The organism is Pseudomonas sp. AKS31 (genome assembly GCF_023634765.1).
Lineage (GTDB): Bacteria > Pseudomonadota > Gammaproteobacteria > Pseudomonadales > Pseudomonadaceae > Aquipseudomonas.
The window spans coordinates 93,770-139,274 of record NZ_JAMLFX010000004.1; the positions used below are offsets into that span (position 1 = coordinate 93,770).

Annotated in this window: 46 protein-coding genes; 42 read left to right on the plus strand and 4 right to left on the minus strand. The window is 60.3% G+C overall.

Annotated features, from left to right (window positions below; all coding sequences use genetic code 11):
- Window positions 1-52: 52 nt before the first annotated feature.
- On the minus strand, window positions 53-571 hold the full coding sequence (locus M9827_RS14720) for a DUF2062 domain-containing protein (RefSeq protein WP_250605964.1): 519 nt from the start codon (window positions 569-571) through the stop codon (window positions 53-55).
- Between the two features lie 136 nt (window positions 572-707).
- Here M9827_RS14720 and M9827_RS14725 point away from each other — a divergent pair, with 136 nt between their 5' ends.
- The 12 genes from M9827_RS14725 (at window position 708) to M9827_RS14780 (ending at window position 12,236) form a co-directional block, all read left to right on the plus strand.
- Entirely contained in the window at window positions 708-2,942 is a 2,235-nt protein-coding gene (locus tag M9827_RS14725) for a DNA internalization-related competence protein ComEC/Rec2 (protein WP_250605965.1), read from the plus strand.
- Window positions 2,943-3,043: 101 nt separating this feature from the next.
- Window positions 3,044-3,679, plus strand: coding sequence for a flagellar polar localization protein PocA (pocA, locus tag M9827_RS14730; protein WP_178113639.1), 636 nt, complete (start codon window positions 3,044-3,046; stop codon window positions 3,677-3,679).
- Complete coding sequence (gene pocB, locus M9827_RS14735; RefSeq protein WP_095188604.1) at window positions 3,676-4,104, plus strand: flagellar polar localization protein PocB; 429 nt, start codon at window positions 3,676-3,678, stop codon at window positions 4,102-4,104. Before pocA ends, pocB begins: the two co-directional genes overlap by 4 nt.
- Complete coding sequence (gene lpxK, locus M9827_RS14740) at window positions 4,104-5,114, plus strand: tetraacyldisaccharide 4'-kinase (RefSeq protein WP_250605966.1); 1,011 nt, start codon at window positions 4,104-4,106, stop codon at window positions 5,112-5,114. The genes pocB and lpxK overlap by 1 nt, the downstream gene beginning before the upstream one ends.
- 21 nt (window positions 5,115-5,135) lie before the next feature.
- On the plus strand, window positions 5,136-5,321 hold the full coding sequence (locus tag M9827_RS14745; protein WP_003174668.1) for a Trm112 family protein: 186 nt from the start codon (window positions 5,136-5,138) through the stop codon (window positions 5,319-5,321).
- Window positions 5,318-6,082, plus strand: a complete 765-nt coding sequence (gene kdsB / locus M9827_RS14750; protein ID WP_095048623.1) for a 3-deoxy-manno-octulosonate cytidylyltransferase — start codon at window positions 5,318-5,320, stop codon at window positions 6,080-6,082. Before M9827_RS14745 ends, kdsB begins: the two co-directional genes overlap by 4 nt.
- Complete coding sequence (locus M9827_RS14755) at window positions 6,082-6,546, plus strand: low molecular weight protein-tyrosine-phosphatase (RefSeq protein WP_016986041.1); 465 nt, start codon at window positions 6,082-6,084, stop codon at window positions 6,544-6,546. Before kdsB ends, M9827_RS14755 begins: the two co-directional genes overlap by 1 nt.
- On the plus strand, window positions 6,543-7,562 hold the full coding sequence (murB, locus tag M9827_RS14760; protein WP_250605967.1) for a UDP-N-acetylmuramate dehydrogenase: 1,020 nt from the start codon (window positions 6,543-6,545) through the stop codon (window positions 7,560-7,562). The genes M9827_RS14755 and murB overlap by 4 nt, the downstream gene beginning before the upstream one ends.
- Window positions 7,563-7,874: 312 nt before the next feature.
- Window positions 7,875-8,345 carry a (2Fe-2S)-binding protein gene (locus M9827_RS14765; protein ID WP_095048621.1) on the plus strand — a complete coding sequence of 157 codons (471 nt, stop codon included), beginning with the start codon at window positions 7,875-7,877 and terminating at the stop codon, window positions 8,343-8,345.
- Window positions 8,342-10,663, plus strand: coding sequence for a xanthine dehydrogenase family protein molybdopterin-binding subunit (locus tag M9827_RS14770; protein ID WP_250605968.1), 2,322 nt, complete (start codon window positions 8,342-8,344; stop codon window positions 10,661-10,663). The genes M9827_RS14765 and M9827_RS14770 overlap by 4 nt, the downstream gene beginning before the upstream one ends.
- A complete protein-coding gene (locus M9827_RS14775; protein ID WP_250605969.1) occupies window positions 10,663-11,643 on the plus strand; it encodes an XdhC family protein in 981 nt (326 codons plus the stop codon). The genes M9827_RS14770 and M9827_RS14775 overlap by 1 nt, the downstream gene beginning before the upstream one ends.
- The gene (locus tag M9827_RS14780) at window positions 11,640-12,236 is read left to right on the plus strand and encodes a nucleotidyltransferase family protein (RefSeq protein ID WP_250605970.1); all 597 of its coding nucleotides are present in this window, start codon (window positions 11,640-11,642) and stop codon (window positions 12,234-12,236) included. Before M9827_RS14775 ends, M9827_RS14780 begins: the two co-directional genes overlap by 4 nt.
- Before the next feature lie 265 nt (window positions 12,237-12,501).
- Here the strand turns inward: M9827_RS14780 and rne are convergent, their stop codons facing one another.
- Window positions 12,502-15,744: a ribonuclease E gene (gene rne, locus M9827_RS14785; RefSeq protein ID WP_250605971.1), complete on the minus strand. Its 3,243-nt coding sequence runs from the start codon at window positions 15,742-15,744 to the stop codon at window positions 12,502-12,504.
- A 699-nt stretch (window positions 15,745-16,443) separates the two neighbouring features.
- Between rne and rluC the strand changes: the two genes are divergently transcribed.
- Genes rluC through sppA form a run of 3 tightly spaced genes read left to right on the plus strand, consistent with a single transcriptional unit; the run spans window position 16,444 to window position 19,066 of the window.
- A complete protein-coding gene (rluC, locus tag M9827_RS14790) occupies window positions 16,444-17,403 on the plus strand; it encodes a 23S rRNA pseudouridine(955/2504/2580) synthase RluC (protein WP_250605972.1) in 960 nt (319 codons plus the stop codon).
- Complete coding sequence (locus tag M9827_RS14795; protein ID WP_250605973.1) at window positions 17,390-18,052, plus strand: HAD-IA family hydrolase; 663 nt, start codon at window positions 17,390-17,392, stop codon at window positions 18,050-18,052. The genes rluC and M9827_RS14795 overlap by 14 nt, the downstream gene beginning before the upstream one ends.
- 24 nt (window positions 18,053-18,076) lie before the next feature.
- A complete protein-coding gene (gene sppA / locus M9827_RS14800) occupies window positions 18,077-19,066 on the plus strand; it encodes a signal peptide peptidase SppA (protein ID WP_250605974.1) in 990 nt (329 codons plus the stop codon).
- Window positions 19,067-19,153: 87 nt separating this feature from the next.
- On the opposite strand, the gene M9827_RS14805 is transcribed toward sppA, so the two are convergent.
- Window positions 19,154-19,732 (minus strand): Maf family protein, encoded by a 579-nt coding sequence (locus tag M9827_RS14805; protein ID WP_250605975.1) that lies wholly within the window; start codon window positions 19,730-19,732, stop codon window positions 19,154-19,156.
- Between the two features lie 105 nt (window positions 19,733-19,837).
- Between M9827_RS14805 and M9827_RS14810 the strand changes: the two genes are divergently transcribed.
- The 27 genes from M9827_RS14810 to M9827_RS14940 all read left to right on the plus strand — a co-directional run bounded on the left by M9827_RS14810 (window position 19,838) and on the right by M9827_RS14940 (window position 44,916).
- On the plus strand, window positions 19,838-20,365 hold the full coding sequence (locus M9827_RS14810) for a YceD family protein (protein ID WP_038364482.1): 528 nt from the start codon (window positions 19,838-19,840) through the stop codon (window positions 20,363-20,365).
- Between the two features lie 13 nt (window positions 20,366-20,378).
- The gene (gene rpmF / locus M9827_RS14815) at window positions 20,379-20,561 is read left to right on the plus strand and encodes a 50S ribosomal protein L32 (protein ID WP_003179396.1); all 183 of its coding nucleotides are present in this window, start codon (window positions 20,379-20,381) and stop codon (window positions 20,559-20,561) included.
- Between the two features lie 4 nt (window positions 20,562-20,565).
- Window positions 20,566-21,576: a phosphate acyltransferase PlsX gene (plsX, locus tag M9827_RS14820; protein ID WP_284676880.1), complete on the plus strand. Its 1,011-nt coding sequence runs from the start codon at window positions 20,566-20,568 to the stop codon at window positions 21,574-21,576.
- A gap of 123 nt (window positions 21,577-21,699) precedes the next feature.
- Window positions 21,700-22,638 carry an ACP S-malonyltransferase gene (gene fabD / locus M9827_RS14825; protein WP_250605976.1) on the plus strand — a complete coding sequence of 313 codons (939 nt, stop codon included), beginning with the start codon at window positions 21,700-21,702 and terminating at the stop codon, window positions 22,636-22,638.
- Window positions 22,639-22,654: 16 nt separating this feature from the next.
- Window positions 22,655-23,398: a 3-oxoacyl-ACP reductase FabG gene (gene fabG, locus M9827_RS14830; RefSeq protein WP_008086267.1), complete on the plus strand. Its 744-nt coding sequence runs from the start codon at window positions 22,655-22,657 to the stop codon at window positions 23,396-23,398.
- Between the two features lie 196 nt (window positions 23,399-23,594).
- A complete protein-coding gene (acpP, locus tag M9827_RS14835) occupies window positions 23,595-23,831 on the plus strand; it encodes an acyl carrier protein (protein WP_122842553.1) in 237 nt (78 codons plus the stop codon).
- A 108-nt stretch (window positions 23,832-23,939) separates the two neighbouring features.
- A complete protein-coding gene (gene fabF, locus M9827_RS14840) occupies window positions 23,940-25,184 on the plus strand; it encodes a beta-ketoacyl-ACP synthase II (RefSeq protein WP_101156232.1) in 1,245 nt (414 codons plus the stop codon).
- A complete protein-coding gene (gene pabC, locus M9827_RS14845) occupies window positions 25,184-25,999 on the plus strand; it encodes an aminodeoxychorismate lyase (protein WP_250605977.1) in 816 nt (271 codons plus the stop codon). Before fabF ends, pabC begins: the two co-directional genes overlap by 1 nt.
- A 3-nt stretch (window positions 26,000-26,002) precedes the next feature.
- Window positions 26,003-27,178 carry an endolytic transglycosylase MltG gene (gene mltG, locus M9827_RS14850; RefSeq protein WP_250605978.1) on the plus strand — a complete coding sequence of 392 codons (1,176 nt, stop codon included), beginning with the start codon at window positions 26,003-26,005 and terminating at the stop codon, window positions 27,176-27,178.
- A 19-nt stretch (window positions 27,179-27,197) separates the two neighbouring features.
- Window positions 27,198-27,830 carry a dTMP kinase gene (gene tmk / locus M9827_RS14855; RefSeq protein WP_150694122.1) on the plus strand — a complete coding sequence of 211 codons (633 nt, stop codon included), beginning with the start codon at window positions 27,198-27,200 and terminating at the stop codon, window positions 27,828-27,830.
- Window positions 27,823-28,806 carry a DNA polymerase III subunit delta' gene (locus M9827_RS14860; protein WP_250605979.1) on the plus strand — a complete coding sequence of 328 codons (984 nt, stop codon included), beginning with the start codon at window positions 27,823-27,825 and terminating at the stop codon, window positions 28,804-28,806. Before tmk ends, M9827_RS14860 begins: the two co-directional genes overlap by 8 nt.
- Before the next feature lie 42 nt (window positions 28,807-28,848).
- A complete protein-coding gene (locus M9827_RS14865) occupies window positions 28,849-29,205 on the plus strand; it encodes a PilZ domain-containing protein (RefSeq protein ID WP_007908272.1) in 357 nt (118 codons plus the stop codon).
- A gap of 14 nt (window positions 29,206-29,219) precedes the next feature.
- Complete coding sequence (locus M9827_RS14870) at window positions 29,220-30,011, plus strand: TatD family hydrolase (RefSeq protein ID WP_250605980.1); 792 nt, start codon at window positions 29,220-29,222, stop codon at window positions 30,009-30,011.
- 454 nt (window positions 30,012-30,465) lie between these two features.
- A complete protein-coding gene (locus M9827_RS14875; RefSeq protein WP_007950805.1) occupies window positions 30,466-31,104 on the plus strand; it encodes a TetR/AcrR family transcriptional regulator in 639 nt (212 codons plus the stop codon).
- A gap of 137 nt (window positions 31,105-31,241) precedes the next feature.
- A complete protein-coding gene (locus tag M9827_RS14880; RefSeq protein WP_250605981.1) occupies window positions 31,242-32,210 on the plus strand; it encodes a GTP 3',8-cyclase MoaA in 969 nt (322 codons plus the stop codon).
- 171 nt (window positions 32,211-32,381) lie between these two features.
- Complete coding sequence (locus M9827_RS14885; protein WP_064120365.1) at window positions 32,382-32,987, plus strand: DUF4823 domain-containing protein; 606 nt, start codon at window positions 32,382-32,384, stop codon at window positions 32,985-32,987.
- A 15-nt stretch (window positions 32,988-33,002) separates the two neighbouring features.
- A complete protein-coding gene (locus M9827_RS14890) occupies window positions 33,003-33,563 on the plus strand; it encodes a DUF1285 domain-containing protein (protein WP_250605982.1) in 561 nt (186 codons plus the stop codon).
- A gap of 192 nt (window positions 33,564-33,755) precedes the next feature.
- The gene (locus tag M9827_RS14895) at window positions 33,756-34,472 is read left to right on the plus strand and encodes a FadR/GntR family transcriptional regulator (protein WP_250605983.1); all 717 of its coding nucleotides are present in this window, start codon (window positions 33,756-33,758) and stop codon (window positions 34,470-34,472) included.
- A 136-nt stretch (window positions 34,473-34,608) separates the two neighbouring features.
- Window positions 34,609-35,484, plus strand: a complete 876-nt coding sequence (locus M9827_RS14900; RefSeq protein ID WP_250605984.1) for an SMP-30/gluconolactonase/LRE family protein — start codon at window positions 34,609-34,611, stop codon at window positions 35,482-35,484.
- A gap of 271 nt (window positions 35,485-35,755) precedes the next feature.
- Entirely contained in the window at window positions 35,756-36,574 is an 819-nt protein-coding gene (locus M9827_RS14905) for an SDR family oxidoreductase (protein WP_250605985.1), read from the plus strand.
- 136 nt (window positions 36,575-36,710) lie between these two features.
- The gene (locus tag M9827_RS14910) at window positions 36,711-37,715 is read left to right on the plus strand and encodes a substrate-binding domain-containing protein (RefSeq protein WP_095120568.1); all 1,005 of its coding nucleotides are present in this window, start codon (window positions 36,711-36,713) and stop codon (window positions 37,713-37,715) included.
- Window positions 37,716-37,768: 53 nt separating this feature from the next.
- Window positions 37,769-39,313: an L-arabinose ABC transporter ATP-binding protein AraG gene (araG, locus tag M9827_RS14915; RefSeq protein ID WP_250605986.1), complete on the plus strand. Its 1,545-nt coding sequence runs from the start codon at window positions 37,769-37,771 to the stop codon at window positions 39,311-39,313.
- A gap of 12 nt (window positions 39,314-39,325) precedes the next feature.
- Window positions 39,326-40,294, plus strand: coding sequence for an L-arabinose ABC transporter permease AraH (gene araH / locus M9827_RS14920; RefSeq protein WP_042704903.1), 969 nt, complete (start codon window positions 39,326-39,328; stop codon window positions 40,292-40,294).
- 296 nt (window positions 40,295-40,590) lie between these two features.
- Window positions 40,591-41,304, plus strand: coding sequence for a GntR family transcriptional regulator (locus M9827_RS14925; protein WP_250605987.1), 714 nt, complete (start codon window positions 40,591-40,593; stop codon window positions 41,302-41,304).
- Entirely contained in the window at window positions 41,301-42,299 is a 999-nt protein-coding gene (locus M9827_RS14930; protein ID WP_250605988.1) for an ADP-ribosylglycohydrolase family protein, read from the plus strand. The genes M9827_RS14925 and M9827_RS14930 overlap by 4 nt, the downstream gene beginning before the upstream one ends.
- A 228-nt stretch (window positions 42,300-42,527) precedes the next feature.
- Window positions 42,528-43,994, plus strand: coding sequence for a purine-cytosine permease family protein (locus M9827_RS14935; protein WP_250605989.1), 1,467 nt, complete (start codon window positions 42,528-42,530; stop codon window positions 43,992-43,994).
- Window positions 43,987-44,916, plus strand: coding sequence for a PfkB family carbohydrate kinase (locus M9827_RS14940; protein WP_250605990.1), 930 nt, complete (start codon window positions 43,987-43,989; stop codon window positions 44,914-44,916). Before M9827_RS14935 ends, M9827_RS14940 begins: the two co-directional genes overlap by 8 nt.
- A 166-nt stretch (window positions 44,917-45,082) precedes the next feature.
- Here M9827_RS14940 and M9827_RS14945 read toward each other — a convergent pair whose 3' ends face one another.
- Window positions 45,083-45,340 carry a hypothetical protein gene (locus M9827_RS14945; RefSeq protein WP_016986009.1) on the minus strand — a complete coding sequence of 86 codons (258 nt, stop codon included), beginning with the start codon at window positions 45,338-45,340 and terminating at the stop codon, window positions 45,083-45,085.
- Window positions 45,341-45,505: the final 165 nt, after the last annotated feature.

The window sequence follows — 45,505 nt, forward strand, 5'->3', positions numbered from 1 at the left end:
ATGCAGACGCCACAAATCAAAACGGCCTCCCACTGCGGAGGCCGTTTTGCGTTCAGCGCATACGACTCTTCTTGCGCCGCGCCCATTGCCGCGCCACCCACCAGCGCCAATACATCATCACAATGCAGTAGGCGAGGGCGCCGAGTATCAGTCCCACCACCACCGAACCGAGCAGAAACGGCTGCCATAACGTCGACAACTCGCCGCTGATCCACTCCCAGGTCAACTCGTCCGGTAGATGCCGGGCGGGCACATCCATCAAAAACGCCCCGGCCTGATAGGTGCAGAAGAACACCGCCGGCATGGTGATCGGGTTGGTCAGCCACACCAGGCTGACCGCAATCGGCATGTTCCCGCGCACCATGACGGCAAGGGCGGCCGCCACCAGCATCTGCGCCGGAATCGGCAGGAACGCGGCGAACAGACCGACCGCCATCGCCCGCGCGACCGAGTGACGATTGAGGTGCCAGAGGTTCGGGTCATGCAGCAACTTGCCGAGAAAGCGTAAGGATTTATGTTCCCTGATGCTCGTCGGGTCGGGCATGTAACGTTTGAATAAGCGCCGGGGCATAAGGCTTCTCGGTCGGTTAAGGCGGCAAGTATGTCTGGATTCTACGAAGCGCCCATTCAGACTTTGTGACAATTGTTGACGACGCTCGTGCCTGACACCCGCTATGCCTAAGTACGGGACTCTCAAGGACGGGCTTATGCGCACAGGGATGATGGCGCTCGCAGTCGGTCTGCTGGTCGCGGTTTTTATGCCGGCATTACCGCCGGTCTGGTTGATGCTGTTGTTGCCGGTCGTGGCGTTGATGCTGCTGCCGTTTCGCAGCTATCCGCTGGCGTTTTTGCTGTTTGGCTTCACGTGGGCCAGTGTCGGTGCGCAATGGGCGTTGAATGACCGTTTGCCGGCCGGGCTGGATGGCGAAACCCGCTGGGTTGAAGGGCGGGTCGTCGGTTTGCCGCAGAACAGTGACGGTGTGGTGCGCTTCGAATTGGCCGATGCGCACTCACGTCACGAAAAACTGCCATCGCTGATGCGGCTCGCCTGGTACACCGGGCCACCGGTCAACAGTGGCGAGCGCTGGCGTTTGGCGGTGAAGTTGAAGCGGCCCGCTGGCTTGCGCAATCCAGATGCGTTCGACTACGAGGCGTGGCTGCTGGCGCAACGCATTGGCGCCACCGGCACGATCAAGGACGGCCAGCGCTTGAGCGAAGCGCGCTGGGCCTGGCGCGACAGCATTCGCCAGCGCTTGCTGAGCGTGGATGCGCAGGGGCGAAACGGCGCATTGGCCGCGTTGGTGCTGGGCGACGGTTCGGGGCTCAGTCGCGAGGACTGGCAGACTCTGCAGGACACCGGCACCGTGCACTTGCTGGTGATTTCCGGTCAGCACATTGGTTTGCTGGCGGCGGTGATGTATGGGCTGGTCGCCGGGTTGGCGCGATTTGGCTGGTGGCCGCTGCGCTGGCCGTGGCTGCCGTGGGCCTGTGGTCTGGCATTTGCGGCGGCGCTCGGTTATGGCCTGCTCGCCGGATTCGACGTACCGGTGCAGCGCGCGTGTGTGATGGTCGGGCTGGTGCTGCTATGGCGTTTGCGCTTTCGTCATCTTGGTGCGTGGTGGCCTTTGCTGCTGGCGTTCAACGCTGTGCTGTTGCTGGACCCGCTCGCCAGTTTGCGCCCGGGTCTGTGGCTCTCGTTTGCGGCGGTGGCGGTGTTGATCTTTACCTTTGGCGGCCGCTTGGGTGCATGGCGCTGGTGGCAGACCTGGACGCGAGCGCAGTGGTTGATCGCGATCGGCTTATGCCCGGTGTTGCTGGTGCTGAGCCTGCCGATCAGTCTCAGTGGACCGCTGGCCAATTTGCTCGCGGTGCCTTGGGTCAGTCTGGTAGTGCTGCCTCCGGCGCTGCTCGGGACGGTGTTGCTGCCTGTTCCCTATGTCGGCGCCGGCCTGCTGTGGCTGGCCGGCGGTTTGATCGATGGGCTGTTTCGTGCGCTGGCAATGATTGCCGGGCACTGGCCGGCGTGGATCGCACCCTCGATACCGGTTTGGGCCTGGGTCATTGGCAGTCTCGGCACCGTGTTGTTGCTATTGCCGCGCGGCGTGCCGCTGCGTCCACTGGGCTGGCCGTTGCTGTTGCTGCTGGTCGTGCCGCCACGGGAGCGGCTGGATGAAGGCCTGGCCGATATCTGGCAACTCGACGTCGGCCAAGGCCTGGCCATCCTGATTCGCACTCGGCATCACGCGGTGCTTTACGACGCGGGGCCGCGCTTTGGCGATTTTGACCTCGGTGAGCGGGTGGTGCTGCCTGCGTTGCGCAAACTCGATGTGGCAAAACTCGATCTGATGCTGCTCAGTCATGCCGACGCCGATCACGCTGGCGGCGCTCTGGCGATCAGCCGTGGTTTGACCGTCGATCAGGTGCTCAGCGGCGATCCGGCGGGACTGCCCGCGCCATTGAACGCCGAAGCCTGCGCCAGTGGTCGGCAATGGCAGTGGGACGGCGTGCGTTTTCAACTCTGGCAGTGGGCGGACGCTCACGACAGCAATCAGCGTTCCTGCGTGTTGCAGATCGAGGCCAATGGCGAGCGCCTGCTGCTGACTGGCGATATCGACACCCACGCCGAACGCGTCCTCCTCGACAGTCCACTGGCCGTGCCGACGCAATGGCTGCAATCGCCCCATCATGGCAGCCGCAGTTCGTCGTCCATGGCGCTGCTCAAAGTCTTGAAGCCTGAGTCCGTGCTGATCTCTCGAGGTCAGGGCAACTCTTTTGGCCATCCGCATCCGACCGTGCTGGCGCGTTATCGCAAACTGGGCCTGCACATTTACGACAGCGCCGAGCAGGGCGCCATTCATCTGCAACTGGGCACCTTCAGGGCACCACGCACGATGCGTCATCAGCGGCGTTTCTGGCGTGATCCGCCCGCGCTGGCCCGCTGATCGGGACGTGGGGCAATGGGGCGTCACGGTCGTCGGGGCGGCGGGTCTTAATCGTGGATCGGTATGGTAAAGTGGCGCACTTTTTCGAGGGGACTGTCACTGTGTGGGAATTGGTCAAATCCGGCGGCTGGATGATGTTGCCGATCATTCTGAGCTCCATCGCGGCCATGGCGATTGTCGCCGAACGCCTGTGGACCCTGCGCGCCAGTCGCGTCACCCCCGAGCATCTGCTGGGCCAGGTCTGGGTGTGGATCAAGGACAAGCAGCTCAATAAAGAAAAACTCAAGGAATTGCGCGCCAATTCGCCGCTGGGGGAAATCCTCGCCGCCGGTCTGGCCAACTCCAAGCATGGTCGCGAGATCATGAAAGAATGCATCGAAGAGGCCGCCGCCCGGGTCATTCACGAGCTCGAGCGCTACATCAATGCGCTCGGCACCATCGCCGCCATGGCGCCACTGCTGGGTCTGCTTGGCACCGTGCTGGGCATGATCGATATTTTCAGCGCGTTCACCGGCTCCGGCATGACCACCAATGCCTCAGTGTTGGCCGGCGGTATTTCCAAAGCGCTGATCACCACCGCAGCAGGCCTGATGGTCGGTATTCCGGCGGTGTTCTTCCACCGGTTCCTGCAGCGCCGTATTGATGAGCTGGTGGTGGGCATGGAGCAGGAAGCGATCAAACTGGTTGAAGTGGTGCAGGGCGATCGTGATGTCGACCTGACCGAGGGCCGCGCGTGAAATTCCGTCGCAAACCACGGGAAACCGTGGACATCAACCTCGCGTCGCTGATCGACGTGGTGTTCATTCTGCTGCTGTTTTTCGTCGTGACCACCACGTTCACTCGCGAAACCCAGTTGCGGGTTGATCTGCCGGAAGCGGTCAGCGGCTCGCCAGCCGAAGATCAGCAGCTCAAGCAGATCGACGTCGCCATCAGCGCTGAAGGCGTGTTTTCGGTGAACAACAAGATTCTGCCGAAGAACGATCTGGCGACCCTGATGGAAGCCATGCAGAAAGAGTCCAACGGCGACACCAACATGCCGTTGTCGATCAGTGCTGATGGCAAGACTCAGCATCAATCCGTGATCACCGCCATGGACGCGGCCGGCAAGCTCGGTTTCAGCCATCTGCGCATGACCACGGTCGAGGCGGCGCCCAAATCCTGATGAGCCTGTCCGATCGCTTGCTCGCCGCGTGGTATCAGGGGCACCCGGCCCTGACGCTGTTGCGGCCGCTGGAAATGCTGTATCGCCACGTGGTGGTGGGTAAGCGCCAGCGCTTTCTCGCCGGTCAGGGTGAAATCTATCAGCCGTCCGTGCCGCTGATTGTGGTCGGTAACATCACCGTCGGTGGCACCGGCAAAACGCCGATGATTCTCTGGCTGATCGAACATTGCCGACGCAGCGGTTTGCGCGTCGGCGTGGTCAGCCGTGGTTACGGGGCCAAACCGCCGCAACTGCCGTGGCGCGTTGCGGCCGAGCAAACCGCCGACATTGCCGGTGACGAACCGTTGCTGATCGTCCAGCGTACCGGCGTGCCGTTGATGATCGACCCCGATCGCAGCGCCGCCGTCAAAGCCTTGCTGGCCAGCGAACCGCTGGACCTGATTCTGTCGGATGACGGTATGCAGCATTACCGTTTGGCGCGGGATCTGGAGCTGGTGCTGATCGACGCCGCTCGCGGTCTCGGTAACAAACGCTGCTTGCCGGCAGGGCCATTGCGTGAACCGATCGAGCGCCTGCAAAGTGTCGACGGTGTGCTGTTCAATGGTGCCAGCGAGGACCGCGACGGCGGTTTCGCTTTCCGTCTGCAACCGACTGCGCTGGTCAATCTGCGCAGCGGCGAGCGCAAGTCGCTCGATCATTTTTCGGCCGGCCAGGCCGTGCACGCGGTGGCCGGGATCGGCAATCCGCAACGTTTCTTCAATACCCTCGAAGCGCTAGACTGGCGAGCAGTCCCCCATGCGTTTGCCGACCACGCCGAATACAGCGTGCAGGCCTTGAATTTCACACCGTCATTGCCGTTGGTGATGACCGAAAAGGACGCGGTGAAGTGCCGTGCCTTCGCGGCTGACGACTGGTGGTATCTGGCGGTCGATGCGCTGCCGTCACCGGCCTTCGTGGCCTGGTTCGACACCCAGTTGATGCGCCTGCTGCCCGATCGTCTTTTGCCTTAACTCTTTACTCAGGGAATGTTCATGGACACCAAATTGCTCGACATCCTCGCGTGCCCGATCTGCAAAGGCCCGCTCAAGCTCAGCGCCGACAAGACCGAGCTGATCAGCAAGGGCGCCGGTCTGGCGTACCCGATCCGCGACGGCATCCCGGTGATGCTCGAAAGCGAAGCCCGCACCCTGACCACCGACGAGCGTCTGGATAAATGACCACTGCCTTCACCGTTGTCATCCCGTCGCGTTTTGCCTCGACCCGTCTGCCGGGCAAACCGCTGCTGGATATCGCCGGCAAGCCGATGATCCAGCATGTCTGGGAACAGGCGAGCAAAAGCAGCGCCAGCCGTGTGGTCGTCGCGACCGACGATGCGCGTATCGTCGAGGCCTGCAAGGCTTTTGGTGCCGAAGTGGTGCTGACCCGTGAAGATCACAATTCCGGCACCGATCGTCTGGCCGAAGTCGCGGCGAAACTGGGTCTCGAGCCCGACGCGATCGTGGTCAACGTGCAAGGTGATGAACCCTTGATCCCGCCGAGCGTGATCGATCAGGTCGCTGCCAATCTGGCGGCCCACACCGAAGCGCGCATGGCCACGCTGGCCGAGCCGATTGAAGACGTGGACACTCTGTTCAATCCGAATGTGGTCAAGGTTGTCAGCGACCTCAACGGTCTGGCGCTGACTTTCAGCCGTGCCACTTTGCCGTGGGCACGCGATGCGTTTGCCAAGAGCCGCGAGCAATTGCCGGAAGGTGTGCCATACCGTCGCCACATCGGCATTTATGCCTATCGCGCCGGTTTCCTTCAGGACTTCGTGAGCTGGGGCCCGTGCTGGCTGGAAAACACTGAATCCCTCGAGCAACTGCGTGCCCTGTGGCACGGTGTGCGAATTCATGTTGCCGACGCGTTGATCGCACCGCCGACCGGCGTCGACACTGCCGAAGACCTCGAGCGCGTTCGTCGCCTGCTGGAGGCCTGATGCGCGTTCTGTTTGTGTGCCTGGGCAACATTTGCCGTTCGCCCACGGCCGAAGGCGTACTGCGCCACAAACTGCGTGAAGCAGGGCTGGCGGATCAGGTCGAAGTGGCTTCCGCCGGCACCGGCGACTGGCACGTCGGCAACCCGCCGGACAAGCGCAGCCAGGCCGCCGCCAAAGTGCGCGGCTATGACCTGTCAGCGCAACGCGCGCAGCAGGTCAGCCGTGCCGACTTCGCCAGTTACGACCTGATCCTGGCGATGGACAACAGTAATCTGCGCAACCTCAAGGCGCTGCAGCCGTCCACTGGAAAGGCCGAACTGGACCTGTTCCTGCGCCGTTATGCCGGTGTGGTCGATGAAGTGCCGGATCCGTATTACGACGGCGACCAGGGTTTCGAGCAGGTGCTGGATCTGATCGAAGCCGCGTGTGACCAATTGTTGATCGAAGTGAAGGGCCGGTTATGAGTTTGCAGGTGCAACCGCAGGTTTCCCTGAAACCGTTCAACAGTTTTGGCGTGGATGTGTGCGCGCAACTGTTCGCCGAAGCCCACAGCGATGCCGATGTCCGTGAAGCGCTGGCGTATGCCACCGAGCACCATGTGCCGTTGCTGGTGATCGGTGGTGGCAGCAACTTGCTGCTGACCGCCGACATTACCGCACTGGTGCTGCGCATGGCGACGCGCGGGATCCGCGTGATCAGCGAGGACGGCAGTCGCGTTGTGATCGAGGCTGAGGCCGGCGAGCCGTGGCACCCTTTTGTGCAATACACGCTGGCGCAGGGCTTGTCCGGACTGGAAAATCTCAGCTTGATTCCTGGCACGGTCGGCGCCGCGCCGATGCAGAACATCGGTGCCTACGGTGTCGAGATCAAGGATGTGTTCGCCGGACTGACTGCGCTGGATCGCCAGACCGGCGAACTGCGCGATTTCAGCCTCGAAGAATGCAACTTCGCCTACCGCGACAGCCTGTTCAAGCAGCAGCCAGGGCGTTGGCTGATTCTGCGTGTGCGCTTTGCGCTCGACCGCGTCGCCCATCTGCAGCTGGAATACGGACCGGTGCGTCAGCGCCTGAGTGAGCAGGGTATCGAGCAGCCGACGCCGACCGACGTCAGTCGCGCGATTTGCAGCATCCGCAGTGAAAAACTGCCGGATCCGGCGGTGCTGGGCAACGCCGGCAGCTTCTTCAAGAATCCGCTGGTGTCGGCGGCCATCGTCGCGCAGATCAAAGCGCAACATCCGGATCTGGTGGCGTACGCGCAACCGGACGGACAGATGAAACTGGCCGCCGGCTGGTTGATCGAGCGGGCCGGGTGGAAAGGTTTCCGCGAGGCCGATGCCGGGGTGCATAAGTTGCAGGCGTTGGTACTGGTCAACTACGGGGCGGCAACCGGGCTGCAACTGCTCGATCTGGCGCAACGCATCCAGAGAGACATTGCCGAACGTTTCAATGTCGAACTGGAAATGGAGCCCAATCGGTATTGAAGCAGCGGCGAGCTTCAAGCTTCTAGCGGCAAGCTACAATCTTGAGCGTGAGCCAGCTACTGCTTTTACTTGCAGCTTGTAGCTGAAAGCTCGTAACTGAAAAGCCCTGTCTCAGCAGGGCTTTTTCGTTAATGTTGGGTTAACTTAGCGAGCTAACGATAAACGTCATTTGCTCCACCAAAGGCCCGGTGCAGACATTCCTGTCGGCACAAGAGAGCCTGATTAGCCTGAGTCGATCTGCGTGAACCACAGCCGATGCAGCGGCGGCAGATTGCTCGACCCGATAACCACCAAAAATATGCGGGCGTGCCCATGATTACCCTGAAACTCAACGGTCAAGACCATCCCCTCGATGTCACTGAAGACATGCCGCTGTTGTGGGCGATTCGTGATGTCGCCGGTTATAACGGCACCAAATTCGGCTGCGGCATGGGCCTGTGCGGCGCGTGCACCATTCATATCGATGGCTTGCCGGCGCGCAGTTGCATCACGCCGATCGGTTCGGTGGTCGGCCAGAACGTCACTACCATCGACAACCTGCACGCCGACCCGGTGGGTCAGGTGGTCCAGCAAGCCTGGCTCGACACCGCTGTAGCGCAATGCGGGTTCTGTCAGGGCGGGCAGATCATGTCGGCCACCGCGTTGCTCAAGACCAACCCGAACCCGAGCGACGAGCAGATCGAAGAAGCCATGGTCGGCAACATTTGCCGCTGCGGCACCTACAACCGGATCAAGACGGCGATCCGTCAGGCGTCCACGCATTTGAAGGAGGCCAAAGCATGAGCCGCCTGCCGAATGATTTCGCCCTGAGCAATCTCAGCCGTCGCGGTTTCCTCAAAGGCGTCGGCGCTACCGGCGCACTGGTGCTGGCTGCCAGTTGGGGCTGGCAGGATGCGTTGGCCGAGGAAAAACCGAAGCAATTCGGCGCCGATGGCATGCCCAACGGCTGGATCGATGATCCGAAGGTCTATGTGAGCATTGCCGCTGACGGCACCGTCACCGTGGTCTGCAACCGCTCCGAGATGGGTCAGGGTGTGCGCACCAGTCTGACCATGGTTGTCGCCGATGAGCTGGAAGCCGACTGGGCCCAGGTCAAAGTGCAACAGGCGCCGGGCGATGAAGTGCGTTTCGGTAATCAGGACACCGACGGTTCGCGCAGCATGCGCCATTGGTATGAGCCGATGCGGCGTTGCGGCGCGGCCGCGCGAACCATGCTTGAGCAGGCTGCTGCTGCGCAGTGGAAAGTGCCGGTGAGCGAATGCCACGCGCAGTTGCATAAAATCGTTCACAAACCGTCCGGCCGTGAACTGGGCTATGGCGAACTTGCCGCCGCCGCCAGTGCGTTGCCGGTGCCGGCGCGTGACAGCCTGCGCCTCAAGCAGCCGTCGGAGTTTCGCTACATCGGCAAAGAAGGCACGAAAGCCATCGACGGTGCAGACATCGTCAACGGTCGTGCGGTGTACGGCGCCGATGTGCGTTTCGATGGCATGGTGTACGCGACTATCGCTCGTCCGGCGGTGTACGGCGGCAAGGTCAAATCGCTGGATGACAGCGCTGCGCTGAAAGTCCCTGGCGTGCTCAAAGTGATGCAGATCGAAAGCCGTCCGCTGCCTTCGGAGTTTCAGCCGTTGGGTGGCGTGGCCGTGGTGGCCAGCAACACCTGGGCCGCGATCAAGGGTCGCGAAGCGTTGAAAATCGAATGGGACGATGGCCAGAACGCCAGTTATGACTCGATCGCCTATCGCAAGGAACTCGAAGCCGCGTCGCTGAAGCCTGGCAAAGTGGTGCGCAATACCGGTGATATCGACAAGGCCCTGAGCGGTGCTGCCAGTACCCTCGAAGCTTCTTACTATTTACCGCATCTGGCCCAGGCGCCAATGGAACCTATGGTCGCCATCGCCCGGTACAAGGACGGCGTTTGCGAAGCCTGGGCACCGAGTCAGGCGCCGCAGGTCACCCGCGAGCGCATTGCCGAGCGTCTTGGCTTGCCGTTCGATAACGTTACCTTCAATGTCACCTTGCTTGGCGGTGGTTTCGGTCGCAAGTCGAAACCGGATTTCGTCGTCGAAGCAGCGATTCTCGCCAAAGAATTTCCCGGCAAAGCCGTGCGGGTGCAGTGGACGCGTGAAGATGACATCCACAACTCGTATTTCCATACCGTGTCCGCCGAATATCTGAAGGCAGGTGTGGGCAAGGACGGCATGCCGTCCGGTTGGTTGCATCGCACCGTGGCACCGAGCATCACCGCGCTGTTCGCGCCGGGCATGAACCATGAAGCAGCCTTCGAGCTGGGCATGGGCTTCACCAACATGGCCTACGCGATTCCCAACGTGCGCCTGGAGAACCCCGAAGCGACCGTGCACACGCGGGTCGGCTGGTATCGCTCGGTGTCGAACATTCCCCATGGTTTTGCCATCCAGAGTTTCGTCGATGAACTGGCGCACAAGGCCGGCGAGGATCCACTCAAGTACCAGATCAAACTGCTCGGTCCAGATCGGCAGATCGATCCGCGCACGCTGAGCGAAGAGTGGAATTACGGCGAATCTCCGGAGCGTTATCCGATCGACACCGGACGCATGCGCACCGTGCTGGAAACTGCTGCGAAGGCAGCCGGTTGGGGCCGTAAATTGCCCAAGGGCCGTGGTCTGGGGCTGGCAGTGCATTACAGCTTCGTCACTTATGTGGCAGCGGTGATCGAAGTCGAGGTTAAAGACGACGGCACACTGATCGTGCACAAGGCAGATATCGCCGTGGATTGCGGGCCGCAGATCAACCCTGAGCGCATTCGCTCGCAGTTCGAAGGCGCTTGTGTGATGGGCCTCGGTAATGCGGTGCTGGGCGAAATCAGCTTCAAGGATGGCAAGGTGCAGCAGGACAACTTCCATATGTATGAAGTGGCGCGCATGTCGCTGGCGCCGAAGGAAGTTGCCGTGCATCTGGTGACGCCGCCGGGCGATGTGCCCTTGGGCGGTGTCGGCGAACCGGGCGTGCCACCGATTGCCCCGGCCTTGTGTAACGCGATCTTCGCCGCCACCGGCAAGCGCATCCGCAATCTGCCGGTGCGTTACCAGTTGCAGGGCTGGCAGAAGGCCGAGGCGTAATGGACAGCGTCGACCTTAATGTCTTGCGCAGCGTCCTCGAATGGCGCCGCGCCGGACAGCGGGTGGTGCTGTTCAGCGTGGTGCAGACCTGGGGCACCGCGCCCCGCGCGCCCGGTGCCATGCTCGCCTTGCGTGAAGATGGCGTGGTGATCGGTTCGGTGTCGGGCGGGTGCGTCGAGGATGATTTGATCGCCCGCCTGCACGACGGGCGCATCGCCACCGATGGGCCGCCGGTGCAGTTGATCACCTATGGCGTCACACGCGAGGAGGCGGCGCGCTTCGGCTTGCCTTGCGGTGGCACGCTGCGCCTGACCGAAGAGCGGGTCGGCGATCCCGCGTGGGTTGCCGAGTTGCTCACGCGTTGCGAAGCACACGAAATCGTTGCCCGTGAGCTGAACATCGAAACCGGTGAAGTGGTTTTGATGGCGGCGAGCAAAGCCGATTCGTTGGCGTTCGACGGTAAAACCCTGCGCGCAATCTACGGCCCACGCTGGCGCTTGCTGTTGATCGGCGCCGGGCAGTTATCGCGCTACGTCGCCGACATGGCGCGGCTGCTGGATTTCGAAGTGCTGATCTGCGATCCGCGCACCGAGTTTGTCTACGGCTGGGAGGAGCACCACGGTCGCTTCGTCCCGGGCATGCCGGATGACGCGGTGTTGAGCATTCAGACCGATGAGCGCACGGCGATTGTCGCGCTGACTCATGATCCGCGTCTGGATGACATGGCGTTGCTCACGGCGCTGGATTCACCTGCTTTCTATGTGGGGGCGCTCGGCTCGCGGGTCAACAGTCAGAAACGCCGGGAGAACCTGGCTCAGCTAGGCTTGTCGGTAGAGGCGATTGCTCGACTGCACGGGCCGATCGGTTTGCACATCGGCAGTCATTCACCGGCAGAAATTGCCTTGTCGTTGTTGGCGGAGATCGTCGCGATCAAGAACGGCGTGGAATTGAAGCAGAAGAAAACTCTGGAGGACGCATGAGCCGTTCCATTGCAGTGATTGTGCTGGCGGCGGGCGAGGGCAGCCGCTTTCGCCAAGTGGCGGGTGCCGATAAGGACAAGTTGCTGGCGGACTGCGTCGGGCGTGATGGTGCGGTGCGTTCGGTGATTGAGCAGGTGCTGGTGAATCTTCCGGCCAGTCTCGACAAGCGCGTGCTGGTGACGACCGAAGCGCGGCCGCAGGCGATGCGCATGGCGCAGGCGTATGGCTGTGACGTGGTCTCGATTGAATCGACCGGTATGGGTGACAGCATTGCTGCGGGCGTCGCGGCATGCCCGGAGGCGGATGGCTGGTTGATTGTGCTGGGGGATATGCCGTTTATCTTGCCGTCGAGTATTGAGCGGGTGGTTGCGGCCATTGACGATGATGCGGTGAGCGTGCCGGTGCAGGAGGGCGAGTTTGGTCATCCTGTGGGGTTTGGGCGTTCGTTTGGTCCGGGGTTGCAGGCATTGAGTGGCGATCGCGGGGCCAGGCCGTTGTTCACGCAGGGCAGGGTGGTGGAGATTGCCATCGATGATCCAGGCGTTCTGTGGGACATCGATGTGCCTGAGGCTTTGGTTTTTACTTCGTCTTGAGGTCTGTGTGAATTCCTTGGAGCCCTCACCCTAACCCTCTCCCAGAGGGAGAGGGTTAGGGTGAGGCGTTTGGGCTTTATGCATCGACCTGTAAGTTTTCAGTCGAACTCAGGTCTGGAAAATCCCCCGATGTGCTCCCTTCCCCCTCGCCCCCTTGGGGGAGAGGGCTGGGGTGAGGGGGGATCTAGAGTCCACCACAAAAATCGAGACATAAAAAAGCCCCGCCAGGTTTTCACCGGGCGGGGCTTTTTAACGGCGTTGGAAATTACACGAGAGGTTTAGGCTCGTGCTCTTTTTCCTCGGCCTCTTGGTGTTGCTCGACCGCGTCCTGAACCGAGCGTGGTGCTTCAGCAATTACCGACTCAACCACAGCTTCTTCAGTCACCGGGGCAGGAGCTGCCTCGACTACGTCAGCAACCACGGCTGGCTCGGCAGCGACTGGAGCAGCAGCGGCCGCCAGTTCGGCTTCCTTCTGCAGGCGCTCTTCTTCACGCTTGCGACGACGCACTTCTCGTGGGTCGTTTGGTGCGCGGCCGCTTGGCGTCAGAGCGCTGACCGGAGTCGGTGCTTCAACGACCGGGGCCGGAGCCTCTGCAACCACTGGCGCTTCGACAACCGGAGCTTGAACGGCAGGCGCTGGTTCAGCGGCGACCACTGGCTCGGCAGCCTTGGCGTGTTCGAACACTGGCGCTTCGACAACCGGCGCTTCAACCACTGGCGTTGGCGTTTCGGCAACAGTCGGCTCGGCAACCCAGTTGAAGGCGGTCTGCTCTTCGCGAACTTCGCGCACGGTTTCGGTCACGGTTTCTGCGACGGTTTCAACCACTGGCTCGGCAGCCACAACTGGCGCTGGCTCAACCTGAGGCAGGGTCTCCTGAACCGGTGCCACTTCGACTTCCGGAGCAGCAACCACTTCGACTGGCGTGGTTGCTTCAACAACCGGCGCTTCTACTGGAGCGGTTTCCTGAACAGCCGCGGTAGCGCGCTCAGCTTGCTCGTGGGCTTGTGCTTCGGCCGGTGCACTGATCACGCTGCTGGCAACAGCGGCGGTCACAGCCAGGCCAGCAGCCAGGTCGGCAGAGTCTGGCGCTTCAGTGTTCTCGCCGGCTTCGGATTCTTCCGAACCTTCGATCACGTTGCCGTTGGCATCACGCTGACGCTCACGACGGTTGCTGCGACGACGCTGACCGCGGGAGCGACGACGTGGACGATCGCCTTCGGCGTTCTCCGAACCGTCTTCCGGCAGTTGCTCTTCGTTGCTGTTCACTTCTTCTTCAGCGACGGCAGCAGCGGCCTGTTCGGCGCGCGGTTGACGTTCTTCACGCGGCGGACGCGGTGCGCGCTCTTCACGTGGCTGACGGGCTGGACGCTCTTCAGCAGTGACGGCAACGGCGGCTGCAGCGGCTGGAACGGCGTCCAGTGGCTCACGCAGTTCACGTACACGCTCTTCACGCTCGCCACGTGGCTTGCGGTCTTCGCGCGGTGCACGCGGAGCACGTTCTTCACGCGGAGCGCGTGGTGCGCGTTCTTCGCGGGCTACCGGTGCTTCGGTGCGGGCTTCGCGAGGCTCGCGGATTTCACGGGCTTCACGTGGCTGACGCTCTTCGCGCGGCTCACGTGGGGCGCGTTCTTCACGCGGAGCACGTTCTTCGCGCGGCTTGCGTTCTTCATCGCGGCGACCGTTACGGTTGCGGCTCTGCTGACGACCGTTGCGACGCTCTTCGTTGCGGGCCGGACGCTCGGCAGCTGGTTTTTCAACCACAACCGGCGCGGCTGGCTCTTCTTTGGTGGCGAACAGGCTGACCAGCGATTTCACCAGGCCTTTGAACAGGCTTGGCTCTGGCGCGGCAACCGGAGCCGGTGCCGGAGCAGCAGGTGCAGCGGCTTCGGTCGGAACCGGAGCGTTGGCACGGGCCGGTGCAGTTTTAACGGCTGCTTCCTGGCGAACCAGGGTGCGGGTCGCCGCGGCTGGCTGGACTTCTTCGACTTCGGCAGCGGCAGCAGCGATTTCGTAGCTGGACTGGTTGGTCGCGGCTTCCGGGCTATCGTCACGCAAACGCTGAACTTCGAAGTGCGGCGTTTCGAGGTGATCGTTCGGCAGAATGACGATGCGAGCACGGGTGCGCAGTTCGATCTTGGTGATCGAGTTACGTTTTTCGTTGAGCAGGAACGCGGCGACCGGGATCGGCACCTGGGCGCGCACTTCGGCAGTGCGGTCTTTCAGGGCTTCTTCTTCGATCAGCCGCAGGATCGCCAGCGACAGCGATTCAACGTCACGGATGATGCCGGTGCCATTGCAACGCGGGCAGACGATGCCGCTGCTTTCGCCCAGGGATGGACGCAGGCGCTGACGGGACATTTCCAGCAGGCCGAAGCGCGAGATGCGGCCGATCTGCACGCGAGCGCGGTCGGCTTCCAGGCATTCGCGGACTTTTTCTTCCACGGCGCGCTGGTTCTTGGCAGGGGTCATGTCGATGAAGTCGATGACGATCAGGCCGCCGATGTCGCGCAGGCGCAACTGACGGGCGATTTCTTCGGCGGCTTCAAGGTTGGTCTGCAGAGCGGTTTCTTCGATGTCGCTGCCTTTGGTGGCGCGCGCCGAGTTGATGTCGATGGACACCAGGGCTTCGGTCGGATCGATCACGATGGAGCCGCCGGAAGGCAGTTCAACGACGCGCTGGAAAGCGGTCTCGATCTGGCTTTCGATCTGGAAACGGTTGAACAGCGGAACGCTGTCTTCGTACAGCTTGATCTTGCTGGCGTACTGCGGCATCACCTGGCGAATGAAGGTCAGGGCTTCGTCCTGGGCTTCAACGCTGTCGATCAGCACTTCGCCGATGTCCTGGCGCAGGTAATCGCGGATGGCGCGGATGATCACGTTGCTTTCCTGGTAGATCAGGAATGGCGCGGAGCGATCCAGCGAGGCTTCTTTGATGGCGGTCCAGAGTTGCAGCAGGTAGTCGAGGTCCCACTGCATTTCTTCGCTGCTGCGGCCCAGGCCGGCAGTGCGCACGATCAGACCCATATCGGCTGGAGCAACCAGACCGTTCAGCGCTTCACGCAGTTCATTGCGCTCTTCGCCTTCGATGCGACGGGAGATACCGCCGGCACGCGGGTTGTTCGGCATCAGCACGAGGTAACGACCCGCCAGGCTGATGAAGGTGGTCAGGGCGGCGCCCTTGTTGCCACGTTCTTCTTTTTCGACCTGAACGATGACTTCCTGGCCTTCGCTCAGGACGTCCTTGATGTTGACGCGGCCTTCAGGGGCTTTCTTGAAGTATTCGCGGGAGATTTCTTTGAGGGGCAGGAAGCCGTGGCGCTCGGAGCCGAAATCGACAAAGGCAGCCTCAAGGCTTGGTTCGATGCGAGTGATACGGCCTTTATAGATGTTGGCCTTTTTCTGCTCGCGTGCACCGGATTCGATGTCCAGGTCGTAGAGGCGTTGGCCATCTACCAGTGCAACACGCAACTCTTCGGGTTGAGTTGCGTTAATCAGCATTCTTTTCATGTAGTACCGTCGGTTTCCGGGCTGCCGGAAACGGCGTTCGGCACACACGACTTCTCACGGTCGGTGTCAGGTGCGTCGGGAGTGGTTGGCCATTCCCGTGTCCAGCGATATGCGGCCAATTGGGCCGATATAGCGACGTACGCGTCCTGCTTGCTGTGGCTACTTAAGCACTCAGTCAGGAGGAGGAATCAACCAGCGGCTGTGGACGAGATGAAGCGTCTTGATAAAGCCTATTGCTACACAGTCCAGCGGTTGTGCATCTCCACCCTACACGTATCCCTGATAATTCGGGTGCTGCCGCGCGCAGAATCCGCAGCGGGTTGGCATTTACCGTGAGCTCCGAAAGGGGAGGTCACGCATCATGGCTAATTCAGGCGTTGTTTCCGAAACATTCGCTCGGGGTCATCTGCAGCTGACTGCACTTTGTGAACTGGCCTTGAATGTGTGCCTGCCAGGCGAGTAAAAACTCTGCTCGGCGGTGTAATTCAGGCCTCATGTCACCTGCGCTTGTTACAACTGAAAACTCCACCGTTACGTAGCGAAAGCCCCGTAGGACGGCCTCGCGTCCTGGTGAATTGCGTTGGTCAGGGCCGGTTTTTGACCGTGGTTCCTCTGTCCAGGCCGCTTTTGGCGGCGTTCGCGACTATAGCAGCAATGATTAAGTGCTTCAATTCCATAAAAATTGTTATCATCCGCGGCATGACAACTACTGCCCCTTCGACTCCAGGCGTTCAATTGCTTGAAGTCTCGCCGGAGTATGCCGGCCAACGAATAGACAATTTTCTCCTCGCCCGGCTCAAAGGCGTGCCCAAGACCTTGATTTACCGCATTTTGCGTAAAGGCGAAGTGCGCGTGAACAAAGGCAGGATCAAGCCCGAGTACAAGCTGCAGGCCGGCGATATCGTGCGCGTGCCGCCGGTTCGCGTGCCTGAGCGTGATGAACCGGTGCCGCTGGCCCAAGGCCTGTTACAGCGCCTGGAGGCCTCGATCGTCTACGAAGACAAAGCCCTGATCGTGATCAACAAGCCCGCCGGCATTGCGGTTCATGGTGGTAGCGGTTTGAATTTTGGCGTGATCGAAGCCTTTCGTCAGTTGCGTCCCGATGCCAAGGAGCTGGAGCTGGTTCACCGTCTCGACCGTGACACCTCCGGCCTGCTGATGATTGCCAAGAAGCGCAGCATGCTGCGCCACTTGCACGAGAAACTGCGTGGCGATGGCGTCGACAAGCGTTACATGGCGCTGGTGCGTGGTAACTGGGCGACTTCGATCAAGCAAGTCAGTGCGCCGTTGCTCAAGAGCAACCTGCGTTCCGGTGAGCGCATGGTCGAAGTCAACGACGAGGGCAAAGAAGCCCTGACCGTGTTCAAGGTGCTGCGCCGTTTCGGCGATTTTGCCACCATGGTCGAGGCCAAGCCTGTGACTGGCCGTACTCACCAGATTCGTGTGCACACGCTGCACGCCGGACATTGCATTGCCGGTGACAGCAAGTATGGCGATGAGGATTTCACCAGGGAAATCCGCGATCTGGGCGGCAAGCGTCTGTTTCTGCACGCTTACATGCTGACCGTGCCGCTGCCTGATGGCGGCAAGCTGACCCTGCAGGCGCCGGTTGACGAGATGTGGGCCAAGACCGTGGAGCGATTGAGTGCGCCCATCTGATTACAAACTGCTGATATTCGATTGGGACGGCACGCTGGCCGACTCCATTCACCGGATTGTCGAGGCCATGCATTCGGCGTCTTGGCGCTCCGGTTTCGAGTTGCGTGATGATTTTGCTGTCAAAGGCATTATCGGTCTGGGCCTGCCTGAGGCGATCCGCACCTTGTATCCCGAGATCAGTGACGCCGAAATGACCGCGTTTCGCGAGTATTACGCCGATCACTACATCGCTGCCGAAGCTGTGCCTTCACCGTTGTTCGAAGGCGTAGTCGAGTCGATGGCGTCCTTTCGCGAGCAGGGTTATCACCTCGCGGTGGCCACCGGCAAGAATCGTCGCGGCCTGGATCGGGTGCTCAAGGCCAATGGTTGGGAAGATTATTTCGATATCACCCGCGCCGCCGATGAAACTGCGAGCAAGCCGCACCCTCTGATGCTGGAACAGATCCTCGCTCATTGTGGTGTGCGCCCGGAGCAGGCGCTGATGGTCGGCGATTCGTCCTTCGATCTGTTGATGGCGCGCAATGCCGGGATGGATTCGGTAGCAGTCAGCTATGGCGCGCAATCGATCGAGTCGCTGCAGCAGTTCGAGCCGCGCCTGTCGATCGACCGTTTTTGCGAATTGCATGCCTGGCTGGAGAAGCAGGCTTAATACGTTTTTGCTGGGGTGAATGGCATGACCGACGAATGGAAAGCACCGGCCAAGGCAAGTGCCGACGGCGGTGACGAGAAAAGCTGGAAACTGTTGGAAAAGACCCTGCTCGCCGGGGTGCAGGAACAACGTCGTTCGCGGCGTTGGGGGATTTTCTTCAAGCTGCTGACGTTTGTTTATCTGTTTGTCGCGCTGATTCTGTTCACGCCGCTGATGGACATGGAAAAGAGCGCCACACGCGGCCCGAATTACACCGCGTTGATCGACGTCACCGGCATGATCGCCGACAAAGAGCCGGCCAGTGCCGATAATATCGTCGGCAGTCTGCGGGCGGCGTTCGAGGACAAGAAGGTCAAGGGCGTGATCCTGCGCATCAACAGTCCGGGCGGTAGTCCAGTGCAGTCGGGGTATGTCTATGACGAAATCAAGCGTCTGCGCGGCCTGCATCCGGAGATCAAGCTGTATGCGGTGATTTCCGATCTGGGGGCGTCCGGTGCGTACTACATCGCCAGCGCGGCGGATCAGATCTACGCCGACAAGGCCAGCCTGGTTGGTTCTATCGGCGTGACGGCGGCCGGTTACGGCTTTGTCGGCACTATGGACAAGCTCGGTGTCGAGCGCCGTACGTACACTTCGGGCGAACACAAGTCGTTCCTTGATCCGTTCCAGCCGCAGAAGCCTGATGAAACGGCGTTCTGGCAGACGGTGCTGGACACCACGCACAAGCAGTTCATTAACAGCGTCAAACAGGGTCGTGGCGATCGCTTGAAAGACAAAGAACATCCGGAGTTGTTCTCCGGGCTGGTCTGGTCAGGCGAGCAGGCGCTGTCGCTGGGCTTGATCGATGGTCTGGGCAACGCCAGTTCGGTGGCGCGTGATGTGATTGGCGAGAAAGAGTTGGTGGACTTCACCGTTCAAGAGTCGCCGTTTGATCGCTTTTCGAAAAAGCTCGGTGCCAGCGTGGCTGAGCAGTTGGCGATGTGGATGGGTTTCCACGGGCCTTCGTTGCGCTGATTCGTTGTAAAGATCAAAAGATCGCAGCCTGCGGCAGTTCCTACAGTGATCGGTGTAGGAGTTGCCGCAGGCTGCGATCTTTTTGCTTTAAGGGATCTGCACACCCTCAGCCAGCAACATGTCGATCAGGCGAATCAGCGGCAAGCCGATCAGGCTGGTGGCGTCAGGGCCTTCGGTGGACTTAAACAGGCTCACACCCAGGCCTTCAGCCTTGAAGCTGCCTGCGCAGTCGTACGGCTGTTCGATACGCAAGTAGCGTTCGATGCTCGCTTGATCCAGTGTGCGCATGTGCACGGTAAACGGCACGCAGTCGACCTGGCATTCGCCGCTCTGGCTATTGAGCAGCGCCAGGCCTGTCAGGAAGGTCACGCTGGCGCCGCTAGCCGCCAGCAGTTGTTCGCGTGCCTTCTCGAAGGTGTGCGGCTTGCCGATGATCTGTTCGCCGAGCACGGCAACCTGGTCCGAGCCGATAATCAGATGAGCGGGGTGGCTGTCAGCCAGTGCCCGGGCTTTTTGTTCGGCGAGGCGTTTGACCAGTTCGATTGCTGATTCGCACGGGCGATGACTTTCATCGATATCCGGCGAGCTGCAGGCGAACGGCAGGTGCAGGCGGGCGAGCAATTCCCGACGATAGGTCGAGCTTGAAGCGAGTAATAAAGGCAGCATTCGCGTCTCCTGAGGCAGGTGCGAATTCTAGCGGAGGCACGCAAGTGACGGACAGGGCACAATTTCCTTTGACATGGGTGGGTGCATCCCTATAATGCTGCGCCTATGTTGAATGACCCGATTCCACCTCACGTTGACCCGCGCAAATTGGCTGACCGTGGCACCACCCTTCAAGGTGAACTGCTGCTGGCCGATTTGAAGAGACTCTGCGACCCGCTTTCCGACGATGTCGGTACGGTGCAGGCGAAATTCGTTTTTGAACGAGATGAACGTAAATCTGTGGTGATCCACAGCTTTATCGACACCGAGGTCAAAATGGTTTGCCAGCGTTGTCTTGAGCTGGTCACCCTGCCGATCCACAGCGAATGCAGTTACGCTGTTGTGAAGGAGGGTGCGAATACCCAGTCGTTACCGAAAGGTTATGACGTGCTGGAACTGGGCGAAGATCCATTGGATCTGCAGTCACTGGTCGAGGAAGAGCTTCTGCTTGCCTTGCCTATTGTGCCTGCTCATCATCCGGAAGAATGCCAGCAGCCGGCGGGAGCAGATGAGCCCGAACCGAGCGAGGACGAGGTAACGCGGTCCAACCCGTTCAGTGTATTGGCGCAGTTAAAGCGTGACCCAAACGTTTAGGAGTTAATCAATTATGGCTGTTCAGCAGAACAAAAAATCCCGCTCTGCCCGTGACATGCGCCGTTCGCACGACGCTCTCGAGGCTAGCACCCTGTCTGTAGAAAAAACCACTGGTGAAGTTCACCTGCGTCACCACGTATCGCCAGAAGGCGTATACCGTGGCCGTAAAGTGATCGACAAGGGCGCTGACGAGTAATCACTTGTCCGCTCAAGTCATCGCGATTGACGCAATGGGCGGGGACTTCGGTCCCCGCAGCATTGTTCAGGCCAGCCTTGCTTGCCTTTCTGCTACGCCCTCGCTGCACCTGACCCTTGTCGGTCAACCCTCCCTTCTTGAAGAATTGATCAACGGCCAGTCGGCTGCCGATCGCGCGCGCCTGACGATTGTCCCGGCCAGCGAAGTCATCACCATGGACGAGAAACCGACCCAGGCCTTGCGTGGCAAGCCGGACTCGTCGATGCGTGTCGCCCTTGAACTGGTCCGTGATGGCAAGGCGCAAGCGTGTGTCAGTGCCGGCAATACCGGTGCGTTGATGGCGTTGTCGCGGTTTGTGCTGAAAACGCTGCCCGGTATCGATCGGCCGGCGATGGTGGCGGCTATTCCGACGCAGAAGGGTTATTGCCAGTTGCTCGACCTGGGCGCCAACGTCGATTGCAGTGCCGAGCATTTGCTGCAGTTTGCGGTGATGGGCTCGGTGGCGGCGCAGACGCTGGGTATCCATCGCCCGCGTGTCGCGTTGCTGAACATCGGCACCGAAGACATCAAGGGCAATCAGCAGGTCAAACTGGCCGCAACGCTGTTGCAGGCTGCCCGTGGCATCAATTACATCGGCTTTATCGAAGGCGACGGTTTGTATCGTGGCGAGGCTGACGTCGTGGTGTGTGATGGTTTCGTTGGCAACATCCTGCTCAAGTCCAGCGAAGGGCTGGCCACTATGATTGCTGCGCGTATCGAAGCGCTGTTCAAACAAAATCTCGCTTCCCGTGTCGTGGGGGCTTTGGCGTTGCCGCTGATGAAGCGTTTGCAGGCCGATCTGGCGCCGGCGCGACATAACGGCGCAAGCTTTCTCGGCTTGCAGGGTATCGTGGTGAAAAGCCATGGTTCGGCCGGGGTTCAGGGCTTTCAGAGTGCTATTTCGCGAGCGCTGATCGAGATTCAGGAGAACCTCCCCGAACGTCTCCACGGTCGTCTGGAGGATTTGTTGTCTTAGGCGTTTTCGTCGGACAATGCTTAAATGTGACCGCCCGGTTCAAAGGGCCATCCAACTGTCAGTTTCTTGCGTCCCCGAGTGGGGCGTCATTTTTCGACGACAAGATCATTAGGGGCTTGTTACATGTCTGCTTCCCTCGCATTCGTCTTTCCAGGACAGGGTTCGCAGTCCCTCGGCATGCTGGCCGAGCTGGGCGCGGAATATCCGTTGATCCTCGAAACTTTCAAAGAAGCCTCTGAGGCTCTGGGCTATGACCTGTGGGCGCTGACCCAGCAGGGCCCGGAAGAGCTGCTCAATCAAACCGATAAAACCCAACCGGCCATTCTGACCGCTTCGATCGCCCTGTGGCGTCTGTGGCTGGCGGAAGGTGGTGCGCGTCCGGCCTTTGTTGCCGGTCACAGCCTGGGTGAATACAGCGCGCTGGTCGCTGCTGGCAGCCTGACACTGGCTGAAGCGGTGAAGCTCGTTGAGCGCCGTGGTCAGTTGATGCAGGAAGCGGTTCCGGCCGGGCAGGGCGGCATGGCTGCCATCCTCGGTCTGGAAGATGCTGATGTGCTGGCTGCCTGCGCCGAAGCGGCGCAAGGTGAAGTGGTCAGCGCGGTCAACTTCAACTCGCCGGGCCAAGTGGTCATTGCCGGTGCCAAGGCTGCCGTCGAGCGCGCCATCGAAGGCTGCAAGGCGCGTGGCGCCAAGCGTGCCATGCCGCTGCCGGTGAGCGTGCCGTCGCACTGCGAACTGATGCGTCCGGCGGCCGAGCGCTTTGCCGAATCCATCGCCGCCATCGACTGGCAGGCGCCGCAGATCCCGGTGGTACAGAACGTCAGTGCGCAAGTGCCGGCCGATCTGGAAACCCTCAAGCGTGATCTGCTCGAACAACTGTACAAGCCAGTACGCTGGGTCGAGTCGGTACAGACTCTCGCTGCCAAAGGTGCGACCAATCTGGTCGAATGCGGCCCGGGCAAAGTGCTGGCCGGTCTGAACAAACGTTGCGCTGAAGGCGTGGCGACTTCCAACCTCAATACCCCAGATGCTTTCGCTGCCGCTCGCGCAGCGCAAGCCTGAATCAGGAGAAACTTGCATGAGTCTGCAAGGTAAAGTTGCACTGGTCACCGGTGCAAGCCGTGGCATTGGCCAGGCCATCGCGCTGGAACTGGGTCGTCAGGGCGCCATCGTTGTTGGCACCGCGACCTCCGCTTCGGGCGCCGAGCGCATTGCCGCGACCCTGAAGGAAAACGGTATTCAGGGCACAGGCCTTGAGCTTAACGTAACTAGCGATGAATCGGTCAGCGCTGTGCTGGCAAGCATTCAGGAGCAGTTCGGTGCGCCAGTGGCGATCCTGGTCAATAATGCCGGCATCACCCGCGATAACCTGATGATGCGCATGAAAGACGATGAGTGGTACGACGTGATCGATACCAACCTGAACAGTCTATTCCGCCTGTCCAAGGGCGTTCTGCGCGGTATGACCAAGGCGCGCTGGGGGCGAATTATCAGTATTGGCTCGGTGGTGGGTGCCATGGGCAACGCAGGCCAAGTAAACTATGCAGCCGCCAAGGCCGGTCTGGAAGGTTTCAGCCGTGCAATGGCGCGTGAAGTCGGTTCGCGTTCGATTACGGTCAACTCGGTAACCCCAGGGTTTATCGACACCGATATGACGCGCGAGCTGCCTGAAGCACAGCGTGAAGCCTTGCAGACGCAGATTCCGCTGGGTCGTCTGGGGCAAGCTCAAGAGATCGCGTCTGTGGTCGCTTTTCTTGCATCCGACGGTGCGGCATACGTCACCGGGGCTACAATCCCGGTGAACGGTGGGATGTACATGTAAGTAAAATGTGACGGATTGCTTCAAAAAAATGTCATACGAGCTGTCTAAAATCCGTTATAAAGCTGCAATCTATTTATAGGCAGAGGGCTGCAGGGTTTGAGGAGTGAAGCTTTCAGTTGAAAAACTGAAAAGTCTTTCTATACACTTACCCACTGGCCAGCTGCCTGAATTTGTCCATTAGGAGTGAAAACAAGGTATGAGCACCATCGAAGAGCGCGTCAAGAAAATCGTTGCCGAGCAACTGGGTGTTAAAGAAGAAGAAGTGGTCAACAACGCTTCCTTCGTAGAAGACCTGGGTGCCGACTCCCTTGACACCGTTGAGCTGGTGATGGCTCTGGAAGAGGAATTCGAGACCGAAATCCCTGACGAAGAAGCTGAAAAGATCACTACTGTACAAGCTGCAATCGACTACGTTACTAGCCACCAGGCGTAATAGTTTGTAATCGTTGTTTGCTGTCATGGAAAAACCGCACTGCCATCATGGCGTGCGGTTTTTTCTTTAGGCCTGATGCAAAATCGTCATTTGAAAAAGGAGAGTGCTGTGTCGCGTAGACGCGTCGTAGTCACCGGTATGGGTATGTTGTCGCCACTGGGCACGGATGTGCCGAGCAGTTGGCAGGGCATTCTGGCTGGCCGCAGTGGCATTGGTCTGATCGAACACACCGACCTTTCTGCCTATTCCACCCGCTTTGGCGGCTCGGTAAAGGGCTTCAATGTCGAGGAATACCTGTCGGTCAAGGAAGCGCGCAAGCTCGACCTGTTCATTCAGTACGGTCTCGCTGCCGGCTTTCAAGCCGTACGCAACGCTGGTCTGGAAGTCACCGACGCCAACCGTGAACGCATTGGCGTGGCCATGGGTTCGGGGATCGGCGGTCTGACCAACATCGAAGAAACCAGCCGTACCCTGCATGAGACGGGCCCGCGTCGAATCTCGCCATTCTTCGTACCAGGCTCGATCATCAATATGATTTCCGGTTTCCTGTCCATCCACCTGGGTGCACAGGGGCCTAACTACGCCATCGCTACTGCATGTACCACCGGTACGCACTGCATCGGCATGGCGGCGCGCAACATCATGTACGACGAAGCCGACGTGATGATTGCCGGCGGTGCCGAAATGGCCGCGTGCGGTCTGGGCATGGGCGGCTTCGGCGCGTCCCGTGCACTGTCGACCCGCAACGATGAACCGACCCGCGCCAGCCGTCCATGGGACAAGGGCCGTGACGGCTTCGTCCTGTCTGACGGTGCCGGTGCACTGGTTCTCGAAGAGCTGGAGCACGCCAAGGCGCGTGGCGCGACTATCTATGCCGAGCTGATCGGGTTCGGTACCAGCGGCGATGCGTTCCATATGACCTCGCCACCAGCCGACGGCGCCGGTGCCGCACGCTGCATCACTAATGCGCTGCGCGATGCGAAGATCAACGTCGATCAAGTGCAGTACATCAACGCTCACGGTACTTCGACTCCGGCCGGCGACCTCGCCGAAGCCAATGCGATCAAGACTGTGTTCGGTGATCACGCCTACAAACTCGCCGTGAGCTCGACCAAGTCCATGACCGGTCACCTGTTGGGTGCGGCGGGCGCCGTCGAAGCGATCTTCAGCGTGTTGGCGATCAATAGTCAGGTCGCACCGCCGACCATCAACCTTGATGAGCCGGACGAAGGTTGCGACCTCGATTTCGTGGCGCACACCGCGCGCAACATGGACATCGATGTCGTGCTGTCCAACTCCTTCGGTTTTGGCGGCACCAACGGCACCTTGGCGTTCCGTCGGTTCGCAGGCTGATGGACAGCTGGGTCGACGGTCAACCGGCTGACGCTCTGTCGCTGAAAGATCGCGGCCTGGCTTACGGCGACGGTCTGTTTGAGACCATCGCCGTGCGTGGTGGTCAGCCGATCCTGTTGGATCGGCATCTGACGCGATTGGCCGATGGCTGCTCGCGTCTGGCCATCGCCGCCGATATCGAGCTGATTCGCCATGAGCTGCTCAGCTATGCGGCAGCAATGGGCGAGGGCGTGCTCAAGCTCATCCTCACCCGTGGCGACGGTTTGCGCGGTTATGCGCCTGATCCGGCGGCGCCTGGCCGACGCATTCTGCAAGGCAACCCTCCTGCGGCTTATCCTGCTGTGCATGCTGAACAAGGCGTTCGCCTGTTTCCCTGCAACACGCGCCTGGCCAAACAGCCTTTACTGGCTGGACTCAAACACCTCAATCGACTGGAACAAGTCATCGCCCGTGCCGAATGGCAGGACAGCGAGCATGCCGAAGGCTTGATGCTGGATCAGGTGGGGCGCGTGATTGAAGGGGTGTTCAGCAACCTGTTCATCGTTCGTGACGGTGTGTTGATCACGCCGGATCTGAAGCGTTGTGGCGTCGCCGGTGTGATGCGCGCCGAAATATTGTTTCAGGCCGAGTCACTGGCCATTCCCACGCAGATCGCTGACATCAGCCTCGAACAGCTGCAATGGGCCGATGAAGTGTTTGTCTGCAACAGCGTGTATGGCGTCTGGCCGGTACGCGCCTGTGCTGCACTGAGCTGGCCGGTTGGCCCGCTCACCCGTAAACTGCAAACCATTGCCCGCGCCCTACTGGATGCCTGATTTGTGAGACGTAAACTTTTGCTGCTGCTGGAAACCGGACTGGTTCTGGCAGGGCTGTTGATGGGCGCCAGCGCCTGGAAGATTCACAGCGCACTGGAACAGCCTCTGAACATCACGCAGGAAGAACTGCTGGATGTGCCGAAAGGCTCCACCCCGACCCGTACATTCCTTTCCCTCGAAACCGATGGCGTCATCAATGACGCATTCTGGTTGCGCGTCTATTGGCGCTTCAACCTCGCCGGTACGCCGATCCACAGCGGCGAATACCGCATGCAGCCGGGCATGACCGTCAACGGTCTGATCGATTTGTGGAAGCGCGGTGAAGTGGTCCAGTACAGCCTGACACTGGTCGAGGGCTGGAATTTCCATCAAGTGCGCGCGGCGTTGGCCAAGGATGACAAGATCGAGCAGACCCTCAACGGTTTGAGCGACAGCGACGTCATGGCGAAGATTGGTCATAAGGGCTTGTTCCCGGAAGGCCGTTTCTTCCCCGACACTTACCGCTTTGTGCGTGGCATGTCCGATGCCGAACTGCTGAAGAAAGCCTTTGATCGTCTTGATGAAGTGCTGGCGAAAGAGTGGGAAAGTCGTTCTGCCGATGTACCGTACACCGAACCCTATCAAGCGCTGATCATGGCCTCGCTGGTCGAGAAGGAAACCGGTGTGCCGCAGGAGCGGGGGCAGATTGCCGGTGTCTTCGTGCGCCGCATGGCCTTGGGCATGCAACTGCAAACCGACCCGACCGTCATCTACGGTCTGGGCGATCGCTATAACGGCAAACTGACTCGCGCGCATTTGAAAGAGCCGACGCCTTACAACACCTACGTAATTCCCGGCCTGCCACCGACACCGATTGCGATGGTCGGGCGCGAAGCGATTCACGCGGCGCTGAACCCGGTGGATGGCACCAGCCTGTACTTCGTTGCACGTGGCGATGGCAGCCATGTGTTCTCCGACGATCTGGATGCGCACAATAATGCGGTGCGTGAGTACCAGCTCAAGCGCCGTGCCGATTACCGTTCCAGCCCGGCGCCGGCGACAAGCCCTGAAGCCGCTCCGGCTGTCGAGGAGGCGATTCCTGCCGCATCTCCGGATACCGCCCCGGAATCGTTGCCGCAAGTTCCGCCTCAGGAGCCTGCGCCGGCTCCCGAAGCTGCTGCCCCCCAAAACACGCAATGACGTTGATTAAGGACTGCCTGTGACTGGCTTGTTTATTACCCTGGAAGGCCCGGAAGGCGCCGGCAAAAGCACTAACCGCGAATACCTTGCCGAGCGCCTGCGCGCCGCCGGTATCGAAGTGGTGCTGACTCGCGAGCCAGGCGGTACGCCACTGGCCGAGCGGATTCGCGATGTGCTGCTGGCACCGGCCGACGAGGTCATGAACCCGGATGCCGAGCTGTTGCTGGTGTTTGCTGCGCGCGCTCAGCACCTGGCTGAAGTGATCCGACCGGCGCTGGCTCGAGGTGCAGTGGTGCTGTGCGATCGGTTCACCGATTCCACTTACGCCTATCAGGGCGGCGGTCGCGGTTTGTCGCTGGAGCGCATCGCCACGCTGGAAACTTTCGTGCAGGGTGACCTGCGTCCTGATCTGACGCTTATTTTTGATCTGCCGGTGGAGATTGGTCTTGCGCGGGCCAGTGCCCGTGGCCGTCTGGATCGTTTTGAGCTGGAAGGCCGGGCTTTTTTCGAGGCTGTACGCAATGCGTTTCTGAAGCGCGCCGAAGCCGATCCCGCGCGCTATGTGCGCATCGATGCCGGTCAGCCATTGGCCAAGGTTCAACAATCGCTGGATACCTTGTTGCCGAACTTGCTGGAGCTGGCCCGTGGCTGAGGCCTATCCATGGCAGGACAGTCTCTGGCAGCAACTGGCCGGGCGTAAACAGCACGCCCACGCCTATCTGCTGCATGGCCCGGCCGGCATCGGCAAACGTGCATTGGCCGAACGCTTGATGGCGAGTCTGCTGTGCCAGCGGCCGACGCCGGAAGCCTGCGGCGAGTGCAAATCCTGCCTGCTGCTCAAGGCCGGCAGCCACCCGGATAATTACATTCTCGAGCCGGAAGAAGCCGACAAGGCGATCAAGGTCGATCAGGTCCGCGATCTGGTCAGCTTCGTGGTGCAGACTGCGCAGTTGGGTGGACGCAAAGTGGTGCTGATCGAGCCGGTCGAGTCGATGAACATCAACGCCGCCAACGCCTTGCTCAAGAGCCTTGAAGAACCGTCCGGCGATACCGTGTTGCTGTTGGTCAGCCACCAGACCAGCCGGTTGCTGCCGACGATCAAGAGCCGTTGCGTGCAGCAGGCCTGTCCGTTGCCGGGCGAGGCGATGAGCCTGCAATGGCTGGCCCAGGCGTTGCCCGATTGCTCCGAAGAGGAGCGCGTCGAATTGCTGACGCTGGCAGCCGGCTCGCCGTTGATGGCCGTCAGTCTGCAATCTCAGGGCGTGCGTGAACAGCGCGCGCAAGTGGTCGAAGGCGTGAAGAAGTTGCTCAAGCAACAGCAATCACCGACGCAATTGGCCGAAGAATGGAAAAGCATTCCGATGCTGCGTCTGTTTGACTGGTTCTGCGATTGGTCGAGCCTGATCCTGCGTTATCAGTTGACTCAGGATGAAGCAGGGCTCGGTCTGACCGACATGCGCAAAGTCGTGCAATACCTTGCGCAGAAAAGCGCGCAAGGCAAAGTCCTGGAGATTCAGGACTGGATTCTCGCCCAGCGCCAGAAAGTCCTGAGCAAGGCCAACCTCAATCCGGCCTTGCTGCTGGAAGCATTGTTGGTGCAATGGGCGGGATTGCCTGGTCAAAGATAAGAATGTGTACCTAGACTCTGAACATCAGCAGTGGAGGTCAACATGAATGAACCCGTCAGCCCCGGGCCGCGCAACGGCATTTTGTCCCTGACCATCAAGGACAAGTCGGTGCTTTACGCCGCGTACATGCCGTTCATCAAGAACGGTGGCTTGTTCATCCCGACCAACAAGAGTTACCGCTTGGGCGACGAGGTGTTCATGCTGCTCAACCTGATGGACGAGGCCGAGAAGATCCCGGTGGCCGGCAAGGTCGCGTGGATCACCCCGAAAGGGGCACAAGGCAATCGCGCTGCCGGCGTCGGCGTGCAGTTCAACGACGGCGACAACACCGCGCGCAGTCGCATCGAAACCCATCTGGCCGGAGCGCTGAAATCCGACCGTCCCACTCATACGATGTAAGTAGCCGTCTTTTTATGCTTGTAGATTCCCATTGTCACCTTGATCGCCTCGACCTCGCCGCCCATGACGGTTCGCTGGATGCTGCACTGGATGCGGCCCGTGGGCGCGGAGTAGGGCACTTCTTGTGCATCGGCGTGAGTGCCGACAACGCCGCCGACGTCAAAGCTCTGGCTGAGCGTTATGACGATGTCGATTGTTCGGTCGGCGTGCATCCGCTTGATGTGCAACCCGGTGCGGCGCCGGCGCTGGACTGGCTGCTGCACGAACTCAATCATCCGAAAGTGGTGGCGATCGGCGAAACCGGCCTCGACTATCACTACGAGCCAGAAGCCGCCGAGCTGCAACAGGCGTCCTTCCGTCTGCACCTGCAAGCGGCGCAGCAGACTGGCAAGCCAGTGATCATCCACACCCGTGGCGCGCGTGCCGACACCCTTGAGTTGCTGCGTGAAGCGGCGTTGCCTCAGGCCGGTGTGCTGCATTGCTTCACTGAAGACTGGGACATGGCCAAGGCTGCACTGGACATGGGTTATTACATTTCCCTGTCGGGCATTGTCACGTTCCGCAATGCCGACGCCTTGCGCGACGTGGCGAGCAAAGTACCGGCGGATCGTTTGCTGGTGGAAACCGATTCCCCGTATCTGGCGCCAATCCCTTATCGCGGCAAGCCGAACCTGCCGCAGTACGTGCGCGAAGTGGCGGAATTCCTGGCGATGTTGCGTGGTGAAAACTACGAGCGTTTCGCCGAGCAGACCACCGAGAATTTCAAGCGTCTGTTTCCGCTGGCCTCCGTTAAATCTGCGGTGTAGGAGCTGCCGAAGGCTGCGATCTTTTGATCTTGATTTTGACAGGCAAAGGCAAAAGATCGCAGCCTGCGGCAGCTCCTACAGTTGTGATGTGCAGGTAGCTGGGCCAAGCGTTAAATCGCAGGCAAAAAAAACCCGGGTTCTGGGGGGTGAATCCGGGTTAAGACCATTAGGAGTAAAACAAAGGCACGCGGTCCCTTGGTACCTTTATCGGCGCGACACTTGGGGGAGATGTCGCCCGACAGTTCAAGTATTGATCAGTCTGGCGTGCAGTCCAGTTAGCCGGTCGGGGTTTTTAAACAAATTTGGAATACGTTTGCTTCAGTTGAGTTCTCATTGCGTCCAAAACGTTCTCAAAATGAACATGAAACACAGATGTGGTCGGATGATCCGTGCATTTTTGCGCAAGTTAGGCATAATACGCGGCTTCGAATTTTGACCCTTCAGACCTTTTCTTATGCACAAAGAACCTCGTAAGGTCCGTGAGTTTCGTCGCCGCGAGCAAGAAATTCTCGATACCGCGCTCAAGCTGTTCCTCGAACAAGGTGAAGACAGTGTCACCGTCGAGATGATTGCTGATGCCGTGGGTATCGGCAAAGGCACGATCTACAAGCACTTCAAATCCAAGGCCGAGATCTATCTGCGCCTGATGCTCGATTACGAGCGCGATTTGAACGAGCTGCTGCATTCGGCCGATGTCGACAAGGACAAGGAGGCGCTGTCCCGCGCCTACTTCGAATTCCGCATGCGCGACCCGCAGCGTTATCGCCTGTTCGACCGTCTCGAAGAGAAGGTCGTCAAAGGCAATCAGGTACCGGAAATGGTCGAGGAGCTGCACAAGATCCGTGCCTCGAACTTCGAACGCCTGACCCTGCTGATCAAGGGCCGCATCAGCGAAGGCAAGCTCGAAGACGTGCCGCCATACTTCCACTACTGCGCATCCTGGGCGCTGGTGCATGGCGCTGTGGCGCTGTATCACTCGCCGTTCTGGAGCAATGTGCTGGAAGACCAGGAAGGTTTCTTCCAGTTTCTGATGGACATCGGCGTGCGCATGGGCAACAAGCGCAAGCGCGACCCGGAAACGCCAAGCAGCTGAGCCATTCAGCAGCCTTATTGCGCCATGATTTCGCTACATGACGCAGTAACGCAGGAATATACTCAGGCATAGGGCTTGCTAAAACTTGATTTGTGAGTCAAGTTTTAGCGGCTCGATTTTCTATCGCCGGAGTGATCATGATCGTTGACCGTCAAGGCAGGCGTTTTCGCAATTTGCGAATCAGTCTGACTTCAGCCTGCAATTACGCGTGTACCTACTGCGTGCCCAACGGCAAGCGGTTGGTGGCTGCGCAGGATGAACTGTCGGCCGAAGCCATGGCCCGTGGCGTGGCGTATCTGATCGAAGCCGCCGGCATCGAACGGCTGCGCATCACTGGCGGCGAGCCGCTGGTCAGCCCCAAACTCGAATCGTTCATGACCGCTGTCGGCAAGATGGGCCTGGAAGACATCAGCCTGACCACCAACGGTCAACTCCTCGCAAAAAAACTGCCGCTGTTGGTGGATGCCGGTCTGCGCCGGATCAACGTGTCCCTCGATACCCTCGACGCTGGTGCTTTCCGCAGCATCGCCCGTGGCGGCGATCTGGCCACGGTGCTCGATGGCATGGATCAGGCGAAAGCGGCGGGGATGAAGATCAAGGTCAACATGGTGCCGTTGCGCGGGCAGAACCTCGACCAGGTGATGCCGTTGCTCGATTACTGCCTTGAACGCGGTTATGAACTGCGTTTCATCGAGCTGATGCGCATGGGCCATCTGGCCAAGGACTCCAATGCCTTCCTGCAACAGTTCGTCAGCCTGCAGCAATTGCTGGCACTGATTGGCGAACGATATGAGTACGCACAAACCGACGCTCCTGTAGATGCCACTGCCGTGCGCTACGCGATTCCCGGCCTGGGCAACTTTGGTGTGATCGCTAACGAAAGCGTGCCGTTCTGCCGGACCTGCTCGCGCTTGCGCCTGTCGTCGACCGGTTGGCTGCATGGCTGCCTGTCGTCCAGCAACCGCCACTATGTCGGCGATCTGCTCGACAAGCCACGCCATCAGGCGTTGCCGGCGCTCCAGCGTTTGCTGGTCAAAGCGCTGGGCGACAAGCAGGAGGTGGCGTTCTCGGGCGGTGCCACCGTCATGAAGATTATCGGCGGCTGAAAACTCTTTTTCGCGAGCAGGCTCGCTCCCACCCTTGGAATGCGTTCCACTTGTGGGAGCGAGCCTGCTCGCGAATACGATCTAACCATCAACGAACAACCAGAGCTGGCGCAAAAGCTGCATCCAACGGCCATTCGCCGGTTTTCCGTCACCGGCCTCTGGAGGAATAGGATGCGTAGCCTGGTTTTGCTGCTGGCCGTTTTGGCGCTTGGCGGCTGTATGACTGTCAGCGATATGGCCGAAGGCACTCGCTACCAGATGAGCGACGCGGGCTTGCTGGATCACAGCGACAGCCGCCGCGTGAACAATTTCCGCATTCAGCCGGACTCGTTCATCTACATCGCGCAGGGCGCGTTTGCGCCGCCGGGCGGTTCCTACCCGCGCCCTAACGTGGTCGCCGAAGAAGCCTTCAAAGGCTTCGTCGAGTACTTCCCGATGGTCCGCCGCGCCCGCGCGCCGGAAGGCCTCGATCAGGCGATGGGCGAAGCTCGTGATGCCGGCGCGCACTATCTGCTGTACACGCGCTTTGCCAAGGCTGATGACCGCATCGGCAACTCCGATGAGTGGCTTGATCAGGAAGCCGTGGATCGTCTCGGCATCGATGGCGGCGTAATTCAGATCATGTTGATCGAGACCAGCACCCAGTATTTGATTGATACTGCACGGATCAAGAGTCGTGGCGGTTTACTGACGTTCCACGACAGCAAGCCCGAAGACCTGATCGGCCCGCCGCTGGCCCAGTATGCGCGCAGCCTGTTGGGAGTCGGCGACCAATAATTCAAGGAGAACGCCATGAGTGGCCCGCAAAAAGCCAATGACCTGTTGGGACAGATCCCCAAATCCAAAGGCTTGCCGCCAGTGCACTTGTGGAACCCGGACTTCTGCGGCGACATCGATATGCGCATCGCCCGCGACGGCACCTGGTATTACCTGGGCACGCCGATCGGGCGCAAGCCGATGGTCAAATTGTTCTCCACGATCATCCGCCGCGACGGCGATGATTATTTCCTGATCACCCCGGTCGAGAAGGTCGGGATCAAGGTCGACGACGCGCCGTTTGTGGCGATTGCAGTCGAGGTTGAAGGCGAGGGGGAGGCGCAGCTGTTGCGCTTCACTACCAACGTCGAGGAAACCGCCGAGGCTGGGCCGGAACATCCGATCCGGGTCGAGATTGATCCCACGACCCAAGAGCCGGCGCCTTACGTGCATGTGCGCACCAACCTTGAAGCGCTGATTCACCGCAATGTGTTCTATCAACTGGTGGAGCTGGCGGTCAGTCGTGAAATCGATGGCCAGCGCTGGCTCGGGGTGTGGAGCGGCGGCGAATTCTTCTGCATCGGCCTGGAACCGTAAACACAAATCCCTGTGGGAGCGAGCCTGCTCGCGAAGGCGGTATGTCAGTCAATACTTAGGGTGACTGATACACCGCTTTCGCGAGCAGGCTCGCTCCCACGTTGTTTTTGTGGATCACCTTAAAATCCTGATTGACTGTCAATCGTATGATGATTAGCTTGATCACCCATCGCGATCCGCTTTGAGGTGTTCATGTCCAGCAGCTTTCACGCATCCACGGTCGACTGGCTGGGCAGCTGGATTGCCGCTGGCCAGGTCAAGCCGGGGCAGACCATCAAGGTCGAGGCCGATCTGGGCGAACAGCTCGGTGTCAGTCGCACGGTCATTCGCGAAGCGATCAAGACCCTTGTTGCCAAAGGCATGCTCGAAGTCGGGCCGAAAGTCGGCACTCGCGTGCTGCCGGTAAGGCGCTGGAACCTGTTCGATCCGCAAGTGGTCGGTTGGCTGTCGCGCAACGGCCTGCCGGAAAATTTCGTCGATGACTTGCTCGACCTGCGCCGCACCATCGAACCGATGGCCGTGCGCTGGGCTTGCGAGCGCGCGACTCTGGAGCAGATTGAAGCGGTGCAACTGGCCTATAACGCCCTTGAGCGCGCGGTCGACAGCGGCATCGATTACAACCGCGCCGATCAGATCTTCCACGAATGCATCCTCGCCGCCAGCCACAATCAATTCATCGAACAAATGGTTCCGGCCCTCGGTGCGTTGCTGGCCGTGTCGTTCGAGGTTTCTGCGGCCGATCCGGATGAACTGCGCCGCACCTTGCCGATCCACAAGGACATGGCCGACGCCATCGCCGCCCGCGATTCCGCGCGCGGCGTGTGGGCGTGCATGACCTTGATCGACAACGCAGACCTGGCGATCAAACGCTTTTACCCGAAAGTCATGGCCGACAAAAAAGTGAGCTGAATATAACGAGATCCCCTGTGGGAGCGAGCCTGCTCGCGAAGGCTGTGTATCAGGTAACTCATGCATCGACTGACACGACGCTTTCGCGAGCAGGCTCGCTCCCACATTAAATAACAACAAGATCCGAGGAGTTGATATGACGTGGACCGCCCTGACCCAACACCGCGCCCGACTCGGCGAAGGCCCGTTCTGGGATGCGCCGACCCAGGCGTTGTACTGGGTCGATATCGCTGGCAAACAGGCCCTGCGCTTGATCGGCCAGAACGTACAGATCTGGCAGATGCCTGAGCACGTCTCCGCGTTCATCCCTTGCGCCAGCGGCGACGCCTTGGTGACCCTGAGCAGCGGCGTCTACCGCCTCGATCTCGACTCCCCGGGCCTCGAACCACGCCTGACGCTGTTCTGCGTCGCCGACCCGCAACCGGGCAATCGCCCCAACGAAGCGCGCTGCGATGCTCAGGGGCGACTGTGGCTCGGCACCATGCAAAACAACATCGGCGAGCAGGGCGAAGATCTGCCGATCACCCAGCGCTCCGGTGGCCTGTTCCGCATCGATCCGGATCAACATGTCACGCCGTTGCTGCGCGGCCTGGGCATTCCCAACACGTTGCTGTGGAGCGATGACGGCACCACAGTCCTGTTCGGTGACAGTCTCGATGACACGCTGTATCGCTATTTTATTCACGCCGACGGCAGCCTTGATGTGGCCACTCCCTGGTACGGCCCTGATCAGAATGGTGGCCCGGACGGTTCGGCGATGGATGCCGAAGGCTATGTGTGGAATGCCCGCTGGGACGGCAGCTGCCTGCTGCGCATGACGCCTGACGGCAAGGTCGACCGCAGGATCGATCTGCCGGTCAGCCGTCCTACCAGTTGTGTGTTCGGCGGTGAAGACCTGAAAACCCTGTACGTCACCAGCGCCAAGAGTCCGCACAACCATCCATTGGATGGCGCGGTGCTGTCGATGCGCGTGGATGTCGCAGGAAAACTCTGTACGCGGTTTGCGGGCTAAATCCCAAAATATGGGATGCAAAATTATATATTGAGATTATTCGGCGGTCGGGTTTATAGTCGGCTCCAGCAGTAACACGCACTCACACTTAAAAAGAACAAAACAGGTGAAGTGATGCAGCGAATGTCTATCGCACTCCCGTGTGGAGTCCGCGTCTCGCAACGGCCCCAAGCTGTCGGCCGCGCCTGCCTGTTTCGTTCCAACCGCCTTCCAGACCGGACATCGGCAGATGCCCGGTTTTTTTGTGCCTGCGAAACAGGAGTCCTGATCCATGGCTGAACCTCTTTCCCTGCCGCCGGTGCCCGCACCGCCGAAGGGCGAGCGTCTGAAAAACAAGGTCGTGCTGCTGACCGGTGCCGCGCAAGGCATCGGTGAAGCCATCGTCGCTGCCTGCGCCTCGCAGCAAGCGAAACTGTTGATCAGCGATATCCAGGCCGAAAAAGTCGAACAGGTTGCCGCGCACTGGCGTGAGCAAGGCTGTGACGTGCAAGCACTGAAGGTGGATGTCTCAAATCAGCCAGATCTGCAGGCCATGGCCAAGCGCGCCGTTGAACTGCACGGGCGCATCGATGTGCTGGTCAACTGCGCCGGGGTCAACGTATTCCGTGATCCGCTGGCAATGACCGAGGAAGACTGGCGCCGCTGCTTCGCCATTGATCTGGACGGCGCCTGGTTCGGCTGCAAAGCAGTGCTGCCGCAGATGATCGAGCAGGGTGTCGGCAGCATCATCAACATCGCCTCGACCCATTCCAGTCACATCATTCCCGGCTGCTTCCCGTACCCGGTGGCCAAGCACGGTTTGCTCGGCCTGACCCGCGCGCTCGGTATCGAGTACGCCGCGAAGGGCATTCGCGTCAACGCCATCGCCCCGGGTTATATCGAGACACAGTTGAACGTCGACTACTGGAACGGTTTTGCCGACCCGCGTGCCGAGCGTCAGCGCGCGTTTGATCTGCACCCGCCGAAACGCATCGGTCAGCCGCTTGAAGTGGCGATGACGGCGGTGTTTCTGGCCAGTGATGAAGCGCCGTTCATCAATGCCTCGTGTATCACCATCGATGGTGGCCGCTCGGTGATGTACCACGACTGAATAAATAGATTTCGAGCGCTGAACTACGCTTGAAATCCAATCATCATACGATATGACTATTTTCAAACCGCTTCACTGAGAACACGCTTTAACGCTTTTCAAACATTGCTCAAAAAAAATAACAAGGAGTCAGCTTATGAAACGTCGTTTCGGGATTCGTACCCTGTGCAGTACCGCCCTGGCGGTCACCGCGTTCAGCCTGAGCAGTGCGCTGCTCGCTGCCGACACCGTGAAAATCGGTTTTCTGGTCAAGCAGGCTGAAGAACCGTGGTTCCAGACCGAGTGGGCCTTCGCCGAGAAAGCCGCCAAGGACAAGGGCTTTGAATTGATCAAGATTGCCGTGCCGGACGGTGAGAAAACCCTGTCGGCGATCGACAGCCTCGCCGCCAACGGTGCCAAGGGCTTCGTGATTTGCCCGCCGGACGTGTCGCTCGGCCCGGCGATCATGGCCAAGGCCAAACTCAATGACCTGAAAGTGATTGCCGTCGATGACCGTTTCGTCGACGCCAATGGCAAGTTCATGGAAGACGTGCCGTACCTCGGCATGGCTGCGTTCGAAGTTGGCCAGAAGCAGGGCAACGCCATGGTCGCCGAAGCGAAGAAGCGTAACTGGGACTGGAAAGACACCTACGCGGTGGTCAACACCTACAACGAACTCGACACCGGCAAGAAACGCACCGACGGCTCGGTGAAATCCCTCGAAGACGCCGGTATGCCGAAGGATCACATCCTCTTCGCTGCACTGAAAACCCTCGACGTACCGGGCAGCATGGACGCGACCAACTCGGCACTGGTGAAACTGCCGAGCGGCGCAAAAAACCTGATCATCGGCGGCATGAACGACAACACCGTGCTCGGCGGCGTACGCGCCACCGAAGCCGCCGGTTTTGCGGCGGCCAACGTGATCGGCATCGGCATCAACGGCACCGACGCCATCGGCGAACTGAAAAAGCCCAACAGCGGTTTCTTCGGTTCGATGCTGCCAAGCCCGCACATCGAAGGCTACAAGACTGCCGAGATGATGTACGAGTGGGTCACCACCGGCAAAGAACCGCCGAAGTACACCGCGATGGACGACGTCACCCTGATCACCCGCGAGAACTTCAAGCAAGAGCTGGAAAAAATCGGCTTGTGGAACTGATGCAGCGACGGCCCGGGCAGCCGGGCCGTTTTTCGGTGTGAAGAGGTGGCTTTATGCACGCGCAAGTACAAACACAACAACACAGCGCCAGCGGCAGCCTGCGCTTCAACGGGATCGGCAAAACCTTTCCCGGCGTGAAGGCGCTGGACGCCATCAGTTTCGTCGCGCATCCGGGGCAGGTTCATGCCTTGATGGGCGAGAACGGCGCCGGTAAATCGACCCTGCTGAAAATCCTCGGTGGCGCTTACATCCCGAGCAGCGGCGAGTTGCAGATCGGCGAGCAGACCATGGCGTTCAAGTCGACCGCCGACAGCATCGGCAGCGGCGTCGCGGTGATTCACCAGGAGCTGCATCTGGTGCCGGAAATGACCGTCGCCGAGAACCTGTTTCTCGGCCATCTGCCGGCCAGTTTCGGTTTGATCAATCGCGGCGTGCTGCGCCAGCAAGCATTGAGTTGTCTGAAAGGCCTGGCCGACGAAATCGATCCGCAAACCAAGGTCGGACGCTTGTCCCTCGGCCAGCGGCAACTGGTGGAAATCGCCAAAGCGTTGTCGCGCGGGGCTCACGTCATCGCTTTCGACGAACCGACCAGCAGCCTTTCGGCTCGAGAAATCGATCGTTTGATGGCGATCATCGGCCGTCTGCGTGACGAGGGCAAAGTCGTGCTCTACGTCTCGCACCGCATGGAAGAAGTGTTCCGCATCTGCGACGCCGTGACGGTGTTCAAGGACGGGCGCTACGTGCGCACCTTCGACGACATGAGCCAGTTGACCCACGATCAACTGGTGACCTGCATGGTCGGTCGCGATATTCAGGACATCTACGATTATCGCCATCGTCCACGCGGCGCCGTCGCGCTGAAGGTCGACGGTTTGCTTGGCCCGGGGCTGCGCGAGCCAATCAGTTTCGAAGCGCACAAAGGTGAAATCCTTGGCCTGTTCGGACTGGTCGGGGCAGGGCGCACCGAGCTGTTTCGCCTGCTCAGTGGGCTGGAGCGCAACACCGCCGGACGCCTAGAACTGCGTGGCCATGAACTGAAATTGCGCTCACCGCGCGATGCGATTGCCGCGGGCATTCTGCTGTGCCCGGAGGATCGTAAAAAGGAAGGCATCATCCCGCTGGCCAGCGTCGCCGAGAACATCAACATCAGCGCACGCGGCGCCCATTCGGGCCTCGGTTGCCTGATTCGTGGTCTGTGGGAAAAGGGCAACGCCGACAAGCAGATCAAAGCGCTGAAAGTGAAAACCCCGCACGCCGGCCAGCAGATCAAGTTCCTTTCCGGCGGCAACCAGCAGAAGGCCATTCTCGGTCGCTGGCTGTCGATGCCGATGAAAGTTTTGCTGCTTGACGAACCGACGCGCGGCATCGACATCGGCGCCAAAGCGGAGATCTACCAGATCATCCATAACCTTGCCGCCGACGGCATTTCGGTGATCGTGGTGTCCAGCGATCTGATGGAAGTGATGGGCATTTCCGACCGCATTCTGGTGCTTTGCGAAGGCGCCCTGCGCGGCGAAATCGGCCGCGACCAGGCCAATGAATCCAACCTGCTGCAACTGGCTTTGCCGCGCCACCGCGCTGACGGCGTGGCGAACTGAGAGGTGACTATGATGACAACCCAAAACGAAACCTTGCCCAAAGAGCGCAAACCTTTGGACATGCGCCGCTTCCTCGATGACTGGGTCATGCTGCTGGCGGCGATCGGCATCTTCATTGCCTGCACGCTGCTGATCGACAACTTCCTTTCGCCGCTGAACATGCGTGGCCTGGGCCTGGCGATTTCCACCACCGGGATTGCCGCGTGCACGATGTTGTATTGCCTGGCGTCGGGGCACTTCGACTTGTCGGTGGGCTCGGTGATTGCCTGCGCCGGCGTGGTCGCGGCAGTAGTGATGCGCGACACCAACAGCGTTTTTCTCGGTGTCAGCGCGGCGCTGGTGATGGGCCTGATTGTCGGGTTGATCAACGGCATCGTGATTGCCAAGTTGCGCGTCAATGCCTTGATCACCACGTTGGCGACCATGCAGATCGTCCGTGGTCTGGCTTACATTTTTGCCAACGGCAAAGCAGTGGGCGTGTCGCAGGAATCGTTCTTCGTCTTCGGCAATGGCCAGTTGTTCGGTGTGCCGGTGCCGATTCTGATCACCATTGTTTGCTTCCTGTTTTTTGGCTGGCTGTTGAATTACACCACCTACGGGCGCAACACCATGGCCATCGGTGGCAACCAGGAAGCGGCGTTGCTCGCGGGTGTGAACGTTGACCGGACCAAGATCATTATCTTTGCCGTGCACGGTGTGATTGGTGCGTTGGCCGGGGTGATACTGGCGTCGCGGATGACCTCGGGGCAGCCGATGATTGGTCAGGGTTTCGAACTGACCGTGATCTCGGCTTGCGTGCTGGGCGGGGTGTCGCTGAGCGGCGGGATCGGCATGATTCGGCATGTGATTGCCGGGGTGTTGATTCTGGCGATCATCGAGAATGCGATGAACCTGAAGAACATTGATACCTTCTACCAATACGTTATCCGTGGTTCGATCCTTTTGCTGGCCGTGGTCATCGACCGTCTGAAGCAGCGCTAAGATCAAGAGCCCCTCACCCCAGCCCTCTCCCAAAGGGAGAGGGCTGGGGTGAGGTGTCTTGCGCAATCCGTGGACCTGAAAGTTCTCGTCGACTATGGATTCGGAAAAGCACTTTCGGGTCGATTGTGGATTCGGCGAAGCACTTTCAGGTCGGCGTACCTCTTGAGCATCCCCCATTCAGGCCCCTCTCCCGCCGGGAGAGGGCTAGGGTGAGGGGCTTTTGCTTCTCCCGCCTTTCGTCACTCTCGCTAAATATCCCTTGCCCGCCCACGCTAGTTTCGGGTATCAATTTGTACATGATTAGACAGGTACGATTTGACAAGAAACAACGGGTGGTCGACGAGCTCGTCCGACGCATCGAAAGCGGCCTCATGGAGGACGGTTTTCTGTTGCCCGGCGAGCATCAGTTGGCTCAAGAATTCCAAGTCAGCCGTGGCACGTTGCGCGAAGCGCTGGCCGAACTGAAACGGCGCAATTACATCGCCACGCAAAGCGGCGTCGGCTCCATCGTCACCTTCGACGGTGTGGCGCTCGACCAGCGAAGCGGCTGGGCGCAGGCGCTGGCCGACAGCGGTGCGCTGATCAACACCGAAGTGCTGCGTCTGGAAGCCGTGACCCGGCCCGATCTGCTCTCGCGGTTCGGCACTGACCAATTCATTACCCTCGACCGTCGTCGGCGCTCCAACGACGGCACTTTGGTATCCCTCGAACGCTCTTTGATGCCAGCGACCGGCGGCCTGGAAAGCCTGCCGCGTGTCGGTCTGATCGATAACTCCCTGACCATCACCCTGGCCGCCTACGGCTACATCGGCGAGCGCGGCGATCAATGGATCGGCGCCGAACCGTTGAATGCCGAAGACGCCGAACTGCTCGGCCGCCCGGTCGGCACTGTTTTTCTCAAAGCGTTGCGCACCACCTACGACCGCCAGAACCGCTTCATGGAGCTGGTCGAAAGCCTGCTCGACCCGGTGCATTTCCGTCTGCACCTGCAATTCGGAGAATCGAAATGACCGCGCTCAACCGTGCCCTCGGCGCTTTCTATGGCCTGGCCCTCGGTGATGCGCTGGGCATGCCGACGCAATCGCTGAACCGCGAAACCATCAAGACCCGCTTCGGCACAATCACCGATCTGCAGGACGCAGGCCCCTTGCAACCGATTGCCGCGAACATGCCCAAAGGCTCGATCACTGACGACACCGAACAGGCGATTCTGGTCGGCGAGCTGCTGGTCGAAGGCAAGGGCCGCATCGAACCGGCGATCCTCGCGCAACGCTTGATCGAGTGGGAAGCCGAAATGCAGGCCAAGGGCTCGCAGGACTTGCTCGGGCCGTCGACCAAGCGCGCCATCGAAATGATCCTCGCCGGCCATTCGCCGGAAGAGGCCGGGCGCTACGGCACCACCAATGGCGCGGCGATGCGCATCACCCCGGTGGGCATCGCGGCGGATGTTGCCGACCCTCAGCGGTTTATCGCGGCGGTGGTTCAGGCCTGTCAGGTCACCCACAACACCACGTTGGGGATTGCCAGTGCGGCGGCGGTGGCAGCGGTAGTGTCCGCCGGCATCAATGGCATGGACCTGGGCGAGGCGTTGAACCTTGGTCAGCACATCGCGCAGCAAGCCGAGGCGCACGGGCACTGGGTGGCCGGTGGGCGCATTGCCTCGCGAATCAGTTGGGCGCGCACCATCAGCGTCGATAGCGACAAGGCTTTGCTGGCGGATCTGCTCTACGACGTGATCGGCACTTCGGTGGCTTCGCAGGAGTCGGTGGTGGTCTCGTTCGCCCTGGCGCAGCAAGTGGCCGTCGGTGAGATGAGCGCGTTTGATGCGCTGTGCATGGCCGCCAGTCTTGGCGGTGACACCGACACCATCGCGGCGATTCTCGGCGCCATGCTCGGGGCCTGCCTGGGTCTTGAGAGCTGGCCTGTCGAGATGATCGAGACGGTCAAGGCCGTTAATCATTTGGAGCTCGAACCGTTGGTGCAGGGGCTGTTGGTCTTGCGCTGATTGAACTGACGCCATCGCTGGCAAGCCAGCTCCCACAGGTTTTTGCTGTGACCACACATTTGTGTACACCCTGATCCCTGTGGGAGCTGGCTTGCCAGCGATAGGCGCGCCACGATTTTTGAATCATTCACCCGCAATGGATCGCGCAGACAGGCCGAGGACGGCCGCAAAGTCTTGTCGTTTTGCATCATTGCCACAACCACAAAAAAGGCAAACAGGAGCACCTTCATGAGTTCATCAAACGCCGGGCAAAGCGCCGGGCAACTGGAAACCCGCGGCATTGAACCGGTGCCGGAAGCCGAGTGCAACGGGCATCCGCTGCAACTGTTCTGGGTCTGGTTCGCGGCCAATATTTCCATCCTCGGCCTGCCGCTGGGCGCCACACTGGTGGCGTTCCGCGGGCTGGCGATCTGGCAGGCGATCATCGTCGCGATCATCGGCGCCGCCGGTTCGTTCGCAGTGGTCGGGATCATCTCGATTGCCGGCCGCCGGGGCCGCGCGCCGAGCCTGACCTTGTCGCGGGCGATCTTCGGCGTGCGCGGCAATATCGGCCCGACGCTGGTCTCGCTGATGTCGCGTCTGGGTTGGGAAACGGTCAACACCACCACCGCTGCATTCGTATTGCTGTCGCTGTGCTCGATCCTGTTCGGCTCGCCAGTGGAAGCGAAAAGTGCGCCGATACTCACGCTGATCTTCATCGCGATTTTCGTCCTGCTGACCCTCTCGGTGTCCGGCCTCGGCCACGCGACCCTGCTGGTGATCCAGAAGTGGGCGACTTACGTGTTCGGCGCGCTGAACATCCTCGTCGGTGGTTTCCTTTGCGCGACCATCGACTGGAGCGCGGTGTTCAACGCTACGCCAGCACCGATCAGCGCGATGATCATCGGGATCGGCACCATGGCCGCCGGCACCGGGATCGGCTGGGCCAACGCTGGCGCCGACATGTCGCGCTATCAGCATCGCAGCGTCAAGGCTGTGCGACTGGTCGCGTCCGCTGCGTTCGGCGCGGGCATTCCGCTGGTGCTGCTGATCACCCTCGGCGGCTTGCTGTCGGTGGGCAATAACGACCTCGCTTCGGCGACTGACCCGATCGTGGCGATTCGCGACATGCTGCCGACGTGGATGGCCGTGCCGTACCTGATCACCGCGTTCGGTGGCCTGTTGCTGTCGAATAACCTGTCGGTGTATTCCGCCGGTCTGACCACGCTGACCCTCGGCCTCAAGGTCAAGCGCGTTTATGCGGTGGTGGTCGATATCGTCGCGATCTTCGCCGGTTCGATCTACTTCATGCTGATCGCCGATAGCTTCTACGGCCCGTTCATCACCTTCATTTCCCTGCTGGCGGTGCCGATCACCGCGTGGGTCGGGATCTTCGTCGTTGACCTGATCCACCGTCACTACTACAGCCCGCAAGACCTGCTCGACGTCAGCCCGAGCAGTGCCTACTGGTATCACGGCGGTATCGAATGGCGCGCATTCGGTGCGTGGGCGATTGCCATCGTCTTGGGCTTCAGCTTCACCACCATCGGCACCACCGCTGAAAACGTCTGGTTCAAAGGCTTCTTGTCCGACTCGTGGCTGGGCCACAACGGCCTCGGCTGGATCGTGACCTTCGTCGTGGCCGGTGGCATTTACTTGGTCCTCGGCGGAGCTAAAGACCGCCGCGCCGCGCAAGCCGAGAATGCTCATGCCTAAGATGTTGCACACCGGCCAGGTCATCATCGACCTGGTCATGGCCGTGGATAAACTGCCGCAGGTTGGCGGTGATGTGCTGGCGCAGTCGGCCGGTTTTGAAGCGGGTGGCGGGTTCAACGTGATGGCGGCGGCAGTGCGTAACGGCCTGCCGGTGGTTTATCTCGGCCGGCATGGCAGCGGGCGTTTCGGTGATCTGGCGCGTCAGGCGATGAATGACGAAGGCATTCACATCGGTATTCGCGAACCTGCGCAGCGTGACACGGGGTTGTGTGTCGCGCTGACCGATGCGTCGGCCGAGCGCAGTTTCATTTCCTATATCGGCGCTGAAGGTGAGGTGACCGAAGAGGATCTGAACAGCGTTGCCGCCGAGGCGGGCGATTACGTTTATCTCAGTGGCTACAGCCTGTTGCACGAAGGCAAGGCGCAGGCGTTGCTCGACTGGACATTGGCATTGCCGGAGTCGATCAGCGTGGTGTTCGATCCGGGCCCGTTAGTGGAATCGCCGGATTCGCCGATGATGCAGGCGCTGTTGCCGCGCATCGATGTGTGGACCAGCAACAGCGTCGAAGCGCTGCGGTTTACCGGGGCTGAGGGCATTGGTGCGGCGCTGGATCGTCTCGCTGAGCATCTATCCAGAGAGGTGCTGATGGTGGTTCGCGATGGGCCGCAGGGCTGCTGGATTCATCAGGCCGGCGAGCGTCGACATGTGCCGGGGTTTGTCGTGAAAGCCGTGGACAGCAACGGCGCCGGTGATGCTCATGCTGGCGTGTTTGTCGCAGGGTTGGCGCAGGGCCTGTCTGCCCATGAAGCGGCGCGGCGGGCGAATGCGGCGGCGGCGCTGGCGGTGACGCGCTGGGGGCCGGCTACTTCGCCTGGGGCGGCTGAGGTGGATGCTTTTATCCGGGAGTCCAGCGGCGCCTGATCTACCGCCATCGCTGGCAAGCCAGCTCCCACAGGTTTTTGTGGTGAACACACATTGGTGTTCACCCCGGTTCCTGTGGGAGTTGGCTTGCCAGCGATGAGGCCATCAGCCTCAAGTCAAAAATTGAATTGGCCGCTCGCCGCGTCGGCAGCGAGCGGCCTCAGGACTACTGCAGATCCAGCTTGCGCGCCGCTTCAACGCCAGCGGCACTGAGCTTGATCGGCAGGTTCAACGAATGTTCGCCGGCTTCATTGCAGGTCACATGACCGTGATGAATCAGTCCGCGATCCTGCAAGGCGGCGAGGGCGCTGGCCACGACTTTCTCGCCCCGGTAATTGTCCAGCACCTCCTTGCCCAGGCCACTTGGATGGGCATGCAGCAGGCGGGTGAGGACTTCTTTTTCCAGGTTTTTATCGACGTTCATGGTTACCTCTTCATTGGATTGAATAGGACGCTCGCGTCGGCGAACTACTGACCGGATCCTTCGGAGCCCGAACCACCGGTGGTGGTTTTAGAGCCAACGCCGGGCCCGGCGTTGTCAGGTGTGGCGGGGGAGTCAGGGGTGTTCATGCCGCCCTGACGACCCGGG

What these genes read in the sequence shown, in the direction of transcription:
- pabC (WP_250605977.1), top strand. Translation starts at nt 25,184, where the DNA reads ATGGACAGCTGGGTCGACGGTCAACCGGCTGACGCTCTGTCGCTGAAA.
- M9827_RS14870 (WP_250605980.1), top strand. Translation starts at nt 29,220, where the DNA reads ATGCTTGTAGATTCCCATTGTCACCTTGATCGCCTCGACCTCGCCGCC.
- lpxK (WP_250605966.1), top strand. Translation starts at nt 4,104, where the DNA reads ATGAGCCTGTCCGATCGCTTGCTCGCCGCGTGGTATCAGGGGCACCCG.
- M9827_RS14765 (WP_095048621.1), top strand. Translation starts at nt 7,875, where the DNA reads ATGATTACCCTGAAACTCAACGGTCAAGACCATCCCCTCGATGTCACT.
- M9827_RS14900 (WP_250605984.1), top strand. Translation starts at nt 34,609, where the DNA reads ATGACGTGGACCGCCCTGACCCAACACCGCGCCCGACTCGGCGAAGGC.
- araG (WP_250605986.1), top strand. Translation starts at nt 37,769, where the DNA reads ATGCACGCGCAAGTACAAACACAACAACACAGCGCCAGCGGCAGCCTG.
- M9827_RS14930 (WP_250605988.1), top strand. Translation starts at nt 41,301, where the DNA reads ATGACCGCGCTCAACCGTGCCCTCGGCGCTTTCTATGGCCTGGCCCTC.
- rpmF (WP_003179396.1), top strand. Translation starts at nt 20,379, where the DNA reads ATGGCTGTTCAGCAGAACAAAAAATCCCGCTCTGCCCGTGACATGCGC.
- M9827_RS14880 (WP_250605981.1), top strand. Translation starts at nt 31,242, where the DNA reads ATGATCGTTGACCGTCAAGGCAGGCGTTTTCGCAATTTGCGAATCAGT.
- M9827_RS14890 (WP_250605982.1), top strand. Translation starts at nt 33,003, where the DNA reads ATGAGTGGCCCGCAAAAAGCCAATGACCTGTTGGGACAGATCCCCAAA.
- M9827_RS14925 (WP_250605987.1), top strand. Translation starts at nt 40,591, where the DNA reads ATGATTAGACAGGTACGATTTGACAAGAAACAACGGGTGGTCGACGAG.
- fabD (WP_250605976.1), top strand. Translation starts at nt 21,700, where the DNA reads ATGTCTGCTTCCCTCGCATTCGTCTTTCCAGGACAGGGTTCGCAGTCC.
- M9827_RS14945 (WP_016986009.1), bottom strand. Translation starts at nt 45,340, where the DNA reads ATGAACGTCGATAAAAACCTGGAAAAAGAAGTCCTCACCCGCCTGCTG.
- M9827_RS14805 (WP_250605975.1), bottom strand. Translation starts at nt 19,732, where the DNA reads ATGCTGCCTTTATTACTCGCTTCAAGCTCGACCTATCGTCGGGAATTG.
- murB (WP_250605967.1), top strand. Translation starts at nt 6,543, where the DNA reads ATGAGTTTGCAGGTGCAACCGCAGGTTTCCCTGAAACCGTTCAACAGT.
- araH (WP_042704903.1), top strand. Translation starts at nt 39,326, where the DNA reads ATGACAACCCAAAACGAAACCTTGCCCAAAGAGCGCAAACCTTTGGAC.
- M9827_RS14725 (WP_250605965.1), top strand. Translation starts at nt 708, where the DNA reads ATGCGCACAGGGATGATGGCGCTCGCAGTCGGTCTGCTGGTCGCGGTT.
- kdsB (WP_095048623.1), top strand. Translation starts at nt 5,318, where the DNA reads ATGACCACTGCCTTCACCGTTGTCATCCCGTCGCGTTTTGCCTCGACC.
- rne (WP_250605971.1), bottom strand. Translation starts at nt 15,744, where the DNA reads ATGAAAAGAATGCTGATTAACGCAACTCAACCCGAAGAGTTGCGTGTT.
- fabG (WP_008086267.1), top strand. Translation starts at nt 22,655, where the DNA reads ATGAGTCTGCAAGGTAAAGTTGCACTGGTCACCGGTGCAAGCCGTGGC.
- M9827_RS14905 (WP_250605985.1), top strand. Translation starts at nt 35,756, where the DNA reads ATGGCTGAACCTCTTTCCCTGCCGCCGGTGCCCGCACCGCCGAAGGGC.
- M9827_RS14940 (WP_250605990.1), top strand. Translation starts at nt 43,987, where the DNA reads ATGCCTAAGATGTTGCACACCGGCCAGGTCATCATCGACCTGGTCATG.
- M9827_RS14775 (WP_250605969.1), top strand. Translation starts at nt 10,663, where the DNA reads ATGGACAGCGTCGACCTTAATGTCTTGCGCAGCGTCCTCGAATGGCGC.
- M9827_RS14745 (WP_003174668.1), top strand. Translation starts at nt 5,136, where the DNA reads ATGGACACCAAATTGCTCGACATCCTCGCGTGCCCGATCTGCAAAGGC.
- M9827_RS14770 (WP_250605968.1), top strand. Translation starts at nt 8,342, where the DNA reads ATGAGCCGCCTGCCGAATGATTTCGCCCTGAGCAATCTCAGCCGTCGC.
- M9827_RS14720 (WP_250605964.1), bottom strand. Translation starts at nt 571, where the DNA reads ATGCCCCGGCGCTTATTCAAACGTTACATGCCCGACCCGACGAGCATC.
- M9827_RS14875 (WP_007950805.1), top strand. Translation starts at nt 30,466, where the DNA reads ATGCACAAAGAACCTCGTAAGGTCCGTGAGTTTCGTCGCCGCGAGCAA.
- acpP (WP_122842553.1), top strand. Translation starts at nt 23,595, where the DNA reads ATGAGCACCATCGAAGAGCGCGTCAAGAAAATCGTTGCCGAGCAACTG.
- M9827_RS14865 (WP_007908272.1), top strand. Translation starts at nt 28,849, where the DNA reads ATGAATGAACCCGTCAGCCCCGGGCCGCGCAACGGCATTTTGTCCCTG.
- sppA (WP_250605974.1), top strand. Translation starts at nt 18,077, where the DNA reads ATGACCGACGAATGGAAAGCACCGGCCAAGGCAAGTGCCGACGGCGGT.
- M9827_RS14810 (WP_038364482.1), top strand. Translation starts at nt 19,838, where the DNA reads ATGTTGAATGACCCGATTCCACCTCACGTTGACCCGCGCAAATTGGCT.
- M9827_RS14780 (WP_250605970.1), top strand. Translation starts at nt 11,640, where the DNA reads ATGAGCCGTTCCATTGCAGTGATTGTGCTGGCGGCGGGCGAGGGCAGC.
- M9827_RS14910 (WP_095120568.1), top strand. Translation starts at nt 36,711, where the DNA reads ATGAAACGTCGTTTCGGGATTCGTACCCTGTGCAGTACCGCCCTGGCG.
- M9827_RS14895 (WP_250605983.1), top strand. Translation starts at nt 33,756, where the DNA reads ATGTCCAGCAGCTTTCACGCATCCACGGTCGACTGGCTGGGCAGCTGG.
- rluC (WP_250605972.1), top strand. Translation starts at nt 16,444, where the DNA reads ATGACAACTACTGCCCCTTCGACTCCAGGCGTTCAATTGCTTGAAGTC.
- M9827_RS14885 (WP_064120365.1), top strand. Translation starts at nt 32,382, where the DNA reads ATGCGTAGCCTGGTTTTGCTGCTGGCCGTTTTGGCGCTTGGCGGCTGT.
- M9827_RS14935 (WP_250605989.1), top strand. Translation starts at nt 42,528, where the DNA reads ATGAGTTCATCAAACGCCGGGCAAAGCGCCGGGCAACTGGAAACCCGC.
- M9827_RS14755 (WP_016986041.1), top strand. Translation starts at nt 6,082, where the DNA reads ATGCGCGTTCTGTTTGTGTGCCTGGGCAACATTTGCCGTTCGCCCACG.